This is a genomic window from Pseudoalteromonas sp. APC 3893, assembly GCF_030408095.1.
In the GTDB taxonomy this organism is placed as follows: Bacteria; Pseudomonadota; Gammaproteobacteria; order Enterobacterales; family Alteromonadaceae; genus Pseudoalteromonas.
Window position 1 is genome coordinate 1 of the sequence record NZ_JASDCD010000008.1, and the last position, 57,671, is coordinate 57,671.

General features: G+C 40.6%; 49 protein-coding genes, 4 tRNA genes, 2 pseudogenes and 1 riboswitch (1 of these 56 running past the window's edge). Of the genes and pseudogenes, 30 read left to right on the forward strand and 25 right to left on the reverse strand.

Annotated elements, in window-relative coordinates:
• A pseudogene (locus QMA12_RS11245) lies at positions 1 to 112 on the forward strand (IS630 family transposase); the annotation flags it as partial.
• Positions 113 to 121: 9 nt separating this feature from the next.
• Here QMA12_RS11245 and QMA12_RS11250 read toward each other — a convergent pair.
• Positions 122 to 1,462, reverse strand: a pseudogene (locus QMA12_RS11250) (TonB-dependent receptor); the annotation flags it as partial.
• A 120-nt stretch (positions 1,463 to 1,582) separates the two neighbouring features.
• On the opposite strand from QMA12_RS11250, the gene QMA12_RS11255 reads away from it, so the two are divergent.
• From QMA12_RS11255 to QMA12_RS11290, 8 genes are all read left to right on the forward strand, one after another.
• Positions 1,583 to 1,978, forward strand: a complete 396-nt coding sequence (locus QMA12_RS11255; protein ID WP_087534588.1) for an acyl-CoA thioesterase — start codon at positions 1,583 to 1,585, stop codon at positions 1,976 to 1,978.
• Between the two features lie 129 nt (positions 1,979 to 2,107).
• Positions 2,108 to 2,509, forward strand: a complete 402-nt coding sequence (locus tag QMA12_RS11260; RefSeq protein WP_290210289.1) for an META domain-containing protein — start codon at positions 2,108 to 2,110, stop codon at positions 2,507 to 2,509.
• A 55-nt stretch (positions 2,510 to 2,564) separates the two neighbouring features.
• Positions 2,565 to 2,675, forward strand: a riboswitch (TPP riboswitch).
• Positions 2,676 to 2,827: 152 nt separating this feature from the next.
• Positions 2,828 to 4,780, forward strand: coding sequence for a phosphomethylpyrimidine synthase ThiC (thiC, locus tag QMA12_RS11265; RefSeq protein WP_087534587.1), 1,953 nt, complete (start codon positions 2,828 to 2,830; stop codon positions 4,778 to 4,780).
• 68 nt (positions 4,781 to 4,848) lie between these two features.
• Positions 4,849 to 5,850: an FAD-dependent oxidoreductase gene (locus tag QMA12_RS11270; protein WP_290210290.1), complete on the forward strand. Its 1,002-nt coding sequence runs from the start codon at positions 4,849 to 4,851 to the stop codon at positions 5,848 to 5,850.
• Positions 5,851 to 5,858: 8 nt separating this feature from the next.
• Positions 5,859 to 6,056, forward strand: a complete 198-nt coding sequence (thiS, locus tag QMA12_RS11275; RefSeq protein ID WP_290210291.1) for a sulfur carrier protein ThiS — start codon at positions 5,859 to 5,861, stop codon at positions 6,054 to 6,056.
• A gap of 1 nt (position 6,057) precedes the next feature.
• Positions 6,058 to 6,843: a thiazole synthase gene (locus tag QMA12_RS11280; protein ID WP_290210292.1), complete on the forward strand. Its 786-nt coding sequence runs from the start codon at positions 6,058 to 6,060 to the stop codon at positions 6,841 to 6,843.
• A gap of 17 nt (positions 6,844 to 6,860) precedes the next feature.
• A complete protein-coding gene (thiE, locus tag QMA12_RS11285; protein ID WP_290210293.1) occupies positions 6,861 to 8,390 on the forward strand; it encodes a thiamine phosphate synthase in 1,530 nt (509 codons plus the stop codon).
• A 3-nt stretch (positions 8,391 to 8,393) separates the two neighbouring features.
• Positions 8,394 to 9,143 carry a HesA/MoeB/ThiF family protein gene (locus QMA12_RS11290; RefSeq protein WP_290210294.1) on the forward strand — a complete coding sequence of 250 codons (750 nt, stop codon included), beginning with the start codon at positions 8,394 to 8,396 and terminating at the stop codon, positions 9,141 to 9,143.
• A 46-nt stretch (positions 9,144 to 9,189) separates the two neighbouring features.
• Here QMA12_RS11290 and asd read toward each other — a convergent pair whose 3' ends face one another.
• Both asd and rsgA read right to left on the reverse strand, forming a co-directional pair.
• On the reverse strand, positions 9,190 to 10,056 hold the full coding sequence (asd, locus tag QMA12_RS11295; RefSeq protein ID WP_290210295.1) for an archaetidylserine decarboxylase: 867 nt from the start codon (positions 10,054 to 10,056) through the stop codon (positions 9,190 to 9,192).
• 15 nt (positions 10,057 to 10,071) lie between these two features.
• Positions 10,072 to 11,130, reverse strand: a complete 1,059-nt coding sequence (gene rsgA, locus QMA12_RS11300; protein ID WP_087534579.1) for a small ribosomal subunit biogenesis GTPase RsgA — start codon at positions 11,128 to 11,130, stop codon at positions 10,072 to 10,074.
• A 121-nt stretch (positions 11,131 to 11,251) separates the two neighbouring features.
• On the opposite strand from rsgA, the gene orn reads away from it, so the two are divergent.
• From orn to QMA12_RS11320, 4 genes are all read left to right on the forward strand, one after another.
• Positions 11,252 to 11,797 (forward strand): oligoribonuclease, encoded by a 546-nt coding sequence (gene orn, locus QMA12_RS11305; protein WP_087534578.1) that lies wholly within the window; start codon positions 11,252 to 11,254, stop codon positions 11,795 to 11,797.
• A gap of 158 nt (positions 11,798 to 11,955) precedes the next feature.
• Positions 11,956 to 12,031: transfer RNA gene (locus tag QMA12_RS11310), tRNA-Gly, on the forward strand.
• A gap of 165 nt (positions 12,032 to 12,196) precedes the next feature.
• A tRNA-Gly gene (locus tag QMA12_RS11315) sits at positions 12,197 to 12,272 on the forward strand.
• 235 nt (positions 12,273 to 12,507) lie between these two features.
• Positions 12,508 to 12,583 (forward strand) — tRNA-Gly (locus QMA12_RS11320).
• A 257-nt stretch (positions 12,584 to 12,840) separates the two neighbouring features.
• On the opposite strand, the gene QMA12_RS11325 is transcribed toward QMA12_RS11320, so the two are convergent.
• Together QMA12_RS11325 and QMA12_RS11330 are read right to left on the reverse strand one after the other, a co-directional pair.
• Positions 12,841 to 14,097: an aromatic amino acid transport family protein gene (locus tag QMA12_RS11325; protein WP_290210296.1), complete on the reverse strand. Its 1,257-nt coding sequence runs from the start codon at positions 14,095 to 14,097 to the stop codon at positions 12,841 to 12,843.
• 208 nt (positions 14,098 to 14,305) lie between these two features.
• Complete coding sequence (locus QMA12_RS11330; RefSeq protein ID WP_087534491.1) at positions 14,306 to 16,156, reverse strand: sodium:proton antiporter; 1,851 nt, start codon at positions 16,154 to 16,156, stop codon at positions 14,306 to 14,308.
• A gap of 889 nt (positions 16,157 to 17,045) precedes the next feature.
• Between QMA12_RS11330 and proB the strand changes: the two genes are divergently transcribed.
• Together proB and QMA12_RS11340 are read left to right on the forward strand one after the other, a co-directional pair.
• Positions 17,046 to 18,152: a glutamate 5-kinase gene (gene proB / locus QMA12_RS11335; protein WP_087534490.1), complete on the forward strand. Its 1,107-nt coding sequence runs from the start codon at positions 17,046 to 17,048 to the stop codon at positions 18,150 to 18,152.
• Positions 18,149 to 19,396 (forward strand): glutamate-5-semialdehyde dehydrogenase, encoded by a 1,248-nt coding sequence (locus QMA12_RS11340; RefSeq protein WP_290210297.1) that lies wholly within the window; start codon positions 18,149 to 18,151, stop codon positions 19,394 to 19,396. Before proB ends, QMA12_RS11340 begins: the two co-directional genes overlap by 4 nt.
• A 40-nt stretch (positions 19,397 to 19,436) precedes the next feature.
• On the opposite strand, the gene QMA12_RS11345 is transcribed toward QMA12_RS11340, so the two are convergent.
• The 4 genes from QMA12_RS11345 to QMA12_RS11360 form a co-directional block, all read right to left on the reverse strand.
• Positions 19,437 to 21,647 (reverse strand): EAL domain-containing protein, encoded by a 2,211-nt coding sequence (locus tag QMA12_RS11345; RefSeq protein WP_290210298.1) that lies wholly within the window; start codon positions 21,645 to 21,647, stop codon positions 19,437 to 19,439.
• Between the two features lie 60 nt (positions 21,648 to 21,707).
• Complete coding sequence (locus QMA12_RS11350) at positions 21,708 to 24,086, reverse strand: hybrid sensor histidine kinase/response regulator (protein ID WP_290210299.1); 2,379 nt, start codon at positions 24,084 to 24,086, stop codon at positions 21,708 to 21,710.
• Between the two features lie 113 nt (positions 24,087 to 24,199).
• Positions 24,200 to 25,462 (reverse strand): extracellular solute-binding protein, encoded by a 1,263-nt coding sequence (locus QMA12_RS11355; protein ID WP_087534486.1) that lies wholly within the window; start codon positions 25,460 to 25,462, stop codon positions 24,200 to 24,202.
• 142 nt (positions 25,463 to 25,604) lie between these two features.
• Positions 25,605 to 25,680 (reverse strand) — tRNA-Ala (locus QMA12_RS11360).
• Positions 25,681 to 25,853: 173 nt separating this feature from the next.
• On the opposite strand from QMA12_RS11360, the gene QMA12_RS11365 reads away from it, so the two are divergent.
• Complete coding sequence (locus QMA12_RS11365; RefSeq protein ID WP_087534485.1) at positions 25,854 to 26,237, forward strand: hypothetical protein; 384 nt, start codon at positions 25,854 to 25,856, stop codon at positions 26,235 to 26,237.
• 1 nt (position 26,238) lies between these two features.
• Positions 26,239 to 26,739 (forward strand): prolyl-tRNA synthetase associated domain-containing protein, encoded by a 501-nt coding sequence (locus QMA12_RS11370; protein WP_087534484.1) that lies wholly within the window; start codon positions 26,239 to 26,241, stop codon positions 26,737 to 26,739.
• Here QMA12_RS11370 and QMA12_RS11375 read toward each other — a convergent pair.
• A complete protein-coding gene (locus tag QMA12_RS11375) occupies positions 26,706 to 27,848 on the reverse strand; it encodes an MFS transporter (protein ID WP_290210300.1) in 1,143 nt (380 codons plus the stop codon). The genes QMA12_RS11370 and QMA12_RS11375 overlap by 34 nt on opposite strands.
• Positions 27,849 to 28,081: 233 nt before the next feature.
• On the opposite strand from QMA12_RS11375, the gene QMA12_RS11380 reads away from it, so the two are divergent.
• From QMA12_RS11380 to QMA12_RS11395, 4 genes are all read left to right on the forward strand, one after another.
• Positions 28,082 to 28,621, forward strand: coding sequence for a DUF2058 domain-containing protein (locus QMA12_RS11380; RefSeq protein ID WP_087534482.1), 540 nt, complete (start codon positions 28,082 to 28,084; stop codon positions 28,619 to 28,621).
• A gap of 138 nt (positions 28,622 to 28,759) precedes the next feature.
• Positions 28,760 to 29,083, forward strand: coding sequence for a c-type cytochrome (locus tag QMA12_RS11385; protein ID WP_087534481.1), 324 nt, complete (start codon positions 28,760 to 28,762; stop codon positions 29,081 to 29,083).
• Between the two features lie 151 nt (positions 29,084 to 29,234).
• Positions 29,235 to 30,002 (forward strand): class II aldolase/adducin family protein, encoded by a 768-nt coding sequence (locus QMA12_RS11390; protein WP_087534480.1) that lies wholly within the window; start codon positions 29,235 to 29,237, stop codon positions 30,000 to 30,002.
• 9 nt (positions 30,003 to 30,011) lie between these two features.
• Positions 30,012 to 31,187, forward strand: a complete 1,176-nt coding sequence (locus QMA12_RS11395; RefSeq protein WP_058560482.1) for a mandelate racemase/muconate lactonizing enzyme family protein — start codon at positions 30,012 to 30,014, stop codon at positions 31,185 to 31,187.
• A 136-nt stretch (positions 31,188 to 31,323) separates the two neighbouring features.
• Here the strand turns inward: QMA12_RS11395 and QMA12_RS11400 are convergent, their stop codons facing one another.
• The 9 genes from QMA12_RS11400 to zapB all read right to left on the reverse strand — a co-directional run bounded on the left by QMA12_RS11400 (position 31,324) and on the right by zapB (position 38,656).
• Positions 31,324 to 31,704 carry a hypothetical protein gene (locus tag QMA12_RS11400; RefSeq protein WP_290210301.1) on the reverse strand — a complete coding sequence of 127 codons (381 nt, stop codon included), beginning with the start codon at positions 31,702 to 31,704 and terminating at the stop codon, positions 31,324 to 31,326.
• Between the two features lie 6 nt (positions 31,705 to 31,710).
• On the reverse strand, positions 31,711 to 33,276 hold the full coding sequence (locus QMA12_RS11405; protein ID WP_290210302.1) for a S41 family peptidase: 1,566 nt from the start codon (positions 33,274 to 33,276) through the stop codon (positions 31,711 to 31,713).
• A gap of 73 nt (positions 33,277 to 33,349) precedes the next feature.
• A complete protein-coding gene (locus QMA12_RS11410) occupies positions 33,350 to 34,189 on the reverse strand; it encodes an amidohydrolase family protein (RefSeq protein ID WP_290210303.1) in 840 nt (279 codons plus the stop codon).
• An 11-nt stretch (positions 34,190 to 34,200) separates the two neighbouring features.
• Positions 34,201 to 34,929, reverse strand: coding sequence for an SDR family oxidoreductase (locus QMA12_RS11415; RefSeq protein WP_290210304.1), 729 nt, complete (start codon positions 34,927 to 34,929; stop codon positions 34,201 to 34,203).
• 9 nt (positions 34,930 to 34,938) lie between these two features.
• On the reverse strand, positions 34,939 to 35,427 hold the full coding sequence (locus tag QMA12_RS11420; RefSeq protein ID WP_087533374.1) for a peptidylprolyl isomerase: 489 nt from the start codon (positions 35,425 to 35,427) through the stop codon (positions 34,939 to 34,941).
• Positions 35,428 to 35,491: 64 nt separating this feature from the next.
• Entirely contained in the window at positions 35,492 to 36,991 is a 1,500-nt protein-coding gene (locus tag QMA12_RS11425; RefSeq protein WP_290210305.1) for a transglycosylase SLT domain-containing protein, read from the reverse strand.
• 54 nt (positions 36,992 to 37,045) lie between these two features.
• On the reverse strand, positions 37,046 to 38,059 hold the full coding sequence (locus QMA12_RS11430; RefSeq protein ID WP_290295274.1) for an MBL fold metallo-hydrolase: 1,014 nt from the start codon (positions 38,057 to 38,059) through the stop codon (positions 37,046 to 37,048).
• 67 nt (positions 38,060 to 38,126) lie between these two features.
• The gene (locus QMA12_RS11435) at positions 38,127 to 38,426 is read right to left on the reverse strand and encodes a cell division protein ZapA (protein ID WP_087533371.1); all 300 of its coding nucleotides are present in this window, start codon (positions 38,424 to 38,426) and stop codon (positions 38,127 to 38,129) included.
• Positions 38,426 to 38,656 (reverse strand): cell division protein ZapB, encoded by a 231-nt coding sequence (zapB, locus tag QMA12_RS11440; RefSeq protein ID WP_087533381.1) that lies wholly within the window; start codon positions 38,654 to 38,656, stop codon positions 38,426 to 38,428. The genes QMA12_RS11435 and zapB overlap by 1 nt, the downstream gene beginning before the upstream one ends.
• A 273-nt stretch (positions 38,657 to 38,929) precedes the next feature.
• Here zapB and rlmJ point away from each other — a divergent pair, with 273 nt between their 5' ends.
• Entirely contained in the window at positions 38,930 to 39,769 is an 840-nt protein-coding gene (gene rlmJ / locus QMA12_RS11445) for a 23S rRNA (adenine(2030)-N(6))-methyltransferase RlmJ (RefSeq protein WP_087533380.1), read from the forward strand.
• Positions 39,770 to 39,850: 81 nt separating this feature from the next.
• Here the strand turns inward: rlmJ and QMA12_RS11450 are convergent, their stop codons facing one another.
• From QMA12_RS11450 to QMA12_RS11460, 3 genes are all read right to left on the reverse strand, one after another.
• Positions 39,851 to 40,645 carry an META domain-containing protein gene (locus tag QMA12_RS11450; RefSeq protein ID WP_290210307.1) on the reverse strand — a complete coding sequence of 265 codons (795 nt, stop codon included), beginning with the start codon at positions 40,643 to 40,645 and terminating at the stop codon, positions 39,851 to 39,853.
• A 165-nt stretch (positions 40,646 to 40,810) separates the two neighbouring features.
• Positions 40,811 to 41,377, reverse strand: a complete 567-nt coding sequence (locus tag QMA12_RS11455; RefSeq protein WP_087533369.1) for an alkylphosphonate utilization protein — start codon at positions 41,375 to 41,377, stop codon at positions 40,811 to 40,813.
• Positions 41,378 to 41,458: 81 nt separating this feature from the next.
• Complete coding sequence (locus QMA12_RS11460) at positions 41,459 to 42,172, reverse strand: transporter substrate-binding domain-containing protein (protein ID WP_290210308.1); 714 nt, start codon at positions 42,170 to 42,172, stop codon at positions 41,459 to 41,461.
• 264 nt (positions 42,173 to 42,436) lie between these two features.
• Between QMA12_RS11460 and QMA12_RS11465 the strand changes: the two genes are divergently transcribed.
• The 7 genes from QMA12_RS11465 to QMA12_RS11495 all read left to right on the forward strand — a co-directional run bounded on the left by QMA12_RS11465 (position 42,437) and on the right by QMA12_RS11495 (position 51,817).
• Positions 42,437 to 43,711, forward strand: coding sequence for an HDOD domain-containing protein (locus QMA12_RS11465; protein WP_290210309.1), 1,275 nt, complete (start codon positions 42,437 to 42,439; stop codon positions 43,709 to 43,711).
• A gap of 50 nt (positions 43,712 to 43,761) precedes the next feature.
• Positions 43,762 to 44,370 carry a paraquat-inducible protein A gene (locus QMA12_RS11470; protein ID WP_290210310.1) on the forward strand — a complete coding sequence of 203 codons (609 nt, stop codon included), beginning with the start codon at positions 43,762 to 43,764 and terminating at the stop codon, positions 44,368 to 44,370.
• A gap of 212 nt (positions 44,371 to 44,582) precedes the next feature.
• Complete coding sequence (locus QMA12_RS11475; RefSeq protein ID WP_290210311.1) at positions 44,583 to 44,948, forward strand: hypothetical protein; 366 nt, start codon at positions 44,583 to 44,585, stop codon at positions 44,946 to 44,948.
• A 99-nt stretch (positions 44,949 to 45,047) separates the two neighbouring features.
• A complete protein-coding gene (locus QMA12_RS11480) occupies positions 45,048 to 46,373 on the forward strand; it encodes a TolC family protein (protein WP_290210312.1) in 1,326 nt (441 codons plus the stop codon).
• Positions 46,363 to 48,078, forward strand: a complete 1,716-nt coding sequence (locus QMA12_RS11485; protein WP_290210313.1) for an efflux RND transporter periplasmic adaptor subunit — start codon at positions 46,363 to 46,365, stop codon at positions 48,076 to 48,078. Before QMA12_RS11480 ends, QMA12_RS11485 begins: the two co-directional genes overlap by 11 nt.
• Before the next feature lie 8 nt (positions 48,079 to 48,086).
• A complete protein-coding gene (locus QMA12_RS11490) occupies positions 48,087 to 51,209 on the forward strand; it encodes an efflux RND transporter permease subunit (protein WP_290210314.1) in 3,123 nt (1,040 codons plus the stop codon).
• A gap of 152 nt (positions 51,210 to 51,361) precedes the next feature.
• On the forward strand, positions 51,362 to 51,817 hold the full coding sequence (locus QMA12_RS11495) for a hypothetical protein (RefSeq protein WP_290210315.1): 456 nt from the start codon (positions 51,362 to 51,364) through the stop codon (positions 51,815 to 51,817).
• Between the two features lie 40 nt (positions 51,818 to 51,857).
• On the opposite strand, the gene QMA12_RS11500 is transcribed toward QMA12_RS11495, so the two are convergent.
• The 3 genes from QMA12_RS11500 to QMA12_RS11510 form a co-directional block, all read right to left on the reverse strand.
• The gene (locus QMA12_RS11500; protein ID WP_290210316.1) at positions 51,858 to 53,345 is read right to left on the reverse strand and encodes an exopolyphosphatase; all 1,488 of its coding nucleotides are present in this window, start codon (positions 53,343 to 53,345) and stop codon (positions 51,858 to 51,860) included.
• Positions 53,338 to 55,425: a polyphosphate kinase 1 gene (ppk1, locus tag QMA12_RS11505; RefSeq protein WP_087533359.1), complete on the reverse strand. Its 2,088-nt coding sequence runs from the start codon at positions 55,423 to 55,425 to the stop codon at positions 53,338 to 53,340. Before ppk1 ends, QMA12_RS11500 begins: the two co-directional genes overlap by 8 nt.
• A 115-nt stretch (positions 55,426 to 55,540) precedes the next feature.
• The gene (locus QMA12_RS11510; RefSeq protein ID WP_087533358.1) at positions 55,541 to 56,047 is read right to left on the reverse strand and encodes an ACT domain-containing protein; all 507 of its coding nucleotides are present in this window, start codon (positions 56,045 to 56,047) and stop codon (positions 55,541 to 55,543) included.
• Positions 56,048 to 56,430: 383 nt separating this feature from the next.
• Here QMA12_RS11510 and QMA12_RS11515 point away from each other — a divergent pair, with 383 nt between their 5' ends.
• Positions 56,431 to 57,671: the 5' portion of an ABC transporter permease subunit gene (locus QMA12_RS11515; protein WP_087533357.1), read on the forward strand. It continues 994 nt past the right edge of the window; only the first 1,241 of its 2,235 coding nucleotides appear in the window; it begins with the start codon at positions 56,431 to 56,433; the stop codon falls past the right edge of the window.

Sequence of the window (57,671 nt, forward strand, 5' to 3'; positions counted from 1 at the left end):
AGAATTTAGAGATAAAATCGATGAGTTTTTTAGTCAAACACTTCCTAATTTAGGCGATATTTTGGCGAGCAGAATTAACGACAATTTTCAGGTGTTAAATTCTGCATCTTGAGGTGTGATGGGTATAGATCATGGTACGGTCAATCACTTGGTATTCAAGAGCTAATTTACCACCAACCATAACGTCATCAGTTTCTTCGATAAATCCATTATTATCTGTGTAATCACCTTGATATTGCTCTATACGTAAACCCGTGATTAAAGTAGTTTTATTGCTAATAGGAGTAGCTAATTGACCGTATAGTGCCGTGTTACTGGTTTCATAAGTAGATGCAAAAGGGCCCGCAAGCCATGTATATTGACGCTCTAAATCAACATCTCGACCTTGATAATAAAGCCCTGTTACCCAGTTACCGCCTTTGCCATTAAATTGCAGCTCAGCGGCTTGGTCTTGACGATCTCTAAAATAGGCATCGGTTGAACTGTAGCCCTCTGGGTGAAGCCCTGCAGCACATAAATTAGGTTTGTTTATATCGTTACATACCCAATCTTCATCAAAGCTATATTCTAATTCACTATCAATGCCTGAGAGGTTTAAGCTAACATCAAATAAATCAAAGCCAGTGTAAATATTGGCAAGGCCAACAGCAATACTCTCTTGGTTATCTTGGCCAGGCTCATCAGCTACGCTATTGCGGCTGTTATCAAGGGTAAATGCATCATAGCCGTTATTTATATCGATATAATGGACACTTAACTCAGAACGTAAATCATTAGTCAATTGGCTATGTAGTTTAAAGCGACTAACTAATTCGTCTTGTTGTTGTGTTGGTCTATCTAGGTATAAGTTATCTTGATAACCGTCAGATTCACGTTGATAAATACTACCACGTACAGCTGTGCTATCAGTGATACCGATACCAGCGGCAACACCTGCTTCATAACTGTTGTAGTTGCCGGCGCCGAGTTGCACTTTTACACTCGGATCAAAAGTGGGGTCGGCTGATTCCATTTGAATCATACCGGCCATGCCATCGGCACCAAAGCGAGTGCCTTGAGGGCCACGGTAAATTTCAATTTGGTTTACATCGAATAGCAGCGAACTAGCGCCAAGGCCTGAATAATTGATACCGTCAATAACTAAGCCAACAGATGGGTTGATAGGATCAACGAACTGAGAGCGCATACCCACACCACGAATTTGAATATAACGCCCGCGCGATGCACCAGCTGAAAAGTTCACATTGGCGGCACTAGCAAGCATTTCATCTAAAAATGTTGCACCACGTTCATTAATTTCGTGCTCACTAAATAAACTTGCACTGGCGCTGAGGGTTTGAATGCTTTCTTTTTGGAAATCCCCAGTAACGAGTATTTTTTCAAGATCAGTATCTTCAGCAAGCGCTGAAGCGCTAACAAGAGGGAGTAACGCGGCAGTAATTAAAGACAGACGTAGTTTCATTCGGTTTCTTAACTCCATTTCAGGGACGTGCATGATAACAACTATTCTCATTAAAGTCGTGATACCAGCTGTATAAATATGCTATAAACGCGCACAGTATACATAATTAGGAATATTAATATGACCTTTAAAGTTGAGTTTAAAGTACGCGATTACGAATGCGACCTACAAGGTATTGTAAATAACAGTGTTTATTTTAATTATCTGGAACATGCTCGTCATGAGTTCTTACATGCCAATGGTATTGATTTTGCTAAACTTGCGCGCGATAAAATAAATCTAGTAGTCATGCGCAGTGAAATGGACTATAAACAATCACTGGTGCCTGGTGATGAGTTTTATGTTGCCGTGGAGCCTGAGCGTATTAGTCGCTTAAAGTTTGGTTTTCGTCAAACTGTAATACGCAAACATGATGAAAAAGTAATGCTTAAAGCGTTGGTTATTGGTACTTCAGTTAATGAACAAGGTCGCCCTTTTTTACCAGAAGAAATTGATGATTTATTCCAAACGTCATAAATACGCTTTGATGTTGAAGTTTTATTACTATCTTAGAACAATTTTTTACATTAAAAACATGCATTATTAACGGTATCTGTGGTTAATTATTGCTATTATGTTCCGATTGAGTTTTAGGTTAGTAATTACATGAAATTAGCAGCAATACCGATGCTTATTATCGGTTTTTGTATTGGCTGCTCATCGACAGGGACAGTCACCAGTGAGCAATTAAAATACACTAAGTGGCAACTATCACGAGTAGATGGTTTAGCAATTCCTGCGTCTTATAGCGCATCGCTAAGCTTTATTGAAGCATTGCAAGTTAATGGTTTTGCTGGTTGTAATAAGTTTTTTGGTGAAGGTGATTTAACTAATAATCAGTTAAGCATTAATAAACTTGGCATGACTAGAAAGTCATGTGGCGAGCAACTAGATCAATTTGAGCAACAGCTATTAGACTTACTAAAGCAAGGTGTTCAAATTCAATTGCAATCGCAACAGCTAATTTTAACTGGCGAGCAAACATTTGCGTTTATTCCTGCAGGCTAACCTCTTGCAGGCAAACTGCAACTAACGTACACTCGTCAGCGAACAATATATAGAATTTTACTTGTCGGAGTGCCTTGGGTATTAACTCAAAGGCTGAGATCGCGAAAGCGGGATCCGTGAACCTGATCAGGCTAACACCTGCGTAGGGAACAAGCTGCCTTAAACAGGTGCTTGTGCGCCATGTTTTGGCCACAAGTACTGTGGCTGCCAAGATTGGTAGTACATGAATAATACCAATCTACGATCCATGTAGCAGTTGCTACTCTCTATTGCATCGCAATATCTGACAAGACAACCCTTTTAGCAATGAGGTAAGTCATGTCAAACACATCAAATAAACCGTCTCGTCGCGAAACCCGTGCGGCAGCATCAGATTATATTTATAACCTTACAGGGCAACCATTCCCAAGTTCTCACAAAGTTTACGTAGAAGGTACACAAGAAAATGTACGCGTGGGTATGCGTGAGATTACCCTTAGCGACACTTTTGTTGGCGGTACAGATGAAAACCCAATCTATGAACCGAATGAACCGCTACGAGTATATGACACATCAGGCCCTTATACCGATCCTGACTTTACGCTCGATGTACGTAAAGGCTTAGATAAATATCGCGAACAATGGATTGAAAGCCGCGACGATACTGAAATTTTAGAGTCAGTTACTTCGCAGTTTTCACAACAGCGTATGGCTGATGAAGGGCTTGATCATATTCGCTTTGAACATTTGCCAAAAATTCGCCGTGCTAAAGCGGGCAAAAACGTGACGCAAATGCATTATGCGCGCCAAGGTATTATCACCCCTGAAATGGAATATGTGGCAGTACGTGAAAATATGGGCCGGGCAGAAATTCGTAAAGAACTATTGGCTGAGCAGCACAAGGGCGAGTCATTCGGGGCGAGTATCCCGGAGTTTATTACCCCTGAATTTGTTCGTGATGAAATCGCTCGTGGCCGCGCAATATTGCCTAACAATATTAATCACCCAGAAACAGAACCAATGATTGTAGGTCGTAACTTTCTAGTGAAAGTAAATGCCAATATTGGTAACTCATCGGTAAGTTCTTCTATCGAAGAAGAAGTTGAAAAAATGGTCTGGTCAACCCGTTGGGGTGCTGACACAGTAATGGATTTATCAACTGGGCGCTATATTCATGAGACGCGAGAGTGGGTGGTTCGTAACTCACCAGTGCCAATCGGTACTGTGCCAATTTACCAAGCCCTTGAAAAAGTAAATGGCGTAGCAGAGGATTTAACTTGGGAAATATTCCGCGATACCTTGATTGAACAAGCTGAACAAGGCGTTGATTATTTTACTATTCACGCCGGCGTATTGTTACGCTATGTACCAATGACCGCCAAGCGAGTTACAGGGATTGTGTCACGCGGTGGTTCAATCATGGCTAAATGGTGTTTGGCGCACCACAAAGAAAACTTCCTTTACACTCACTTTGAAGATATCTGCGAAATTTTAAAACAGTACGATGTCTGCTTTTCACTTGGAGATGGCCTGCGCCCAGGCTCAATTGCAGATGCTAACGATGAAGCGCAATTTAGTGAGCTACGTACATTAGGCGAACTTACTAAAATAGCGTGGAAGCACGACGTACAAGTATTTATTGAAGGTCCGGGCCATGTGCCAATGCACATGATCAAAGACAATATGGAAGAGCAGCTTAAACATTGTGACGAAGCGCCTTTTTATACATTGGGCCCATTAACAACAGATATCGCCCCAGGGTATGACCACATTACGTCGGGTATTGGTGCGGCGCAAATTGCCTGGTATGGCTGTGCGATGTTGTGCTACGTAACACCTAAAGAACACTTAGGCCTACCAAATAAAGAAGATGTAAAAGAAGGTTTAATTACCTATAAAATTGCTGCTCATGCTGCGGATTTAGCCAAAGGTCACCCAGGCGCTCAAGAGCGTGATAATGCGTTATCAAAAGCGCGCTTTGAGTTCCGCTGGCATGATCAATTCAATATTGGCTTAGATCCTGAGCGTGCGCGTGAATATCATGACGAAACCTTACCGCAAGAATCTGGCAAAGTAGCGCATTTTTGTTCTATGTGTGGGCCAAAATTTTGCTCAATGAAAATCACCCAAGAAGTGCGTGAATATGCCAAAGACCTAGAAGCTAGGGGTATAGATCCTAACAACGTGGGAGATGCCATTGAAATCAAAATGGTCGATGTAGAGGCTGAAATGAAAGCGAAGTCTGAAGAGTTTAAGCAAACTGGCTCAGAGATTTATCATAAAGCGGTATAAGTAAAAAGTTAGCGAGTGAACCGCTCGCTAACTTTACTCTCGCAACTCGTAACTGAATTAAGGTTATTATGTCTTACAACATTGCGGTGGTGGGGTTTGGCTTAACAGGGCGCTTGGCGGCGCTTGAATTGAGCTTAGCGCATAATGTAACGGTTTATGAGGTTGATGACGCACAGGCACGCAACAGTGCTGGGCGTGTTGCCGCAGCCATGCTTGCGCCTTTAGCTGAATCAGTATTGTGTGAACAAGACTTGGCGCTCATGGGGCTTGACTCAATAAACCTCTGGCCGGCAATTCTAGCGCAGCTTAATGAACCCGTGTTTTTTCAGCAGCAAGGCACGCTGGTGGTTGCTCATCAACAAGACAAAGGCGACTTACAGAGCTTTACTGAACGGCTAAAACCGTTAGCTAATCATCATGCTCAGCGATTGAGTGGTTCACATATTAGTGAGCTTGAGCCTGAATTATCAGGGCGCTTCAATCAAGGCGTATATTTACCTTGCGAAGGGCAAATAGATAATCAGGCATTTTATCAAGCAAGCTTTAATACACTTAAAGCACGTGCTCTACAGTTTAATTTTGGTAAAAATATTAATACCGCTTGTGAGCAGCTACAGCAGCCATATGATTACATTATTGATTGCAGAGGCTTAGGCGCTAAAAGTGAGCAGTGTAAGTTGCGTGGTGTTCGTGGAGAAGTGATTCGTTTACACGCGCCCGAAGTTAATCTCACGCGCCCTGTGCGGTTAATGCACCCGCGCTACCCACTTTATATTACGCCTAAACCAAATCATGAATACGTGATTGGCGCAACCGAAATAGAATCGCAAGATAATGGCCTCGCAACAGTACGCTCAACCCTTGAGTTGTTATCGGCGGCGTATACCGTGCATAGTGGTTTTGCTGAAGCACGTATTATCAATATTCAAACAGGTTTACGCCCTGCATTTAGTGATAATCGCCCACAAGTAAAGCGCCAAGGTAAGGTGATAAGTATTAATGGTTTGTACCGACATGGCTACTTACTTGCACCAAGCTTAGTGGCTGAAGCAGTCGCGTTAATTAAATAGGTTAAAAGATGAAGATTACAATTAATGGCCAGTCGTTTGAAACCGAAAATCAAACGACATTAGCTAAAGTGCTTGCAGAGTTTGGTGCTAAAGAACCCTTTGCTGTAGCGTTAAATGGCGGTTTTATTCCACGTAAAAACACTGATGAAATTGTCATAACGCAAGGCGATAGCATCGAGCTGCTCTCGCCAATCCAAGGGGGCTAAAATGAGTGATAGCTTTAGCATTTATGGCGAACAAATAACTAGTCGTTTACTAATTGGCTCTGCGCTTTATCCGTCGCCTGCGATTATGGCTGATTCAATTAAGGCCTCTGGCGCACAAGTGGTTACCGTCTCGCTGCGCCGCCAGCAAAGTGCAGCCGCTGGGGATGATTTTTGGCAGCTAATAAAAGACACAGGTTTAAAAATATTACCCAATACCGCAGGGTGTCATAGTGTTAAAGAGGCGGTAACGCTGGCACAAATGTGTCGTGAAGTATTTGCGACTGACTGGATAAAGCTCGAACTGATTGGAGATGAATATAATCTTCAGCCAGACCCATTTGCTTTGCTAGAGGCAACAAAAATACTAATGGATGATGGTTTTAAGGTATTGCCTTATTGCACTGATGATTTAGTGCTTTGCCAGCGCCTAGCAGATGTTGGCTGCGAAGTACTGATGCCGTGGGGAGCGCCAATAGGCACGGGTAAAGGGTTATTAAACCAATACAATTTAAAAACAATTCGTGAGCGCTTACCAGAGCTAACATTGATTGTTGATGCAGGCCTTGGTTTGCCTTCTCATGCTTGCCAAGCACTTGAACTTGGTTATGATGCGGTATTATTAAATTCGGCTATTGCAGGGGCGGGTTGCCCTGTTACCATGAGCCATGCCTTTAAAGCGGCGGTCGATGCCGGGCGTTTTGCTTATACAGCCAAAGCAATGCCAGAAAAAGATGTTGCCGCGCCATCAACACCCACGATGGGGATGCCTTTTTGGCATCAAACGTAATAAATTAGGAAGTAATAATGAATCAAGTTGTTTGGACAATTGCAGGCTCAGACTCTGGCGGTGGTGCAGGTATTCAAGCTGATATAAAAGCCATGCAAAGTTTTGGTGTACATGGCTGCACAGCCATTACTGCACTCACGGCACAAAACAGTTTAGGTGTTGAGGCATTAAACCCCATATCAACTGAGGTGATTGAATCACAGCTACTTGCTTTGGCCAGTGACATGAAAGCGAGCGTGATAAAAATAGGTATGCTTGCTAACGTTCAGCAAATACAGTTAATTAGTGAGCATATTAAGCATTATAAAGCCACATGGCCAATACCTCCTTTAGTGGTTTACGACCCCGTCGCTATTGCCAGTAGTGGTGACTTACTCACAGAAGAAGATACCGTTAGCGCAATTAAAGAATGTTTATTGCCGCTGGTGGATGTGATCACTCCAAATACGCACGAAACCCAGTTATTAACGGGGGTTTACTTAATTGGCCCAAGTGCGGTTATTGAAGCCGCTGAAAAGCTGCAAAGCTGGGGCGCAAAAGCTGTGGTGATCAAAGGTGGACATTGGGATTACCCAAGTGGTTACTGCATAGATTATTGCCGCGAAAACACCACTGATAGCACAAATGAATATTGGCTAGGTAATGAAAAAATAGCCACGCCGCATAGCCATGGTACAGGCTGTAGCATGGCGTCTGTGATTGCGGCGTGTTTAGCAAAACAATACCCACTTAAAGATGCCTTTATTTTAGCAAAAGCGTATATAAACCAAGGCTTAAAAGCGGCTGTACGTTATGGCGAAGGCATTGGCCCTGTTGCACAAACTAGTTTCCCGCAAAGTATTGACGATTACCCACAAGTGATTGAAGCGGGAAGCTGGCTCGGTGATGAGTTAGATTTTGATGCACCGAATGAGTTTACTATGGCCGCTAACTTTGCAGCGTGTGAAAGTAAGCAATTTGGCTTATACGCGGTCGTTGACTCTGTTGATTGGTTAGACAAATGCTTAGCGCAAGGTATTCAAACCGTGCAGTTACGTATCAAAGAGGGAAGTGAAAGTGAGCTTGATACTGCCGTTGCAGCCGCAGTTACTCTTGGCCAAAAATATGAAGGTAAGGTGTATATAAACGATCATTGGCAACTTGCAATTAAACACGGTGCTTACGGTGTACATTTAGGTCAAGAAGATTTACTTGAAGCCAATTTAGTCGCTATTAAAGAGGCTGGTTTGCGCTTAGGGCTTTCAACTCATGGCTTTTATGAAATGATCCGCGCCCATAATTATCGACCAAGTTATATGGCATTTGGCGCTATCTACCCAACTACCACCAAGGATATGACAGGGCAAATTCAAGGCCTCGAAAAGCTCAAACATTTTGTGCCGTTAATGCAAGATTACCCGACAGTGGCGATTGGGGGCATTGACTTATCCCGTGCCAATGAAGTGGCTGCAACCGGCGTTGGTAGTGTGGCAGTGGTCAGAGCCATTACCGAAGCGGATGACTACCAACAAGCTATTGCAGATTTACAAAGCGCCATAGGTCATTAAATAATGAGTGAGTTATCTGACAAAGAGCAGCTGCGTTATAGCCGTCACTTAATGCTCAAAGAAGTGGGGCTTGAAGGTCAGCTAAAATTAAAAGCAGCCCATGTGGTGGTAGTTGGTGCGGGCGGTTTAGGCAGCCCAGCACTGTTATATTTAGCAGCCTCAGGCGTGGGAGAGCTTACTTTACTGGATGACGATAAAGTTGAGCTTTCTAACTTGCAGCGCCAAGTACTTTATAAAGTAAATCATTTAGGGCAAGCCAAAGTGAGCGCCGCTGGTAAAGTGCTTGGCAGTTTGAATAATCAAATTACTGTGAATAGCGTTGAGCAGCAATTAACTGAGAAAAATGCCGATCAAATTTTTACCGGAGCTACCTTGGTGCTTGATTGCAGTGATAACTTTGCTACGCGTTATACGGTGAACCGCTTTTGTTTAAAGGCAGGGATTCCGCTGATATCAGGTGCGGCAATAGCCAGTGAAGGGCAGTTGATGTGCTTTGATTTTCGAAAGGCTGATAGCCCTTGCTACGGCTGCCTGTTCCCAGAGCAACCAAAAGAGCAAATGTTAAATTGTGATAATGCTGGCGTATTAAGCCCGTTATTAGGAGTGATAGGCTCAATGCAGGCGCTATTAGCAATTAACTTGATATTGGGTCACCACGAGGGGAGTCAGTTTGTGCGCTTTGATGGATTGAGTTTGACGCAACAGCAGTTTAAATTAACAAAAGCGCCTGAATGCACTGAATGTGGAGTGTAATGAAAGCGCGAGTTAGCACTCGCGCTATTTTATGGCGTTGAGTACTTTATTCTGTAATTTTGGCGAAAGGTGTGCCCATACGCGTTACCGTTTCAGGTTGCTGATCAGCTAAGATTTCAGCTTGATTAGCGCCCCATGCTAAAATAACCGTTGAGCCGAGCTTAAAGCGGCCCATTTCTTCACCTTTTTTCAAAGTGATTGCATTATCGCCAGTGGTTGGGTAGTTCCAACTAAATACGTCTTTTCCTGCTGGTGGTGTTACCGTACCAGCCCAAACTGTTTCAATGCTAGCGACAATTGTTGCACCGACTAATACCATCGCAAGTGGGCCAATTTCGGTATCAAAAATTGCAACTACACGCTCATTACGTGCAAATAAGTTAGGTACATTTTGCGCAGTTAGTGGGTTTACCGAAAACAAATCACCTGGCACGTAAATCATTTTACTTAATGTGCCGTCGATTGGCATATGAATACGGTGATAATCTTTTGGTGCTAAATAAATCGTCGCAAACTCACCACCTAAAAACGGGGCTGTGTCTTGCTCAGAACCACCAAGCAACGCTTGTAAGCTGTAGTCATGGCCTTTAGCCTGAATAAGTTGACCATCGACAATTGCGCCAAGTTGGCTAATTGCCCCATCTACCGGGTGAGCGATTATGTCAGCTTCAGCATTTAATGGGCGAACACCTTTTTTTAGCGGGCGGGTAAAAAATTCATTAAAGGTTTTGTAATGAGCGGGATCTGAATATTGTGCTTCGCTCATATCTATCTTGTACTGCTTAATAAATAATTTGATTAACCATGTTGTTAAGCCACCCAGCCTTGCAGCAGCTAATTTACCTACCATGCGCGATAGAAAATGTTTTGGCATTGCATATTGCATGGTAATTTTGAATTTATCTAAACTCACTTGTTTCTTCCTAAATTAAACGCGCGGAGCACGAGCTCCAGCACGGCCATCGGCCATTGTTTCTAAAATTCGGTGGTAACTGTCAAAGCGCAGCTCTGAAATATCACCATCATCAACCGCTTGGCGGATAATACAGCCAGGGTCGTTTAAATGTTTACAGTCGCGAAAGCGACAACCGCCAATAAACTCGCGGAATTCTTTAAAGCACCAGGTAACTCGTTCAACTTCAAGGTGCCATAAACCAAACTCTCTTATTCCAGGAGAGTCGATTAAATTCCCCCCTGAAGGCAAATGGTGTAACCGCGACACTGTGGTTGTATGTTGACCAAGACCACTGTTTTCAGAGACTTCTTTAGTCAATATTTCAGCATCGGGTAGCACGGTATTTACCAGTGTGGATTTACCGACACCGCTTTGGCCAACAAAAATGCTATTTTTACCCACTAATGTTTGCTTTAAAGCATCTATGCCTGCTGCGGTTTTATTACTTACCAGTAAAACTTGATAGCCAAGTTTACGATAGATATCGAGTACTTCCTCAATAGCTTTTAGGCCTTGTTCGTCAATAAGGTCTATTTTGTTGAGCACTAAAATAGGCTCAATTCCCATATCTTCACAAGCCACTAGATAGCGGTCGATAATATTTGCAGTAAACTCAGGGAGTACCGCAGAAACCATAAGTATCTGATCAATATTAGCCGCAACGACTTTAACGCCATCGTAAAAATCGGGTCGTGTTAATTGTGAGCGACGCTCATGCATTGCCTCAATAACACCCGCTATATCGCCTTCGCTTACTTTTGCACGGCGAAATTGTACTTCATCACCGCAAACAATACCTTTAACAGTACGACGAATATTACAGCGCAGTACATCACCATTATCGGTTTCGATATCGGCATGTTGACCAAAACGGCTAATAACCACTGCATTTTCCGCAGGGCCTAAATTATCGTTCTGTAGTTGCTCATTTGTCCCTTTCGCTGATTTATCGTCGGCATTGGACAAGCGTTTTTGGTGATTAGCCTTGATCCTACGGGATTGGCCTTTACTTAATTTCTTCTGTTTTGCCACTTTTGGCCTATAACTTAGTTAAATGTCGCGCTTTTTGAAAAAAAAGCTTTAGGTCGACTGATGATACTAATATGATATATCTAAATGCGTTAGATCTAAAGGAAAGCACCGCAAGGTAATTATGTCTTTTCATAAATCAAATCTGATTTGGCTCGACCTCGAAATGACAGGTCTAGAACCAAGTACAGACAAAATACTCGAAATAGCGACTGTTGTCACCGATAGTGAGCTAAACATCTTGGCTGAAGGCCCAACAATTGCTATTCATCAAAGCGATGAATTGCTAGATGGGATGGATGAATGGTGTACCACTCAACACGGTCAATCAGGGCTTACGGCACGTTGTAAGGCAAGTACTTATGACGAGGCTTATGCTGTTGAGCAGACCATTGAATTTTTAAAGCAATGGGTTCCTGCTGGGGCATCGCCCATGTGTGGAAACTCTATTGGTCAAGATAGACGCTTTATGAATAAGTATATGCGCGAGTTGGAAGATTTCTTTCATTACCGCAACTTAGACGTGAGCACTATTAAAGAGCTTGCTAGACGTTGGAAACCCGAGGTTTTAGCGCAAGTGAATAAAAAAGGCTCACATCTTGCACTCGATGACATTAAAGATTCCATTATGGAATTGAAAGTCTACCGAGAAAAATTCTTTAATTTGTAAAAAATACTTGCAAACACATCGAATTATTGTAAAATCCTGCCCCGCTTAAGACGATAACCCCCGCGGGGTTAGTGTGTTTAAGTGGAAGTTAAAGATTCAAGAAGAAAGGTTAAAGGAACGAGGTTTAATATTGATAGAACCTAGAACCTAGATAAAATGCGGCACTAGCTCAGTTGGTAGAGCGCGACCTTGCCAAGGTCGAGGTCACGAGTTCGAGCCTCGTGTGCCGCTCCAATTTCTCACCAAAGAAGTTGGCTAATAGTTTCAAGGTGAAAGACGAAAGTTACAAGCTTTTCCTAGAACCTAGAACCTATATATGATGCGGCACTAGCTCAGTTGCCAGAACGTTTTACCGCGACTCGTCGCGCACCAACGGACAAATTACTGGCTATTTTGAATGCGGCACTAGCTCAGTTGGTAGAGCGCGACCTTGCCAAGGTCGAGGTCACGAGTTCGAGCCTCGTGTGCCGCTCCAATTTATAACCAAAGAAATTGGTTAATAGTTTCAAGGTAAAAGATGAAAGGCACAAGCTTTTGCTAGAACCTGAATATGATGCGGCACTAGCTTAGTTGCCAGAACGTTTACCGCGATTTGTCGCGCACCAACGGACAAATTACTGACTATTTTGAATGCGGCACTAGCTCAGTTGCCAGAACGTTTTACGGCGAATCGTCGCGCACCAACGGACAAATTACTGATTATTTTGAATGCGGCACTAGCTCAGTTGGTAGAGCGCGACCTTGCCAAGGTCGAGGTCACGAGTTCGAGCCTCGTGTGCCGCTCCAATCTTTTATTAAAATCCACACTTTCTAAATATTCAGCATCTTTCAGACACCCTGTATTCAAAAAAAACAATGCTTTAGCTTTCCCCCCCCCCGATGACAATGTTCACTTTTTCTAGATTTTTACTTAGCTCATTTGGCCACCAACTTCGCGCCGAAACTAAACAAATTTTAATCTGAAAAGCTCAACATAATTTTCTTTAAACAAATAAAAAGCCCTGTAAATGGCGACATTTACTGGGCTTTTCTGTATTTACTAATTATTTTATAAAGCTATAAAGTAGCGCAAGCACTGCTAAGGTGCCCATAAATAAGATAAAGTAAGCACTTTTGCCACGGTATTTTTTGAGCGCTGGAACTTTAAAGACGGCTATCATAGGCATGATAAATAAGATCATGGCAATAATAGGGCCTGATAGTTGATCCATCATATCTAAGATGCTCGGGTTTTTAACTGCACAAAACCAGATAGCAAAAAACATAATTACCACACCCAACTTATCAGCGCTCTTCATACTTAGTTTGGTTTGCTTGGTGACTAAGCCATTAAAACTTTCACGCGCGCCTAAAAAATGCCCTAAGAATGATGATGTAATAGCTATAAACGCCACTAGAGGGCCTAGAGTTGCTATAAATGAGTTATCTGTAATGTTTGCTAAGTACGATAAGATAGACACGTTCTGAGCTTTTGCCTGCGCCATTTGCTCTGTTGAAAGAGAAAGCACGCATGAGAATACAAATAACAGTACGAAAACAATCAATAATAAGCTGGTACGCTTTAAAATAGCTTCTGATTTTGTTGTTGCATCATTGCCATAGTGACCGCGTTGTACATTGGCAAAGCTTGAGATCGCAGCGGCATGACTAAACGAAAATACAATGATTGGAACTGATAACCACAACGTCTTAGTAAAGCTTGTAAATTCAGGAAAAGCCATATTAGGCATTTGCCAACTTGGAATTAAATAAATAGATAAAAAGAATAAAATAGCTACCAACGGATAAACTAAAATAGCGAACGCGCGCAACATGAGTTTTTCACCGCCCAGCATTAAGCTTATCATGCCTGCTACAAGCACACCCGAAAGTAATACTCTCGAAGGTGACTCCATGCCCAGTTGGTTAACGATAAAACTATCAACTGTATTAGTTAGCCCTACACCATAGATAAGCAAGATCGGAAAGATAGATAAAAAGTATAATAATGAAATCAGTCTCCCTGCATTGGCTCCAAAGTGCTCTTCTACAACATCGGTAAAATCAGCATCTTTATTTTTTGACGATAAAACAAAACGTGCTAAACCTCGGTGAGCTAAAAAGGTCATAGGAAAAGCTAAGCAGGCCAAAATGATCAAAGGCCAAAATCCGCCAATACCAATATTGATTGGTAAAAACAGGATCCCAGCACCAACCGCGGTGCCAAATAGACTTAAAACCCACTGAGTATCATGTAGGTTCCACTTGTTTTTACTTGTTGTCGATGTATCTAACTGTGCTACATCTTGATATGAGCTCATTTATACTCCACCAATTAGAATAATAATTTTGCGGCAGCATATATAAGTTGCAGCATGAATGCATTTTTTGGCGATGTATTAACATAACTATGCTGTAAGGTGAGGATTACAGGTTGTCATGTTTTAGTAAGTTGCATGTAATTAGGCTATTACTTTCAGGTGATTAGCTAAAAGGAAAGCTAGGAATTAAATTCCTAGCTTTACCATTTTACTCTTTTGGTTCTTTCGTTTTCCCGTTATTAGGATCTTTTAACACTGACATTTTTGGAGGCTGCAGAGCAACGATTCGCTCGCCTTCTTGCGGTAGTTTTTCCATGTTAATAGTAAATGGACGTACTTTAATTGGTGAGTCGTCGCTATCTTTTTCTCCGTGCAAGATAAATAACGGAATAGCTTCGTTATTCATTTCTTGGTATTGCTCCCAGCTGAACTCTTCAGATATACGGGTTGCACTTACTTTGCCACCTTTCGCAATCAAACTGCTTAGACGCGCATAAGCGCCATTGTCACCAAACAAAATTTGGCGTGACAAAAATGTCGCACTGTCTTTGTTTGCTTTAGCATGGTTTGTAGAAGAGCGTAGTGAAAATACATTTTTTTCGTTTAATAAATGAGAAAAATATTGTACGCCCAGCGCATTATGATGTCGGTTAGGAGACAGTGCTAGTACGCTGCGTATAGTGGTTAGGGGTAGGTAGCGCTCAGCATGCTCTGACTGAGGGTTACCATAATAACAAGGCAAACCATCCATTCTTGCCATTTTACAGTTTTCCCATGCTGGGTCCGATAAGTGCACAGGGATACTTTGATCATTTAGCCCTTTAGCTATGGCGCGAGCGACATGGTTTGCGCCAATGATTAAAATTGTATTCGGTGAAGGTTGACGCACACCAAGCAATTTAGCAACAGGAATAGCTGTTAAGCTTTGTAGTACCACAGTAATTATGATTACAGTAAATATTAACGGTACTATCTTTTCTGCGTCTGCGACACCTGCTTCCATCATGCTGAGTGCAAATACCGAACCTACGGCAGCTGCTACAATACCGCGGGGTGCTATCCATCCGAGCACTAAGCGGGATTTTAGTGGTAAATCTGAACCAAAGGTTGAAATTGCAATACAGACAGGGCGCGCAATAAATAGCACAACGGCTAAAAATATAAATACATCACCGTCGAGCATCATTAAATCAGAGAGCTGTAATCTTGCTGCTAATAGTATAAATAATGTCGAAATTAAAATCATCGACAAGTCTTCTTTAAACTCTAATACAGAGTCAATTTCTAAGTCATCTTGGTTCGCTAACCAGATACCAAATACTGTTACAGCCAGTAGGCCTGACTCATGGCTTAGATGGTTAGAAATGGTAAAGCTAATAAGCACTAAAGCTAATATACCAAATTTATGTAATTCAAATGGTAACCACTCTCTGCGGATTAACAATGTTGTAAGCCAACCTGCAACCACCCCTATAGATAAACCTACACCTAGTGTTTTAAATAGTGCAATAAGGGTATGAACAAAGACTTCACCTTGGCCAACGAGCATTACAGCTTCAAAAACTAATACCGCGAATAGCGCGCCAATAGGGTCTATAACAATGCCTTCCCAGCGCAGAATACGGTCAATGTCTTGAGTTGGACGCATTGAGTTTAATAATGGGGCGATAACAGTGGGCCCGGTAACGACCAATACCGCACCCAGCACGGCTGCAACGCGCCAGTTAAGTTCTAAAATCCAGTAGGCACTGAGGCTAATGATAATACAGGTCGCGATCATCCCTATGGAGCATAGGTTTCGCACTACTTTGCCTATTCCTTTAAGCTCTTTGAAATGTAAGGTCAGTGAGCCTTCAAATAAAATAACGGCAACACTCAAGGAAACAACAGGAAATAGTAAATCACCCAGTAATGCATCTGGATCTAATATACTGGACGCAGGACCAAGTAATAAACCTGTGAGTAGTAAAAATAAAATTGCTGGAACTTTAAAAGCCCAAGCAACCCATTGCGCAAGAACGGAGCAAAGAGCGATCCCTGCGATGTAAATAGCTGACATAAAAGAGGTATTCCTTATTTATTACTTCAGTTAAGAGTAAGGCTAGCAAAACTAATAATACAGGGATATGTTCATTTATCTTAATTGAATTTTAGCTGTATATGGTTTTTTTGTAGAAATAATTTTTCTTGAGAAATTAACGCAACTACATAAAAAATTCATATTAATGCAACACATTGATAAATATTGATATTTTATTTTTCTTAAGGTGGGTGTGGGTATGTGAATAAAATATAGCCTTGATCTCACAGATGATTTTAGCGTATTATAGTTAGTGTTCAAACAATTTGTTGTCTAATTAGTTACTAGTTAGGTATAAGCGAATACATATAGTTATTTTTAAGTTAGTTAAAATTATACTTACTTAAATGAAGGTTATTATATTTATTTGCTTAATATTCAATGAATTAATTGTTTTGAACACAATTTGTATGTATTTACTCATTTTTGGGTATTGGTTCGCTTGTAATAATAAGGGCATGAAATTGCCATTTTTATATTTTGAGTTGAATTGTTACCTGTTCAATATTTGGCGCCCATCGTGGTGAACAAATCTCGGTCCTTGAGTCATCACCCTATCTGTTGGTGTACCTGACTTTAGAGGCTCTATGTATGTTGTTAATAAAGAAGCTTCACACAGCTTTTTACAGCGATGCATAAACAACACTTTTTATTTTACTTTATAACTGTTCAATCTAATGATTGAGTAAAAGTTATGCTATATCTAAAATTCACTTTTTTAATTAAAGGTGTGTGTTTTTGGGTGAGTGTGTAAAAAGTGTATTTGGACATACAAAATGTAAACTCGTATCTTAGTCTTAATGCTAAGAGATTGTTTTCTTACTTCTCTTTTGAGAAGTTACAGTTAAATGGAAAGTTGAAACACATTATGCAAAAGTTAAATTGGCGACGTATTGTACTTAAAGTTGGTAGCGCACTTATCGCTCCGGATCAAGATGGTTGTCGTTCACGTTATTTATTAACTATCGCACAGTTTATTGTTCGCTGCCGTAGTCGTGGCATTGAAGTTATTTTAGTTTCGTCGGGCTCTGTAGCTGCTGGCGCGCATTTATTCCCCGATCAGCAAGAACGCACCGTTACCATGAAAAAAGCCATGGCAGCCGCAGGTCAAACAGAAATGATGGCTATGTGGGACCGCTTTTTTGATTTTCCGTCAGCACAAATTTTATTAACTCATGGTGATTTACGTGACCGTGAACGTTATGAGAGCATTCGTGAAACCGTGTTCACATTACTAGAGCATGGCGTATTACCTATCATGAATGAAAATGACACGGTAACAACAGATGATTTGAAAGTTGGTGACAATGATAATTTATCAGCCATGGTTGCCGCAGCAGCGGATGCTGATGCATTAATGATTTTCTCAGATGTAGATGGGCTTTATAACAAAAACCCGAACTTACATGATGACGCAGAGTTATTACCGGAAGTAAAATCAATTGATGAATCAATCTATGCAATGGCAGGTTGTGCGACCAGTGCGGTTGGCACAGGTGGTATGAAAACCAAAATTGAGGCGGCAGAAAAAGCCACTTCGCATGGTATCACAACCTACATTATTAATGGTTTTAAAGAGCAAACATTTAATCAGTTACTAGAAGGGATTAACCCAGGTACAGTCTTTTTACCTTATGAAAAACCGATGCAAGAAGCTGTGCATTGGATGACTCACACAGCTAATGAGCAAGGTGAAGTTGTGGTTGAAGGTTCATTTGATGAATCGCTTGAAGGCGAAACAGGCTGTATACGCGGGGATGAAATTGTTGCCGTGCATGGTGAGTTTGGGATCGGCGACACTATTTTAGTGCGTAGTAACGATGGTACGCGTCTGGCTAAAGCGACAGCTAACTATAGTAGCTGTTTATTGAATTTTATAGCTGATAACGAGCAAAGTGAATTTAGCGACAAAATGCAAGATTCGATTGGTCCCGTTATTTCAGAAAAAGATATCGCATTATTGGAGAAGTCATGAGTTTAATTACGGATATTTCACGCCAAGCAGCAAAAGCTGCTCACCAGTTAGCTTTACTCGATACCGAGACAAAAAACCGTGTGTTACTGGAAATGGCGGCAGCGTTACGTGAGCAAAAAGCATTTATAATTTCAGAAAACGAAAGTGATTTATCAGCTGCTAGAGACAATAATTTAGCTGCATCAATGATAGACCGTTTAACGCTCAATGATGAGCGTATTGAAGCAATGGCTGAGGGTATTGAAGTTATTGTTAGCCTTGAGGACCCGGTTGGTCAGCTTCGAGATATTACTGAGCGCCCAAATGGGATTAAAATTCGTAAAATGCGAGTGCCTTTAGGTGTGGTATGTATGATTTATGAAGCACGCCCAAATGTAACCGCAGATGCCGGTGCGCTGTGCTTTAAATCAGGTAATGGTGTTATTCTACGTGGTGGCAAAGAAGCGTTAAAAAGCTCACAAGCTATCGCTAGCGTAATGCACAAAGTCCTTGAAACGAATGATCTGCCAGCTGCGCTTATTTCGGTGATTCCAGATCCTGACCGTGCGTTGCTTATGGAATTAATGCAGCAAAGAGATAGCATTGATTTGATTATCCCACGCGGTGGTGAAGGGCTAATAAACTTTGTTACTGATAACAGTACAATTCCAGTGATCCAGCACTTTAAAGGTGTTTGCCATTTATATGTTGATAAAGATGCTGATTTAGAAGTGGCACTTAACTTACTGTTAAATGGTAAAACACAGCGTACAGGTGTTTGTAATGCATTAGAAGGTCTAGTCGTACATGAAGCTGTAGCAGACGAGTTCTTAAATTTATGTGCAGTCGTACTTCGTCAAGAAGGCGTTAAAATTAATGCTGATAGCCAAGCAGCTAAATACTTTGATGATGCAACAGTACTTGCCGATAGTGAGTTCGGTCAAGAATATCTGGATTTAGAAATTGCGATTCGAGTCGTTCCTGATTTTGCAGGTGCTATTGATCACATTGCTCAGTTTGGTTCAAACCACACTGAAGTTATTTGTACTAAAAACCAAGATGCAGCTAAATTGTTCCAACGTAGTGTGGATGCATCAGTCGTGATGGTTAACGCATCATCACGTTTTTCTGATGGCTCGCAATTAGGTCTAGGCGCTGAGATTGGTATAGCTACCTCTAAGTTGCATGCTTATGGTCCTATGGGCTTAGAGTCGCTTACAACAGAAAAGTACCTAGTGGATGGTGAAGGTCAAGTTCGCGAGTAATTTACTTATTAATTGTTAAAGTAAGTATTTCATGCCGAGTTTAAGACTCGGCATTTTTATTTCTTAAATCGCTTAACCAATCTTCTGCTGGTTCGGGTCTATGTAAAAAGTAGCCTTGTAAAGTCATATCAGGGAAAGCTTGTAGCAGAGTTAGATGCTCTTGCTCCTCAACACCTTCAGCAATAATTTTTAGATCAAATAAATCACCTAAACTAACTATCATATCGATAATCAGTTTGTCGTTATTGTTTGTTGGTGCCTCTAAAACAAATGACTTATCAATTTTGAGCTCATCAATAGGCAATTGCTTTAAGTAGGTTAAGCTTGAGTAGCCAGTTCCAAAATCATCGATAGAAACCCTTACACCCAGCTGTTTTAGATGGTGCACTGCCGCAATAGCATCATCCATATTGTTTAACAGTGTGCCTTCAATGATTTCAATCGTCAGATTTGCAGGATTGGCCTGTGAATCAATAATACTTTGAGTGATAAAGTTTAGAAAACGTTTTTCATGAAAATGTCTGCCGCTGATGTTGATCGAAATAGCTAGACTTGGGTTTTGCTCGTTAATTTGTTCTAGTAGTTTTAAAGCTTGAGTTGTAACCCAGCAATCTAAATCATAAATAATATCAGACTCTTCGGCTATCGGTATAAATTCAGCAGGGCTAATAAAACCTTTTGTTGTATGTTGCCAGCGAAGGAGTACCTCAGCCCCTTTTAGGGTATGGTTGTGATCATATTGTGATTGTAAGTTAAGTACTAGTTCTTGCTGTGCAATTGCTTGGCGTAAGTCTTGTTCTACTTCGAAACGCCGTTTAGCTTGTTCGCCAAAAGATGTATCAAATGATGTAACTCTATTACCGCCTTTTTCTTTTGCTTTATAGCAAGCAGCTTCACAGTTTCGAATAGTTTCAATTGCGCTTCCTCTTAATTCATTACGAGGAAGAATATAGATCCCGATACTGATCGTTAAACTAATTTTTTGTTCTTCGATATCAAATGGTTCACTGGCGGCTAATAGCAGTTTTTGCGCGGTTACATTTGCTAAAGATTGTGTTCTTTCATAACCAGTGCCTTTTTGTGTTTCACATAGTACAGCAAACTCATCACTGCCAAGGCGTGCAACGATATCTTTATTACCTAAATTATCGTTTATTCGTGTTGAAAACTCTTTTAATACTTTATCGCCCGCCATTAGGCCAAGGCCATCATTAATTGAATGAAAGCTATCTATATCTAGAATAAAAATACAGGTATAGCTTTGCTGTTTATTTTGCTCTCGTAATTGTTGTTCCAGAATTTTTAAAAAGTTATTACGATTAGGGAGGCCTGTAAGCTCATCATGCCATGTTAAATAGTCAATACGCTCTTGAGTGACTTTTACACTCGAAATATCACTAAATACACCAATAAAGTTAATGTTGGTATCGACTTCGTTTTTAACCATACTAAGTGTAAGTAATTCAGGATATAACTCACCGCTTTTTCGTCGTGTAGTCAGCTCACCACTCCAGTAACCCGCTTTGCTCGCATGTAGCCATATATCATCAAAGTTTATCTCTGGTAGGTTGTTTTGTTTGATTTCTTTTAATGGTTTTCCAAGAGCTTCACTTTCACAAAAGCCTGTTATTCGGCAAAAAGATGGGTTGACGGCAATGATAATACCCTTGTGATTTGTGATTACTACGCCATCGGCTGTGCTGGTTAGGGCTTGATAAAATAAAGCTTGTTTGGCTGATAGTTTTTTTAATTCAACATCACGCTTGGTAAGCTCAGAAGCAAGGTTTTCTACCTCAATGAATTTGTCATGTAATTCAAAGTTTTTTTCAATGAGGCGATCGAGCATTCCTTGCACAGAGATGTGTGCGCGTACACGAGCACGAACGAGTGCCAATTTATAAGGTTTGTGAATATAGTCTACGGCGCCCAGTTCGAAACCTTGTTCTTCGGATTCTTCTTCAGTGAGGGCGGTGACAAATATAATAGGGATCCCCTTGCTATTTTGGCTCTGCTTTAGCTTTTTACAGACCTCATAGCCATCCATCTCAGGCATCATAATATCAAGTAATATTAAGTCTGGACGTGTCGTTTCAATAAATTCAAGCGCACTTCTGCCGCTAGTTGATACGCGAACATCATAATCTGATAGCAAGCCTTCAACCAATATATGCAGATTATTGGGTTCATCATCAACGATGAGAATTAACGGCTTTTGACGGTCAGCGTTTTGTGTTGGTAAGCTTTGGGGCACTCATTTCTCAATTACAGTTTCACCATTAGATAAAAAATAGCTCATAGTTAAGAGCTTTGTCTAGTTTTTAAGGTCATTTAAGTAGTTATTAATGATTGTTTTAATTGATTGAAAATTAAATTGATTTATCGCTTCTTTTAACCGTACTAATTGCGTATTTTCTGTTGCGTTTTCTATATGCTGCTCAAGTTGTAAAATAAGTACCTGGGGAATAGGTTTAGCTGACTTAGCTAATTCAAGTATTTCATCTAAGTACTCCATATTACTTTCAATATTAAGGCTGATTGCTTGACTTGCTTTCAATTGGTTAGCAATCGCAAACTGCTCTATTGCGCGCAAAGAAATTTCAAGTTGCAGCTGGCAAGGAGTAAAGTTTATCGGTGTAGATTGTTTTATATCTTTTTGGAGTTTTTTAGCTACTTCCTCTAATCGTTCCAAGCCCAAAGTGCCGGTTAAACCTACAAACGTATGCAACATACGTCTTAACTCAAGAGTATGTTGTTGCTTATAAAGCACTTCTGCTTCTTTTATAAAGTTACTGTAGTCTTTAGTAAACCGGTCGAACGACTCACTTAGCAGTACATCATTAAAGTCTAAGTTCTCTAAAGCCACGGGCAAGTTTATCAATTGTGTCTGGGAGAAATTAGGCGTTGCTAAAAAGGCTGAATTGATATCAAAATTTAAAAAAATGAGCACCTCAGTGCCTTCACCTTGTCTACTCTTGACTTGAATTTCGCCATTTAACAGTTTGATCAGCTTTTGACTAATACTTAATCCTAACCCTGTTCCAGTATATTTACGGGAGTAGGAGTCATCGCTCTGATAAAAAGGATTAAAAATTGCTGATAACTTATCTTCAGGAATACCAATTCCCGTATCTTTTACTGAAAAAACTAAGGAAATTGAGTCATTGCTCAATGAATCGGCCGTTATCGTGATTGTGACACTGCCTTGCTCGGTGAATTTGATTGCATTGTCGACCACAAAGTTTAAGGTTTGGTTTAGCTTTAAATAATCACCTGTCAAGGCGATGTCTTCATCCATATGAAGTAATATATTGAATTCTAGGTCCTTAGACTTACATAAGCTTGAAAATGATTCTGATAAGTACTGTGACACTTCTTTAATGGTAAAGTTAATATTTTCGATAGTGGATTGATTCGAGTCTAGCTTTGATAACTCTAAAATATTATTTACTAATGAAAGCAGGTTGTTACCACTGGTAAGGGATTTAGCAATATACTTTTTATGCGTACCATCTGTAATTTCTTCAGATAAAAGTTGCTGCATTCCTAAAATGATATTCAAGGGTGTGCGCAGCTCATGACTCATATTAGCGACAAACTTGCTTTTTGCCTCATTGGCAATATCTGCTTGATGTTTTGCTGCTTTTAATGCTGAGTTTACCGCTTTCATTTGGTCATTTAGCTCTTGGGCTTCTATCAGTAGTGTGTTTGTTTCATTATTTTTCTTATACAGAGAATTGGCCGCTTTTATTGCATGCGAAAATTCATTATCTAGTTCAGGCTCAGCCAATAGACCACGTTGCTTACCATTGTTCATATCGTTCAAAAGCAAGGAAAGGCTATTTATAGGGGATATTATTGTGCGCACAATAAAAATGCATATTGTAATTAATAATACCAACATCACTAGCGCAAATACTTTACTTTGTTCCGCTTGTTGATCTAGGTGTAAGCTGACTTGCTTTTGGGCTTGGAGAAAGGTGTTTTTTTCAGTACGGTTTATCTGGTCTGTTAAATACAGTAATTCATTTGCAATACCTGTTAAAACAACATTTACCGAGTAGTTATAGCCTCTCGACAGTAAAATAAGCTGGTTATAGCTTTTTCTGATTTCTAAAAACTCTCTATTTAGTAAACTCTTAGGCTGTATTGAGCCTGGTTCAATAAATTTTTCTATCTTATCTAGCTGCAGCTTAAGCTGATCAACATTTTGGCTGGTTGTCTGCGAAATATCAAAGTCAGTATTTTCTAAGTAGTTTTCCGTCGCGTAGTTTATATTTGAAAGCGTTAGTATTGCATCTGCGTAAATTGCCTCATGACTCGAGCCTTCAACGTTTTTCAACGCGTTGAGGTGCAATATTAAATTATTAACCGCGGGCTTGAAGCGTGTATTGAATAAGCGTACACGATTTTTTCTGTTTTTAACGACTTGCTCAAATGTCCGGTTAAAGTTTATTAAGTGCTCTCCTAAACGAGTAAGCAGGTCTTTATATGAACTTGAATGTTTTTGTGCATTGGTATTGAGTTTCTCTAAGTCATTTTTAGCATTCAACTGAAAACGTTTAAAATTATCTACTGAAATTGGCTTGGCTTTATCAACGTAATGAGTTACTTGCCCTTGGAGTGAGATGACGTTATTTTCAAGATCGTTGGTTGCTTCACTTTGGGTTTGAGCATCATTTTGTACTGTCAAAAGTATTCTTAGTGAATTTTGTGCACTTGAAAATAAATAGCTTTGAAACAGTATAATTATAACTAATAATGAGATCGCAGCTATGATTTTTGATTTGATAGAATTTATTTTCATTAGCGACTAATTAGCTCATACCACTTTTGCAAGCTGTAATCATACGTTGGCATAACTGTATTCCAGACAGCTACATTGCTGAAGCGTTTTAAATAGCTACCACCACTGCGAACGTTACCTGCTTCTACAGATACGTTACCTTGCGTATTAAGCAGTGTCTCCGTTGCCTCTTTCCCTTCATACCAATATGCCCATTCAGCTTCTGAAAGTAACGGTTTTGAACGCTCTGGGTTACTAATGTAATAACCTTGTCGAGCAATAAAAGCGCCTGGCCAGCCACTGAGCCACCAATTCATATAATCATAGGCGGCATCTTTTGTATTATTGGTGATTTGGGAAGATAGACACATAACACCGTGCCAGCCTCGGTAACCCTCTTTTGGAGCTGCAAATCGCACATTGATGCCTTGACTATTTAAGCTCTCTACCGCGGGTGAAAACATACTTTGAATGCTAACCCGGTTATTTTTCATAAATTCAACGGACTCAGGTACTGAGTTCCAAAAGCCATTAAAGTGTTTTTGTTTTTTATAATCGAGTAAAATAAAAAATAACCTATCTAGTTCGTCGCGTGTCATAGCGCCTATATCAACAAATTTTATCAAGCCTTTACTTTGCGCTGCGAGCGCCAAATCAAAAATGCCAATTGTTGGCGCATTTACTATGCCTACTTTGCCACGATTTTTTTCGTCGAGTAACCAAGCCCAGCTTTCAGTTTCATATGCGCTTCCAAGAGGAATGCTATCTAAGTTGTAGCCAAATGAATCGACATTGTGGACATACGGTAAATAGCTTATTAACTCTGTTTCTTGTGCGTTTAGAGAGCCATCATCTTGAATGTTAAGTAATTTGTAAGGTGCATCTCCTGCGCCAATAGATGCGTCTTGAGTAAGCTTTCCGGTTTTAGTCAATGAGTTAATTTCATTAAAATGAGTGATGCGCTTTTTTTCGATTGGCTGGATACTGCCTGCATTCCACAAAACATTTATACTATTAGACCATTGTTCATAAAGATCAAAAGAGCTCGGATCCATGGAAGCTTGTTGTAAAACAGATGAACTACCTGCAGGATTAAACACAATGTTGATACCTAAATCTTCCATTGCTTGTTTGCGTAGGGACTCTTGGAGTGTGACATGTGTGCCGAGCACACGTAGAGTGGTTTTTTTACGCGCGAAAACATAGGGTACATGGGTAATAATGCCAGCGCCTACACTTAAAGTGGCGATCTTCTTGAGTGTTGCCCGTTTAGGCAAATCCATAATTGAACCTAATAAAGTAATCGTAGATTAGGTATAGTTAATTAATCTGAAATGCTCAAGAGTTTAGTGCTAATACTGTTTGAAAATATTGAATCTAAAGAGTTTTAAAAGAAGAAATACTGTGATATTGGGGTTAGGAAAGTGGTGGAGCTAAGCAGGATCGAACTGCTGACCTCCTGCGTGCAAGGCAGGCGCTCTCCCAGCTGAGCTATAGCCCCACATTCCTAAAGTTACAAATTTTGTAACCTGCTTAAGGTTCCGTTTAAGCGGGACGAACTTTAATGAGATTTATAAATTTGGTCAAGCATTTTTTATATTTTTTATCAATTTTCACGAAAACAGTGAATTTTTGTTAGACTAGCGACTATTAAAAAGCACAAAGAAACTAATAATGAAAAAATATGCCTGGGTGTTACTGGTTTTGCTCTTTGGTTGCGCCAGCCAAGACGAACCGCCGTTTGAAATAAATAATAAACAATTGTATAAAAAGCTGGATGAACAAGGTAATAAAATCTTTGCTTATGTTGTGTCAGTTAAAGCAAATAGCAGAAAAAGTCGTAATTCAGATCGTCCGCTAACCCGCAGAGAGTTTAAAGACTTTGCAGAGCAAGAGTATTTTGAAGAGTCAAATAGCCTTAAGCTGCAACTTGAAGATCAAGCGGTTGAATTGCTGCAGAACGAGTTAGCGCAGCAACAGTATTGCCCGAGCAATTATGAGATAGATGAAGTTGTTTGGCGTGATCTAAGCGTACAACTTAGAGGGCGTTGTTTATAACATGTTAGAAGATAAGAATAAGTTAGCCGAGTATTTAGCGCATTTAAATATTCAGTACGATGTGATTGAGCACCCCGCTTTGCATGGTAGCCTAGATGCCGATGCGCTATTAATTGAGCGTCCAGGCACGCGCTTAAAAAATCTCTTCTTACGAGATAATGAAGGGAAAAATCATTTCTTAGTGATAACCGCACATGATAAACAGCTTGATTTAAAAGCGGTGGCTAAATATCAAGGCTTATCACGATTAGGGTTTGCTTCAGACGAGCGTTTGGCGCGTTATTTAAAAGTAGCCCCAGGTTGTGTGTCTATGCTGGCCCTTATGAACGACAAACAAAATAATGTGACTTTATGGTTAGACCAAGATATTTGGTTTAGTGAGCTATTTCATTGTCATCCGTTTGAAAACACCGAAACATGGTTAATGAAAAAAAATGATTTAGAGTTGTTTTTTGCCAGTACAGGGCATCAACTTAAGGTGGTTTTTTTACCTGCTAAATAACCACTCAATACTAAGGCCAATCCGCACAAGCATACAAGCAATAGCGCAGCCATAAACGCGATGTGCCCGTAGTGCTGGTATACCAAGCCAGGTAAAAAAGAACCCAGCGCGCCGCCACTATAGTAAAATGATACATAACCGCCATTGGTGACACTCGGTGGCGCGCTACTGATTTTATTAGCCAATGGTGCCGCGGTTGAATGGATCATAAACATTGCAGCGCAAAACCCAGTAAAAGCTAATAAGAATATTATGAGTTGGTTACTCATCAATATTAATATTGTTCCACAATAAAAAATAAATACCCCGCCAAGTAAATACCAAGGACTAGAGCTGCGTTTTAGTAGCCAAGGCGTGGTAATTGATGCCAGCGCACCAATTAGATAGCCACTGTAAACCAAGCCGATATCACGGGTGTTTGTTATTAAAAATGTATTTTGCAAAATAAAAGGCAGGTAATTCAATAACGCTGCAAAGCAAAAAAACATGCAAAATACTGCGCCATACAGCTTTAAAATAGGTGCTGTGGCGAGTTGTTTTAAATAACTCAGCGGTGATAATACCTGCGTTATCGTTACATGGCGGCTTTTAGGGATGGCTAAAGCCAATAAAATTAAAGCGACAGCGATTACATAGTAAAAGCTCTGCCAACTCCATAAGTCTGTAAATACAGCAGCCAATACCCGACCAAAATACCCGCCAGCAATAGTACTGCCTATGTACAAGGTCATATTTTTTTGTAAATAATCAGCCTTATAAGTGCAGCCAATATAGGTGGTCATAGCGGTGAGGGCAGCAGGCAAGATTAACCCTTGAATAAAGCGTAGCAGAAGTAGTAATTCAAATTTGGGCACTAAAGTAATCGCAATACAGCTTAATGCCAGCATCAACATAGCATAGCGTAAAATAGTTAACGGGTTATGTTTAGCAAGCAACAAGCCGTATATCAGGGGCGCAATGGCAAGTGGTAGCATGGTCGCCGTCATCAAGCTGCCAGCGCTGGCGGGCGTGACTTTAAATTGTGAAGCAAAAAGGCCTAATAATGGCTGCGGTGCGTACAAGACAAAAAAGATAAACAATGAGCACAATAATAAGTGGGAAATACGCATTATTTTGACCAAACAACAAAAGTTAATAGCTTACGCTTGGCAACATTTAAAGCAATGATAAAGCGGCTTTAATTACTCAGTTTAAATATCAATATGTTGTTTTCTTGCGCTATATCAGGTTTTATTTTACAGACTTTGTTAGATTACTTTTTAATGCAACAACCTTCATTGTTGAGGTAACTTAGCTATAGGTATAAAATAATCCTAATCTAAGTTTTTAATGGAACAAGGCCATGGGTTCATTACAAGACCAATTGCTACAAGCAGGACTTACTACATCACATAAAGCGAAAGTTGCAAAAAGCGAGAAACGCAAGCAACAGAAAAAGCAGAAAAAAGGTGCCACGAGCAACCCAAGTGATCTGCAAAAGCACATTCAGCAAACTAAATTAGAGCAACAAAAGAAAGCTGAAGAGCTAAACCAAGCTCGTCAAGGCGATTTAAAGCAGCGTGAACAAATAGCCAGAGTTAAACAAATTTTAGAACACCACAATCAAGATGAAATTCGTGGTGAGCGTACTTTTAACTTTACCTATGAAAACAAAGTTAAAGAACTAGACGTTAATGAAAAAACACAAAAGGCACTTGCTGGTGGTCGTTTAGCTATATGTGTTTTAGAAGGGCAATTTTTTGTACTTGAAGATGAACCTGCACGTAAAGTCGCTGAAGTAGATGAAAAGTACATCGTATTTCACGTTGAGCCAGAAGATAAGGGCAAAGATGATGATGACCCGTATGCAGACTTTGAAGTGCCAGATGATCTTGTTTGGTAATTTTTGCAATTGGAGCTTTTAAAACGCCCCCAGTGATCTTCAATGTGTATAAATTGCGTACAAAATTAGCATGCTATTATGCATGGTCTACAATTAAATAAGTAAATTTATAAACCGTCAAAAAGAAGAGAAAATACAATGAGCAAGATAACAACATTACTTTTAGGAGCTAGCCTTGCAATGGCAGCTAGCGCATCTTTTACATCAGTGGCCGCTGAAGGTGAAGCCCTTTATACCGCAAAGCTTTGTCAAACTTGTCACGGCCCTGAAGGCAAAGCGCCAATTATGGCATTGTACCCGAAACTAAATGGCCAAAATAAAGAATATTTACTTGCGCAAATGAAAGACATTAAATCAGGTGCGCGTAGTAATGGGATGACTGCGGCAATGAAGGCTATGGTTGCTAATGTATCTGAAGAAGAAATGGCAGCAATTGCTGACTACTTAGCAAACGTTAAATAATTTTACGTTAATCTGTACTTCAATTAGCGCTTAAACAGCCACATCAATTTATTTGATGTGGCTGTTTTGTTTTCTAACAGTTGATTGCAACTCTAGACTGCTTTAGACTTCTATACATCTATTTCGCACTGTGTTTATACAAGGCATAAATATGTTTGAATTACCGCAACTTGATTTAAAAAATAAAGTATCAGCACAGGAGTGGCAATTACGTGTTGATTTAGCCGCGTGTTATCGTTTAGTTGATCATTTTCGTTGGGGTGATTTAATTTATACGCATTTATCGGCACGGCTACCGGGCACTGATCATTACCTTGTAAATGCATTTGGTCTAACATTTGACGAAGTAACGGCATCAAACCTGGTGAAAGTTGATTTATCAGGCAATATTTTAGATGACACTCCGTTTAAAATTAACCCGGCGGGTTTTACTATTCACAGTGCTATTCATGAAGTGCGTGACGATGCTCACTGTGTTATTCACTTACATACCAAAGAAACCATTGCTGTTGCGACGCAAAAACAAGGCCTGTTGCCACTGAGCCAATATTCAATGTTTTCTTTACCTTCATTGTCTTACCATGGTTACGAAGGGCTTGCAGTAAATGATGATGAGAGAAAGCGATTGCAAGGTGATCTTGCTAATACTAATCACATGTTATTAGTAAATCATGGCGGCTTAACGGTAGGTCCAACTGTGGGTGATGCTTTCATGCGCTTTTATGATTTACAGCGCGCGTGTGAAATTCAACTCGCATTACAATCAAGTGGCGTAGACGTTACGCCAGTTCCTCAAGCCATAATCGATAATATTTATAATCAAGCCAATGTTGTGCACAGTGGTAGCACAGGTGGTCAGTTAGCCTGGCCTGCCATGTTACGTAAAGCCTATCGTCTTGATCCAAGTTTTGCTAATTAAGGAATTTTCATGAAAGTTAATCGCGTTGAAGTGTTTGATATCCATTGCCCTGAGCGTCCAGCGTGGACTCCTGTGTTTGTCCGTATTCACACTGACGAAGGTATTAGCGGTGTTGGTGAGGCAGGTCTTGCGTACGATTTAGGCCATAGTGCCGCTGCTGCGATGATCAAAGAAATGGCTGATGCGTTTTTGATTGGCCATGACCCATTTCAAACTGAAAAGTTATGGTCGCGTATGCTACGTGAAAGCTTTTGGGGTTTAGGTGGTGGTCCTGTGGTTTATGCTGCAATGAGTGCTATTGATACTGCACTGTGGGATATTAAAGGTAAGGCACTTGGTTTACCTGTTTACCAGTTACTCGGTGGTAAAGTTAACGATAAGCTGCGTACTTATGCCTCACAATTACAGTTTGACTGGGATAGTGAATTTAAAGCCCTAGTACAACCACAAGAATATGCAGAAGCAGCTTTAAAAGCGATTGCAGAAGGTTACGATGCCGTTAAAGTTGACCCTATTCAGTATGATAAAGACGGTAATACATATTATGATCGCACTAAGATCATTTCACGTGCTGAAATGAAACTATACCGTGCGCGTATGCAAGCTATTCGTGAAGCGGTGGGTGATGAAGTGGACATTATTTTTGAATGTCACAGTTTACCAGGAGCAACATCTGCGATTCAAATCGGTGAAATAGCTGAAGAATTTGATTGTATGTATTATGAGGAACCGGTTAACTACTTAAATCATTCACTGCATGCAAAAGTTGCAGATAAAGTTGCTGTACCAATCGCTGGTGGTGAACGTTTATATAATCGTTGGGGTGTGCGCCCATACCTTGAAGACCAAAGCATTGACGTACTACAACCAGATATAGGTTTATGTGGTGGCTTTACCGAAACTAAAAAAGTATGTGATTATGCCGATATTTTTGATGTAAGAATTCAAGCGCACGTATGCGGTGGCCCAGTGGCGACTGCTGCTTCTTTGCATTTAGAAACGGCTATTCCGAACTTTTTAATTCATGAGCACCATACTTATGCAATTAAAAAGTGGAACCGCGAATTGTGCTTACAAGATCCACAACCAAAAAATGGCTTCTTTGAAGTATCCGAAGAGCCTGGTTTGGGTATTGAACTAAACGATGAAATTGTGATGCGTTCACAAAGAGTAGAAATAAAATAAGCGACGAGTCGCGAGTTTCGAGAAGCGAGCAGAGCTTGCTTCTTGTTAATATTATTTGTTCTAGGCACTTCTTCTATTAACGTCTTGCTAGCACCTAGCACCTAGCACCTAGCACCTAGCACCTAGCACCTAGCACCTAATTATTATTCACCTTACATTTCACATCAGGCAATGGCTCGGTGGCTTTGCTATCTAAGTGACGTATAAAACATAAATTATCTTTGATCAGCAGTTCAAACCTGTCAGGCATATTCAACTGTTTACCCATAATAGGGTTGCCAAGTTCATCGGCTTTATTGACGTTATCGACGACCATTAAACTGCGTTTCATAAATACATCATCTGCAACGGCAATATTGTCACTGCGCATTAGGCGTGCTAATCCTTGTGCAATCAAATTGCTTTGGGGCTTTTGCAAAAGTGCATGTTGTAGTTTAGGTGTTGGCGCCTCGCTAGGTGCACTGCAACCAAGTAGTAATATACTCATACAGACTAAAATGTAAGGTATTTTTTTCATTGTAAGCTACCTGTTTTGATCCTGAGGCAAGATTTTGTTCTGTTGAGCAAATGTACTTGCGCGCGTATCGATTACCGCAGGGGTATCAGCCAAAAGGGCTGGTGCAAAACCTTGTTGGCTAGCGGTTGATGTTGCACTTGGGCAGCTCTGTGTTTCACGATAATTAAGAGCAGCTGCTAACAGTGCTTCATTTGGATCGCCTAATTGATGACTAAAGTCATCAGCAACAGCGCAACCAGCTACACGCACCGGTAAACGTTCATTATTCACCGTATTTTGCGGTGCAAAGCCATCGGAGTATTCACCAAAGCCTTTGTTGTTTTCACCTGTGAATTGAATGGTAAAATAGGTGGTATCGCAGTTATCTGTAGCGTAAAAACCATAGGGTTTACCACAGGTGCCAGCACCGATTTGTATTACCTCAACATCAATACCTTGAAGCCCATTAATAATGGCTTCACTGGCTGAGCAAGTGCTACTGGTTGTTAATAAATAAACTCGCTCTAGGTTGAGAGAAGGTAAAGGTGTTCCTGGGGCAAGGCCTGGGTTATCTGCAAAGCCAATAAATTCATCGGTGAACATCACAGGTTCTAACCGTCGCCCTGTGACAGGATTAAATGTTGGATGTTGATCATTAAAAATTGTGCGTTCAAAAATTTTATTGTTAGTATTCGCAGCACCTGCAATCATATAGCTTACTTGGCTTGCCATTTGTAGAAAACCACCGCCGTTGTAGCGAATATCGATAATTAAATCAGTGACATTATTGTTCTTAAATGTATTAAATGCGTCATATAATGGCTTTTCAGCAATGGCATTATGACTATTAAATTGAAAGTAACCTACACTGCCATTGGCAAGTATTTTTACATTCGTAACTGGTTGTGATGTTATAGATTGAGCTGTTAAAGTGACCTCACGAACCTCTGAGGTCTCAATGTCTTTAAATGTAAAGTTGGTTGTTTTACCAGACTCACGAGGTGATAAACCAGCATTAAGTGTATCGACTTCCGCTTGCGTGCTTGCATTTACAAAATCAACACCGTCTACTTCCAGTACTTCAAAACCACGGCTTAGGTTAGCATTACTTGCAGGGGTGTTAGCTTCTGTGTATGAGATTACAGCTTGGCGAGGGGCCGTTGCGCTAATTATCTTGAGCTTGAAGCCATAGCCAAAACTAACGCCTGATTGACTTTGGGCTTCCCACTCGGCAGTGGGGAGACTTGAGTGAAAATTGTCTTTATTAGCACCAGACTCCGTTATTTCTTTAGTCTTTAGAAGTTGAAAGTAGTCAGCTACGAAGTCGGTGAGAGCAGGGTCTCGGTCAATAATTTCGTCATACCATAAGTAGGTCTCATTGCTCCATGAACGCAACCAATGCTTCTCATTTAGCGCTTGGCATTGTTGGGCAAAACTAGTTGAAGGCTCAAACACGCCTTCGGACCAGTCAATGGTTGTCGGTACTGGTATATTATTGTTATCGGTATTGGCTGTGTTGCCACCGCCGCAACCAGTTAATACAGCTAGGGAAAAGGCTGAGATTAGCGCTAAATTAAATCTTGATAGGGTCATCAGGCATCTCTTATTAAATAAGTATTTTATAGAATATAGCGCCTTTTATTGATACAAGATAGTAAGTAAAAAGTTAAAACAGGTAGAAACTAAGAGCATTGGAGTAACTAAGTTGTTGCCATAAATCATTGCTTTTGCATAACGAGAAGTGGCTGTGCCAAAGCTCAGAATAGCTTTGTTGAATTTGGCAAACTGGAAAGTTACTAGCAAACATGACTCGCGTTTGGCCAAATTGCTGTACTATAAAATCAAAGCAAACTTGCTGTTGTTGCTTATTTAGAGAAAGTAATTCAAATCCAGAATATTTTATATATACATTTTTATTGTGGGCTAACTTACTAATGCCTTTTTGCCATAACACCAGTTGCTGTGGCAATCCGGCGTGATTAACCACAAGCTTTAAGTGAGGAAGCTGCTGAGCGTAATGCGCAACTCGCTCGCTAATTAAGGTATTTTCAAGTTCAAATTGAGCTTCAAAATGAAGCGCTTGTTCAGCTAAATAAGCAAGGTTCTCTAAAGTATAAGGGTGTAATAGTCGAGAGCTGTCTTCGCCTTCTGTAATATCCCTAATCCCGACAAGTGACGGGTGTTTTAAATTATTAATCGCTTTTTTAAACTCAACAGGATCAGAATCTATTTTCGCAAAACTAACAGCTCTAAATTGCTGATTAGCTAAATGTTTATTTAGCCATTTTAGCTCTCTAATGGGCTGTTGGTTATCGAACCCAGCTTCAATATGTACTAAAGCGGCTAGCTCAAATGGGCAATTTTTAATAAGGTCGTCAGGGGCTATCGGTTTTTTAATTGTCTCAAGGTTAGGCCAAGAGGGAGGATTATCTCCCTTTAGCCAGTTGTAGCAACCTTCATTTAGGTTAAAAAAATGCACATGGGGGTCAATGATTTTGGAGTGCATTTTTAATCCTCTTATTGCGCCGTATAGCCGCCATCAATATTTTGTAGACTGCCTGTTATAAAGCTGGCGTTGTCGCTTGCTAAAAAAGCAACAAGAGCAGCAACTTCATCGGGTTGGCCTAAACGACCAAGTGGCTGAAAAGCACCTTCTTGTTCGACTATCTCAGCTTTATTCGCACCACTTTTGGCGCAATATGCGTCTATGGCATTATGAAATAAAGGGGTTTCAATTGTACCTGGGCAAACGGCATTTGCTCTAATATTAAAAGCAGCATAATCAAGTGCAGTGGTCTTGGCCATAGACGCTAGCGCATGTTTGCTTAGGTTGTAAGCAAAAGAGTTGGTTTTAGCTATGTTAGCTTGGTCTGAAGCAATAAAAATAATAGCTCCATCTTGTTGTACTTTCATGCTAGGCAAAACAGCCTTTACTGCAGCATATGCCCCTTTAACATTGAGAGCAAAAAGATTGTCAAAAGTTGCTTCGTCAGTATCTTCAATATTAGCGCTTAAGTGTTTACCAGCATTTGAAACGAGTACATCAATGCGACCTTGATCTTGGGCTATACGCTCAATAGTATGCTCCACATTAGCGACTTGGCTAACATCACATTGTTGCCAGATGCCAAATTCACCATCTTGAATGTCTAGGTTAAATACTTTAAAGCCTTCACTTTCTAAACGCTGACATATAGCGCGCCCGATACCTAGGCTTCCGCCAGTGACGATTGCAACTTTTTTCATTTTATACCCTTAGTGGCTATGACCACAGCCGCCTTCGCTATGAACATGACCATGGGAAAGTTCTTCGCTGGTGGCTTCACGTACGGTTATAATATCGATATCAAAGGTAAGTGTTTTACCGGCAAATGGGTGATTTAAATCACAGTCAGCATTAAAACGACCCACTTTTACGATAGTAACTTGGTGCTTTCCTTGGTTTGAATGCACCATAGCAGTCATGCCTGGCTTCCAAACTTTTGTGTCACCTTGTAAGTGCTTAAGAGGAATGCGTTGGATAAGGTCGTCAACACGCTCGCCGTACGATTCACTTGGCTCAAGTGTAACTGTTAAGTTGTCACCAGCAGATTTTCCCTCAAGCGCGCTCGCTAAACCTGGTAGCATGCCTTCAAGGCCGTGAATATAGCTTAATGGCTCGCCATTTTTACTGCTTTCAAGTTGTTCGCCGGCTTCACTTAAGGTGTAGTGAAACTCTACAGCTGAATTATTACTGATTTGCATGCCAATCTCTTTTATTTAAGTGTACGAAAACGCCGATTTTACGCTAAATCAAATTGATGTGAAACTAATGCGGCTGTTTTAAGGTTTTTTCTAACCCCGACAGCATTCCTTCATTTTGAAGTTGTGAACTGGGCTTAGTTGCTTGTGGTAAATGTAAAACCAGTAATGAGCCTGGTTTTAAAACACTGGATGCACTGAGCTTATTCCACTGTGCTAAGTCTTTGTGGGGCACATCGTATAGCTGACTTATTCCCCATATAGTGTCTCCAGGCTTAACTTGATATTCAATGGCAATTGTAGGGATTGCTACTTCGGTCTGCTCAAGGTATGGACTAATTTTATAATCGATAGTTAATGAGTCGGGCATAGTACGTGGCTGACCAACAATTAAGGCTTCGCCAATCCCTATTAGGTTGGAGGTTTTATTATTCATCATTTTTAATTTTTTAACTGAAAGGCCAAAACGCCGAGCAATGGAATATAAGGTATCGTCTTTCTTTACTATATATTCACCAGAAAAGTTATTTTTAAAGAACTGACTACGTAAAAGGCTTTGTTGCTCCAGTGGTAGTAACAAGGTGTGGGGCCCATTAGGAGAGCTTTGATTTTTTAAATAGCCCGGGTTTAAAGTGTGTAGTTGTTTGCGGCCAATCCCAGAGAGATTTGCTATTACAGAAAAATCAAACTGCTGACCTACATTAAACTCGGTTGTTAGTGCTTTATTTGCCAATTTAGGGCGCAGTAAACCTTGTTGTGGGTTTTGCACTAGATAGCTTAAAGCTAGCAGTTTTGGTACATACTCAGAGGTTTCTTTTGGTAATTTTAAAGACCAATAATCAGTGCTTTTGCCCTTATTTTTATTATCAGTGATGGCTCTTTTGACTCGCCCTTCACCGCTGTTATAGGCCGCGAGTGCATGTAGCCAGTTACCATCAAAGCGCTTATGTAAATACTTTAAATAGGCAAGGGCTGCATCTGTAGACGCAAGTACATCTTGTCGCCCGTCGTACCATTGGTCTGACTTAATACCAAAATGATGGGCGGTTGCACCAACTAGCTGCCAAACGCCAACAGCTTGTTGCGACGAGCTAACGGTCGGTCTAAAGTCACTTTCGACAAAGGGAAGCAAGGCAATTTCCATGGGTAAATTTTGTTGTTCAATTTTACGAACAATATGGTAAAGATAAGGAGCTGCCCGTTTGCTAACTGTTTTTAAATAGTTGGGCTGCCTGATATACCATTTAATGCGTTTATTTAGCGCTTTATTTAGATAGATTTTAAATTGCAGGTTAGTCGCTATGTGTTGCCATAAATCAGCATTTCTTTTTATTACAGCCGTATTAGGGGAGTTAGTAGTTTGAGGTGTTAGCTGTAATTTTATTGTTGGTTTTGCTGGGGTATCGGTTTTTTTATTTGCAGTAAGTATAGGTTTTTTTGAAGGCTCAAAGTGGTTAAAGATAACGGGTGCTGCTACGTCTTGTGCTTGGGCATTTGCGGGCTCTGTTGTTTCACAACCTAACAACATAAATAGGGTAACAAATAGGGCAAATAAGTAACTGCGCATAAAAACCACCGAGAAATTGTCCTTTATTGAGTTTAGCACAACCGTGTGCGGGGGCTATTTTGACTGTTTAGCGCGTTTAAGTCCAGCTTGTAAAAATATTGGGTAAGCTTTAGCTGAGATTTCATCTGTGATGTACTGGTTAGCAAATTGTTCATTAAAGCTTTGTTGGAGTTGGGTTAAATCTTGCTCAGGGTTGTTTTGTACATGTTCTTGTATGGCAGTTAAAAAAGCGTGAGAGTGTTGTAGGTCTTTTATTGTTATTGGTTCACCGTGGCCTGGTAAAATTGTTTGTTCAATAGTGTTTGCTGCTAACTCAGTTAATAATTCTCGCCAGTCAGTTAAATTGCCGTGGCCTGGGTAAGGTAAATAGTCGACGATATCCCCACCAATTAAAATAGTTTGCTGCTCAGCATAAAGCATTAAATCGGCATTAGTATGTGCCTGGTAGGCATTTATTGTTATAGGGTAATTTCCTAAATCAAGTGCAAGCGAGTCAGTGACTGCTAAAGCGGGTGGCTTTAGTGTGTATTCTTGCCATCGCAGCAGACGATTTTTCGCTAATTCAAGTTTATCACGCCAAGCTGGCTGCTTCTCTTTAGGTTGCTTGGCTAAGCGCTGAAAGCTTAATTCAATACTTTGTTGATAAGTCTCTAGTTTATTATTGTAAGCCTGTTTAAAATCTGCAAAGTTTGCTGCTAATTTTTGATGTGTAATTAATTTAGCATTAGGGTAATGATGCTGTAACACTGCCATACCAAGCAGATGATCGTCATGAAAGTGGCTTGCGACTAAGTAACATAAAGGTACTTTAAGAGTGTGTTTAAGGTGCTTTACCGTTGCTTCAACAGCTGAGAAGTTACCGCTAGCATCAAACATTAATGCACAGTTATCACCTTTAATAAGAATTTGGTTCGAATCATAAAACCGCAAGTTAGCGGACTGCTGAAAAAAATCGACGTGATTAGATATTTTTTGCCATTGAGCATGAGCCTGACTAATCGACAATAGGGTACCTGCAAAGACTAAAAAACGAGTTAAACGAAAGCTGAGAAAGTTGTTAGTCATCATTTATCCCTAAGATTCGAGTTGTTATTTGCAGGTTCAGCAGAAAAAAACAAGCGCAAAATGCGCTTGTTTATTTATGATTAGAGTCACTTAAGTATAAACTTAGTTTATCTATAAGCTCATCTTGCTGCTGTTGTGCAATGGCTTGTTGCTTTTGCACTTCTAACAATTCGTGACTAATGTTCAGTGCCGCCATAAGTAAGGCTTTTTGATCATTTCGTACTGTAGAACGTTGTTTCATTTGCTCTACTAAATCATTGAGGTGCTTTGCAGCAGCTATCAGTGCTTCTTCTTGGCCTTGTGGGCAAGCAAATTGCTGCTCTTTGCCAAGTAGATCAACAGTGACCCGCTGGTTTTGCAACTCAGACATTAGCTAGCCTGTTGGGCGCTTTGCAACTTCTCTAATAGGCCACTTAATGTTGAACTCGTGTCTTTTTGCTTTTCTTCACTATCAAGTACTTCAAGTTGCAAAGTTTCATTTTCGTCAATTAGTTTGCTGTTTTTTTCTGTAAGGCTCGTAACCTCAGCTTGTAGCTCATTATTGCGGCTGATTAGTTGGTCGATCAGTTGTTCGAGTTGAGAAAGAGTTTCGTTGTTCATAAAGGCGCTCATATAACTGTTATTAATAACTAGCAAATGTAAAGCAAAGTTACTTTATATGCCAGCATTTACGCTTGTTTTAGCTGATTTTTATTTGCTGTTAAGGGATAATTCAGCTCATCAGCTTTTTTGTTCAGAATTGGTTCACAGAGTTAAGTAAAATTTTAGTGGATGGTGTTTTAATTTCAACTGAAACTCGTATCTTGGCATAGCTTGCGTATAATGAAGCCTGATTACAGCTTTTATCACTTGGCTTATAGCGAAACTAAAATTATGCTCAGTTACAGACACTCATTTCATGCCGGAAATCCAGCGGATGTACTTAAACACTTAGTACTAGCACAAGTGTTAAGTTATCAAACAATTAAAGATAAGCCACTTGATTATATTGACACTCACTCAGGGGCGGGTTTTTTTGAATTAGCATCGGCTGATGCGCAAAAAACGCAGGAATTCCAAGATGGCATAGCAAAGCTTTATCAGCACAGTAGTGAGCACGAAGCTTTAAATGATTACATCGCATTGATCAAGTCTTTCAACGAACAAGGCGATCTTGCTTTTTATCCTGGCTCACCAAAAATAGCCGAGCACTACTTGCGTCGTCAAGACAAAGGCTGGTTTTTTGAGCTACACCCAAGGGATCTCCTGTTACTTGAAGATAATATGCAGGGCAAGCGCTCAATTCGTGTGCGTGGCGAAAACGGGTTTGCTGGATTAATAGGGTTATTACCCCCTGCGTCACGACGTGCATGCGTACTGATTGATCCACCGTATGAGATTAAAGACGATTATGAACTTGTGGTTAAAACGCTAACTAAAGCTTATCAGCGCTTTGCTACGGGCACTTATATGATTTGGTACCCAGTCGTTGATCGTGAGCGTATTGAGCGAATGGAAGAGGGACTTATAGCCTCTGGCATGCGTAATATTCAATTATTTGAGCTTGCTACAAAAGCAGATACTGACGTACATGGTATGACAGCCTCAGGCATGATTATTATTAACCCGCCTTGGAAATTAAAACAAACCATGGATTCCGTTTTGCCTGAATTAGTGGGCTTGTTAAGTGACGCCAGCGGCTTTTATCGCAGCGAACAGTTAGTAGAAGAATAACTAACCAGAGTTCAGGTTAACTAGAAATTTTTTACGGTTTGAAAGCGCCCAACTTTGCTTGGGCGTTTTCTATGCAATACTCTAATTAAAGTACGTTGCTTGGAATGTAGCAGTGACTTCACCTGCCGCATCTTTCATTGTAAGTGTCTCACCCTTAATAGCAAACTCAGCTGCAGTGTCCAGTACGGCTGACATGGTGCTTTCAACATCCATTTGCTCAGTACACATTTTTTGCGTGCTTGCTAAAGGGTTGAAAGTAAGTGCCTGTTCGCTGATTTCGTAGCTGCCAGTAAAGTTATTACACCCTAAAAAGCCATGAGTTGTACCATCGGCTTTAAATTGAATAAAAGGCTCTTTGGTTTTTACTTCAACAGCTTCACCGTTGAAGCTTACTGCTTTCCAATAAGTGTTTGTCAGGGTTACGTCAGGCTTAGTTGCAGAAGCTTTTGATACAACAACTTCATAAGGTTGATCTGTTTGCTGCTGTGCAAAAGGGTCATTATTGGTTGTGCTAATGTAAAGTAATTGGCCTTGGTTCTCGATACGCGCACTAACACTATAGCGATGGCCCGCTTTAATTTTTGACTGCTCATATTGCAGCGACACATCATACGGAGGGCCCCCATTAAGCTCTATGGTCTGCTCACTAATAACATCTGCTTTAACGTCCATTTTAGACACATCAGAAAGCTTAACGGTCAATACGGAGCCTGGGCGTAACATACTACGGTCTAAATAAGTTACTTGTGTGTTAAGAGTCGCCATTCTTTTTTGCTCTGTTGCATTGTCGGGTGTTTGCTCCTGAGTACAACCTGATAGAGCAATGCTTGCGGTTAATAATGCAAGACAGCCTAATGATGATTTTTGTAATGACATAAAGTTTCCTTGAATGAACTAAAGTTTGCAGCACTATTTACTACAAACGCTATTAAATATATTCCTTCGGCGCTTAATATTAGCTTAATCCAACAAAAAATGGGCTAGCAGCCCATTTTTTATAAAAACTTTAATGTTAGGGTTTGTGGACCCTGGAAGATCAAATTACTTTTTTACATATTTAGTCAAAATCACAATGCGCTGACCGTCTACGCGTCCTTCAATATGCTCAGGATTACTGGTTAAACCAATATTACGCACAGCAGTGCCGCGCTTTGCAACTAAGCTACTTCCTTTTACATCAAGATCTTTGATGAGTGTTACAGTATCGCCAGCCTGAAGTACGACTCCATTACTATCGACATGCTTGATATCATCATCTTCTGCGAGTACTTTTTGTGCCCAAGCAAGTGTGTCTTCTTCAAGATAAATCATATCTAGCGCATCTTGCGCCCAACCATTATCAGGTGCTAAGCGGGTTAGCATTCTATAAGCAACAACTTGAACGGCCGGTGTTTGGCTCCACATGCTGTCGTTTAAACAGTGCCAATGAGTAGGAGTTAACTCGACGGTTGCTTCAACCTGGTCTTTGCAGGTCTGACAGGTGTAAATACATTTATCTGAATGAGCTTCGTTAACTGGTGGTACTTCGTATACAGATAGGTTCTCGGTTGCACTACACAGTTCACACTGGTTATTACTGCGTTCTACTAAGGCTTTTTCAATGCTCATATCTTGAGGCTCTTTTAGTCTTTAGCTAAGGGGGAGCGAGCATTATACCTAATTAGGACTTTGATGAGAATATGCCCTTGTTTAAAGTGTGGGTATTTTGTTAATTATATCGATATACTTTTGTTCAATACTACTAATTGTACCTTCTTGATGCAGTTGTTTGATAGCTTGGTTAATCTGTGGAAGTAGGTGGTGATACTTATGTAAAATACGTATGCGGAGAAAACCATCGGAGTGGGCAGCGCCAAGAGCTACCTGTACTCCTAACTCTCTTGACCAAAATAAAGCAGATAACTCACTAATTATAACGACCTCGAGTCGTTGACGTTGTAACGCCAGTATTAGCTCTTTTTCAGAAGGGAAATCCATGCGAGAAAATTCATCATCGTCATAGTAGTAATAGCCCATTACAGTGCCTACATTATTTCCATTTATGGCAGCTAAACTTTGCCATTTTTTAGCGTGCTTAGGTAATGACACTAAATACTCAGACATTTGAAAAAGTGGCTCAGAATAGACAAAAAGTGGATTATCTCTTTCTTGTTTTGATAACCAAGCGGTACTAATTATATCAAAATCAATTTTGCCAGTGATCAGTGATTTTACCGTTCGCTTTGCAGGTAAGACAACATGTTCTCCCTGAATATTAGCGGTGTTGAGGATTTGTTGTACTATTTCAGGAAAGATTCCAGGTAAGTCAGAGTCACCTGTGTAATAAGGAAAGTAGTTTCCAGAGCCAGTTAAGTTATATTTTAGCGTTACAGATTCGCCTGCTAATAAAGACTTGCAAAACAAGCAGCAGGCTATTAGAAAGTAAAACTTAATTGAAAGCTCCTTACTCTAATGTAAATATTTATGGTCAATTAGTTTAATTGCTAATTTATACAGTTAAAGTTATTAGAGTGTATTTATCTTTTAATTGACCTTTCAGTGTTGTTTAGATTTCTATTTTTGGCAAATTTTAAGTTGGTGCAAGCTTTCAAAAACTCACTATACTGAAGGGATATAGAATAATAATTTAGTTACTCCTTGCAACTAAAATTATTAGCAGGAATAAAAATGTCAAACACTAAAATAACAAAAACAGCACCAACTATGGTAACTCAATATATTGCGCGCCAGCCCATTTTTAATGCGCAAAAAGACATTTTTGCGTACGAGCTTTTATATCGAGATTCAGCAAATAATGTATTCCCCGTTGGTACTACCGATGGCCAAGCAACAGGACGACTATTTTTTAATGCATTAATGTTAATTGGGATTGAAAAATTAACAGCCAACCAGTGCGCATTTATTAATTTATCTACTGACGCTCTTTTAGAGGATTTTCCAAAACTTTTACAACCAAGCAGTGCGGTAATAGAAATAGTAGAGCGCGCAGATAATATAGCTAAAGTAACTAAGCGTGTTAAAGCATTAAAGCAAGCAGGTTATCGTTTTGCTCTAGATGATTATGACGGTGATGAAAAGTGGGAGCCATTACTAGAGCTAGTTGATTACATTAAGCTCGAAGTAGAAGAGCCTCTAATTAAAACGAACATGATGCTTAAAAAACTCAAGCGACGTTTTCCCTACGTTAAAATTATTGTTGAACGCATTGAGACCCACGAACAGTTTTTAATGTTAAAAGCTGCTGGGTGTGATTACTTCCAAGGATTCTTTTTTGCCCGCCCTGAAATGCTTACCTACCATAATGTTGAACCCTCTAAGCTGGCTGTTTTTGATTTATTACGTTGTACCTCGCGCCCAGATTTGAGTTTTGATGAAGTACATCAGCGAGTCGCAAAAGATGTTGGTTTGACTGCCCGTATACTTAAATTGGTTAATGCGCGTTCTAAGAGCCAAAACTTAGTGATTACCTCAATTTCGCAAGCAGTGATTTACTTAGGTGAAGATGCCATTCGCCAATTTGTTCGCGTATTAGCGCTGAGTGAATTGGGAGTCGATAAACCCACTGAGTTGACTAAGCTAGGGTTGATTCGTGCTCATTTTATGCAGCTTATACTGGAGCCTGGGGGCAAAGACATGTCTGAGCAAGGTTACCTAGTTGGTTTGATGTCGGTGCTTGATGCCATTTTAGATATGGAACTTGATGTGATTGCCCAAGAATTTAGCTTAGGCGATGAACTTTCCAGTGCTTTGCTGAGTTTTAACGGTATGTTGGGTGCAACTTTGCAGTTAGCTCGCGGTGTAGAAGAAGACAATTGGCCTTTAGCTGAAAAGCTATTAGAAACAATTCGTCCAGCGTCAGGGATTGAAGTCGTTTACAAGGCCATGCTCAGTGCCCGCCAGTATGGTGATGAGGTGCTAGCATCTATTATTGAACAAAAATAGTTACTTGAGTATGATAACGTGGCTATAAATAAAGTTACCTAAGATACTTCATGCGTTTATTATTACCCATTATCACAATTTTAATTGCCTTAGCGTTATTAATTCCAGGTGTTACTCAGCCTGTGTTAACCCTTGAGGGGAAAATTGATAAATCACAACTTGCTAAAACAGGTATTGCGATGATAGCTGACGAGGGGGATCGTAATACCCGTAACATGCTGATGATGGCCTCAAGTATGTTGGGGCTTGATAAATTGGAAGGTGAAATTAGCGCTTATCAAAAAACGCGTAGTATTTGGGGCACGGTTGATGAACTGGCTGATAATAAAAATTATTTAGTCGCCGTGCTGGTGGCACTCTTTTCGATTGCGATACCCTGTATAAAACTATTGATGCAATTAGTATATTGCTTAATACCAATGAATAAATTTAAGCCGCGGCTCGGTCAAGTAATACAAGGCTTAAGTAAGTGGAGCATGGTTGATGTATTTGTTATTGCGTTGATCGTATTGTACTTAGCCGGTAACGCAGATGGTCAAATGGGCGAATTGATCAATATGCACGCAGAATTCGGCGCAGGTTTTTGGTATTTTACCGGCTATTGTTTATTCGCCATCGCCGCCAGTAGTTTAATTAAAGTTGAGCCAAAAAATAGTTAAATGTTTGTGTTAACTAAGTAGTTATCATAAACTTCGCTAGAACCTAGAACCTAGAACCTAGAACCTAGAACCTAGAACCTAGAACCTAGAACCTAGAACCTAGAACCTAGAACCTAGAACCTAGAACCTAGAACCTAGAACCTAGAACCTAGAACCTAGAACCTAGAACCTAGAACCTAGAACCTAGAACCTAATTTATAAAAGGCATTTTATTGCAACGTATTTACCTTAGTTTATTGACCCTAGTTTTGTTACTCACTTTAGTGGGTCAAGCTGTTGCGTCTGTAACTATGTCGTGCGAAATGCCTCATATGAGTCAATCTCAGTCGCAACCAATTGCAGATGATATGCATCATGCCTTGTCGACTGCTATGATGGACATGGATTGCTGCGACGATGACGCAACAAGTACCCAAGAATGCGCTTGCCCAATGAGCGCTTGTAGTACTCACTCAATGCTGAGTATGGGTAACCTATTTACAGTTACACTACTCAGCACAGAAAAAGTTCAACTCTATCCCCCTCAAAGTCAACATTATATAGCCAGCTCACTATATCGCCCTCCTATGTCTGCCTAATTGCAGGATAGGTGCGTCTAAAATTTACTAAACCATATTTAATATCGCCTATTACTGCCTCTAAATTAATCATTTTTTTAATTTTTAGTGGAGTAAGTGATGAATCACTTAGCAGTACTTAAAGCCAGTTTTTTAGCACTAATGCTAGCAACGGCAAGCTCAATATACAGTAACGAATTGAGCCTTGAACAAGCGCTCGATTATGCGCTTGATAACGAACCTTGGCTGACGGCCAATAAATATCAACAAGCTGCTGTGCAAGCACAAAGCTTAGCCGCAGGCACGCTACCAGATCCGATATTAACCTTAGGGCTGATGAATTTACCAACGAATGGCTTTGCTTTCGCTCAAGAAGGCATGACCCAGTTAAAAGTGGGTGTAAGCCAAATGTTTAGCCGTGGTGACAGCCTTGAGCTCAAACAACAAGCTTTAGCTCAATCAGCGCAGCAATATCCTTGGTTGCGTGCCGACAGACTTGCACAGGTTAAAACCATAGTTATCGAATCTTGGCTCAATGCCTATCGTGCTCAGCAGAGTATTGCGCTGATTGAGCGAGATAAAGCTTTGTTTACACAATTGATTGATATTACTGAGTCAAGTTATGCCAGCTCGGTAGGTAAAACCCGTCAGCAAGATATTATTCGTGCCCAGTTAGAATTAACTCGCCTTGAAGACAAACTCGTGATGCTTGAACAGCAGTTTGAAAGTGCCAAGAAACGGATGTCGCAATGGTTACCGATGAGTATGTTAACTCAACCAGTGAGCGCTAAGCGCGGCGATATCAAGCCATTAGTTGACTTTACAGCGCTCAAATTTGAGCAGCTCATGCCACTGTTGATGGCACACCCAGCAATTGTTGCCATAGAGCAAAGAGTTACAGCCAAGCAGACCGAAGTTGCAGTGGCTAAACAAAGCTATAAACCACAACTAGGCGTAAATATGGGTTATGGCTATCGCGACGATACGCCAATGGACGAGTCCCGTGCCGACTTGTTTTCGGTAGGTATCAGTATCGATTTGCCGCTGTTTACCGACAATCGCCAAGACCAGCAAGTCAATGCTGCTATTGCCATGGCTGAGTCGGTGAAAACAGAGAAATTGCTCGCACTACAAAAGCTTAAAGGGACGTATTTTAAAGAGTTTAGCCAGCTTGCTCGGCTACAACAACGGGATGCGCTTTACCACACAAAGCTATTGCCACAAATGGCCGAGCAAGCGCAAGCCACCCTGAATGCTTATACCCACGATGATGGTGAGTTCTCAGAAGTTATGCGTGCTCGCATCAGCGAACTCAATGCCAAAATCGACGCTTTAAACATCCAAATTGATCAACAAATTATTATTGCTCGCTTGAATTATTATGCCAGTAGCAAAGATGCTGCTGTGATGGCTGAGCTACTAGCAGGAGCGCATAATGAACACTAATTTTAAACTACTGATTGCAACCTTGCTTGGTGCAGGCATTACGGCGCTTGGCTTCACGTTAATGGATGATACAACTGAGCCACTAAGTGCAAAAAAACAGCCCCTGTACTGGGTCGCACCTATGGATAGTAACTATCGTCGTGATGAACCAGGCCTTTCGCCAATGGGCATGGATCTAGTGCCTGTGTATGCAGAAGACGAGGGTAACGACCAAGATGGCCCCGGCGCGGTGACGATATCGCCTGCGGTGGTTAATAACTTGGGTGTCAGAACCGCTAAAGTGCAGCTCAAAGCACTGCAAAGTGAAGTAAACACTGTAGGTTATGTACAGTATAACCAAGACCAACAGGTGCATATTCATCCGCGTGTGGAAGGCTGGCTAGAAACGTTGTTTGTCAAAGCCGCAGGTGATCAAGTCACAGAAGGGGAACCGCTATATACCTTGTATTCCCCGCAATTGGTGAACGCCCAAGAGGAGTTTGTACTGGCAGTTAATCGCAATAACCCAGTACTGATCCGTGCGGCTCAAGCGCGCTTAAAAGCATTAAATGTATCGGATGGTTTTGTTGAGCGCTTACAAAAAAATAAAAAGGTGATGCAAAATATTACCTTTTATGCACGCCAAAGTGGCGTGGTTGATGAGCTTAACGTTCGTGAAGGTTTTTATGTAAAGCCCGGTACTTCAATGATGAGTATTGCTCAGCTTGATGAAGTTTGGGTAGAAGCCGAGGTATTCGAACGCCAAGCTCAGCTCGTTGAAGTGGGCTTACCGGTGACCATGACGCTTGATTATATTGCCGGGCAAAGCTGGCGCGGTAAGGTTGATTATATTTACCCAACACTGGATGCCACAAACCGTACTCTACGGGTGCGTTTGCGCTTTAATAATCAAGATCATCAGTTAAAACCTAATATGTTCGCACAAGTGAGCATTCATGCTAAAGCCGCTGAGCAACAACTTATAGTGCCAAAAGAGGCAGTGATCCGCACAGGCTCTCAAGACCGCGTTGTCGTTGCGTTAGGTGGAGGTCGATTTAAATCAGTGGCGGTAGAGCTTGGTCGTAGCGATAGCCATAATGCGGTTATTTTAGCGGGTATTAAAGCCGATGATGAAGTGGTCACCTCGGCGCAATTCTTATTAGATTCTGAATCCAGCAAAAGCTCTGATTTTAAGCGTATGCAAACACCTGATATAAGCAGCACTGTTTGGAGTAAAGGGGTGATCAACCAAGTAATGGTGGCTCATCGTAGAGTCAATATTAGCCATGGGCCGATAGCAGAATTGGATTGGCCTAGTATGAAAATGGACTTTACAGTTGCAGATGATGTTGACTTTCAAGCGTTGGACGCAGGGCAAACGTTGCATTTTGAGCTGACTAAAAAAGCTGATAACAGCTATATGGTAAGCGCTATTCACATTATGGATTCAACTCATATGATGGTTGATGCGGCTAATATAGCGACCGTAACAGGTACAATCAACAGCATAGATAAAGCGGCGCGTGTAGCCAATATTAGCCGCGGCGCAATTGCAAAGTGGAACCGTGGCCCTGCAACTATGGACTTTAAGTTTGCTGAGAATGTTGATTTAAATTCTCTTGGGACGCAGCAACAGCTGACATTTACTTTTAGTGTGCAAGACGGTGAATTTGTTATCCAGCGCATTGATACAGCATCAAACATGCAATCACACAGTGGTCACTAGGGGGCATTATGATAGCAGCAGTTATACGATGGTCTGTGACTAATCGGTTTTTTGTCTTATTAATAACCGCAATAGTAATTGGTGGTGGTGTATTTGCGGTAAAAAATACCCCCGTCGATGCCTTGCCGGATTTATCCGATGTGCAGGTGATTATAAAAACCTCATATCCTGGTCAAGCGCCGCAAGTAGTGCAAGATCAAGTTACTTTCCCGCTCACCACTGCGATGCTCTCAGTGCCAGGTGCGCAAACAGTACGCGGTTTTTCATTTTTTGGTGACTCCTACGTGTATGTCATCTTTGATGAAAACACCGATCTTTATTGGGCACGAAGTCGAGTGCAAGAATATTTAAGCCAAGTAGCTAGTCGCTTGCCCGATAGCGCAACCGCAGAGCTTGGCCCCGATGCCACCGGTGTTGGTTGGATTTATTTATACGGGCTGGTGGATAAAACCAATCAGCACGACATTAGCCAGTTACGCAGCTTGCAAGATTGGTTTTTAAAGTTTGAATTGCAAACCGTACCTGGCGTGTCAGAGGTTGCGTCTGTGGGCGGCATGGTTAAGCAATATCAAGTTAATGTAGAGCCAGATAAACTGCGCGCATACGGTATTCCGCTGAGTTTAATTCAAACCGCCATCAAACAAGGTAACCAAGAAATGGGCGCCTCGGTGGTGGAAATGGCCGAAGCCGAATACATGGTAACCAGCACCGGTTATATAAAAAGCGTTGCTGATTTAGAGGCCATTCCACTGGGCGTTAACGCCAACGGCACGCCACTACAATTGCGCGATGTTGCCGATATTCGCCTTGGTCCACAAATGCGCCGCGGTATTGCCGAACTCAATGGAGAAGGTGAAGTTGCTGGTGGCGTAGTGGTAATGCGCTTTGGCGAAAATGCGCAAAAAACCATTGAACGGGTGAAAGCAAAGCTCGAATCATTAAAAAAAGGCCTACCAGATGGTGTTGAAATAGTGCCGGTATATGACCGCTCTAATTTAATTAAAAATGCCGTAGATAACCTCACTAGTAAACTGCTAGAAGAGCTAGTCGTAGTGGCGCTTATCTGTATTGTATTTCTGTTTCATGTACGCTCATCCTTGGTGGCAATCATTACTTTACCGCTGGGAATTTTAACGGCGTTTATCATCATGTATTGGCAAGGCATTAACGCTAATATTATGTCGCTCGGCGGTATTGCTATTGCCATTGGCGCAATGACCGATGGCGCAATCGTGATGATTGAAAACATGCATAAACATATGGAAAAAACCCCATTAACCGATGAAAACCGCTGGCAAGTGGTAAGTGACGCGGCCAGTGAAGTCGGCCCAGCGTTGTTTTTTAGCTTAATGATTATTACTGTCAGCTTTATGCCGGTGTTTATTCTAGAAGCGCAAGAGGGCCGTATGTTTGCCCCGCTGGCGTACACTAAAACTTATGCCATGGCAGCATCAGCCGGTTTGGCAATTACCTTAGTGCCCGTGTTGATGGGTTACTTTATTCGCGGCAAAGTCATTTCAGAGCAGAAAAATCCAGTTAATCGCTTATTGGTTAACGCTTACAAGCCATTACTTTATCTCGTTTTACGGTTTCCTAAAATGACCTTAGTGTTAGCACTGGTAGTCGCAATTATTGGTTTTTATCCGGTAAACAAAATTGGCAGTGAATTTATTCCACCGCTGGATGAAGGCGATTTAATGTATATGCCAACTACTTACCCAGGTTTATCGATTGGTAAAGCGCGAGAGATTTTACAACAAACCGATAAGCTCATCGCCACAGTCCCCGAGGTGTTAACCGTGTTTGGTAAAGTCGGCCGCGCAGAAACCGCCACCGATCCTGCGCCACTGACCATGATCGAAACTTTTATTCAGCTCAAGCCTAAAGATCAATGGCGCGAAGGCATGACCTTAGAAAAGTTGAAAAAAGAACTCGACGGCTTAGTGAAGTTTCCAGGCCTGACTAATGCATGGGTGATGCCAATAAAAACTCGGATTGATATGCTAGCAACGGGGATCAAAACGCCAGTGGGCATTAAAGTCGCTGGGCCAAATTTGAGCGAGATTCAAAAGATTGGTCAGCAGATTGAAGTGTTACTTAAAGATGTACCCGGCACGGCTTCCGTTTACTCTGAGCGGGTAGCGGGTGGGCGTTATATCAAGGTGGATATTAATCGTGAAAAAGCCGCCCGTTATAGTTTAAACATTGCCGATGTGCAGCAAGTGGTTGCCACCGCAATTGGCGGCATGAATGTCACCGAAACGGTTGAAGGGCAAGAGCGTTACCCGGTGAACTTACGTTACCCACAGGATTACCGAGATTCACCCGAAGAGCTGATGCTATTGCCTATAGTTACGCCAACAGGCCAGCGTATTGCTCTTGCCGATGTTGCCGATGTATTTATTGAAGATGGCCCACCGGGTATTAAAAGTGAAAATGCCCGTTTAAATGGTTGGACTTTTATTGATATTGATGGCATTGATATCGGCAGTTATGTAGATAATGCACGCCAAGTGCTCGACCAGCAATTAGTGCTACCAGCGGGTTACTCAATAACTTGGGCTGGGCAATATGAATACATGGAGCGTGCTAAAGATAAGCTCGCCTATGTATTGCCACTGACCTTAGCGATTATAATTGTGTTGTTGTATCTCAACTTTCGAAGCTTTGTTGAAGTAGCGATAATAATGGCCACCTTACCGCTGGCAATGATAGGTGGTATCTGGCTCATGTATTTAGAAGGCTTTAACTTCTCAGTCGCGGTGGGTGTAGGATTTATTGCCCTTGCAGGGGTCGCGGTGGAAATCGGCGTCATTATGCTAGTGTACTTAAACCAAGCCTACCAAGAAAAGTGCACTCAAGCACAACAAGCCGGCACAACGCTTAGCTTTGTCAAGCTTAAGCAAGCCATAGTAGAAGGTGCAGGCCTGCGAGTACGCCCAGTGATGATGACAGTCGCCACTATTATAATCGGTTTACTCCCCGTACTTTACGGCACAGGCACCGGCAGTGAAGTAATGAGCCGCATCGCCGCACCCATGGTCGGCGGCATGTTTAGCGCGATTGTATTAACCTTGCTCGTATTACCCGCGGTGTATTTGCTATGGCGCAAGCGGGGTATAAGTTCATAGTCTATAACTTTTACCTAAGGCGTGTAACTTATACTGCTTTATAGTTTATAAGTTACACGACATGCTTATTTAACCTTGATTTTTAAGGTTTTTTGTTTTGGCATAGATCACGCATTGTATTGATGAATAACGTTAGTTAATAAGGAATGCACATGCAAGTTAAAACAATACAACAAGTATACGATTGGACAGTTTTGTTTCACACCCAAATGGCGGCGAATTTTTATAGCGTTAAAGATACTTTAGACGAGCATAATAAAATGCTGGTTGAATACTACCTTAAGTACGAAAAAAAGTTAGCAGAAGATCTTGTGGGCTTTAAAGCTATCACGGAAATTAACACCCTTGATACTTATTGTTATGAGTATTTTGCTGAAAACCCTGAGTTGCTTACTTTTAATGATCTGAACAAAGATAAGCAAGTAGATGAACAAGTAATTCAAGCTTACTTAACGACCCAACATCAAAAAGTTATCGATTTATATGAGTATTTATTAGGGCGTGCTGAGACAGAGCACGGTAAAGAAAAACTACAGCAATTACTTGAGCTGGAGCAGCAAGGTGTAAAACAAATGATGCAAAGCTCTAACCGTCATATGGATATGTAAGTTTATAAGAGTTTGGATAGCGTAACGCTATCCAAACGTCCTATACAAAGTCGATTAAAAAACCGACCTTTCTCAGATAGCGTTGCTCTTGCTGTAAATCAGCTAAAAGCAAAGTTTGTTCTGCTAACCAGTCAACCGGAAATTGCAATAACATGCTGCTGCCTTTCACCGTTACTGCCAACTCTTGGTTTTGACCACTCAAGCGCTTTTGGTTTAATAAAACAGCCAATCTTAGTAATACTATCAGCTGCAATATTTTAAAATGTGGCACAGACAGTAAATTAGGGAATTCTTCTAGGCGTATTTTTTTGCGATAAAAGCGGATCATACAACTTAATAATGTTTGCTGTTGTTGAGTAAACCCTGGAAGCTGGCTATTTTGCACAACATAAGCACTGTGTTTATGTAAACCAGATGAGTTAATACTCAAACCGATTTCATGTAATTGTGCCGCCCAGCCTAGCAGCTGACGATTATCCAATGAATCCAATTGCCACTGAGTTTGCACTTGCTCAAATAACCAGTCAGCAGTCACAGCTACTCGTCCAGCATGTACTTTATCAATAGCATTTCTTTCACTTAAGTTCGCAATGGTATTAGTACGAATATCCTTAAGAGCCAGCTTTTGCTGCATTTCATGCAGTAGACCTTCACGCAGGGAAAAGTCGCTGTAGTCCATCTCTTTAATGGCAAATAACTCAAAAATAGCAATTAGTATGGCCAAGCCACCACAAATACTTACTTGGCGCTCTGGGCTTAAGCCTGTGATCAATAAGTTATCAATGGTTTTAGCGGCTATAAACTGTGTTTTTAGTTCTTGTAAACGCTCTAAAGTAATGTTTTTTTGTTCTGGATCATTAGCACTTATCATCGCCAGAATTGACTTAATCGTGCCTGATGTACCGACAACCGCTTTCCAACCTGCACTAATGTAGTTAGCGTAGATAATCTCAAGCTCTTGCTCTGCTTTTATTTGTGCTTTCTTAAAGCGCTTATCACTAATGATGCCATCAGCAAAGAATTGCTTGGTATAGCTTACACACCCCATATTACGACTAGCTAACAATTTATGCTTAAAGTTTTTACCGATTATAAGTTCAGTACTACCACCACCAATATCAATAATTAAACGGTTTTCATCATGGTGGATATAGTGGGCAACGCCTTGATAAATTAAGCGGGCTTCTTCTTGACCAGATATAACATCTATATGATATGGAAACACTTTGCTCGCTTGAGTTAAGAACGAGTTAATGTTTTTAGCGCGCCTGAGAGTATAAGTGGCTGCGATTTTGACATTACTCTCTGGGAAATCTTGTAATGTCGCAGCAAATTGCTTTAAGACTGCCAAAGCTCTATCAGTAGCGGCCTGACTTAATTGAAATTTATCATCTAAGCCATCAGCTAAGTACACTCGTTGCTTTTCTTTATGGAGAATTTGCAAAGAGCCATCTACCTCTCTTGCTACCACTAAGTGAAAACTATTTGAGCCTAAATCAACGGCAGCAATTGAAGGATAATCATTCATTGTTATAATTATGTTCCCATTTTTTTAGGTGATCATAAATCGCTATTTGTGAGCGAATTTTTTTACGGTTACCACGTTTAACGTAGTTGTTTTTTTGCTCACTATCGATAATGCGCGCTTTGGTACGGTCTTTAAATTGTAGCTCAATTATATCAATGATCAGCTGTTTTAGCTTTTCATCATAAATAGGCACACCCACCTCAACACGATGATCTAAATTACGAGTCATCCAATCTGCAGATGAAATATAAACTTTTTCTTCGCCATTGTTGCCAAACACCATCACACGTGGGTGCTCTAAAAAGCGGTCAACAATACTAATAACACGGATATTATCGCTAAAATTGCTGATACCAGGTACTAAAGAGCACATACCGCGTACTATAATGCGAATTTTAACACCTTTTCTTGCCGCGAGGTACAAGCAATCGATTAGCTCTTTATCAACCAAGTTATTTATCTTAACGGTGATTTTTCCGCTATAACCATTTTCTACATGCGCTATTTCTTGGTTAATTAAATTTTTAAGTACTTCGCGGGCATTCACTGGCGAAATCATTAAGTGTTCGAATACAAAGGGTTTATAACTACTTTCTATAAATTTGAATACATTGTCACTTTCATCACAAATGCCGGTGTGTTTAGTAAACAAACTAAAGTCAGTATAAATTTTTGCGGTTTTCTCGTGGAAGTTTCCCGTGCCAACATGTACATACTTTGCAATTTGGCCTTTTTCTCTGCGGTGTATAATACATAACTTACTATGTACTTTTAATGCCGGTATACCAAAAATGACCTTAATGCCTGCTGCACTCAGTACCTTTGCCCACTCAATATTGTTTTGCTCATCAAAGCGTGCTTTTAGCTCCACCATGACGGTCACTTTCTTACCATTTTTAACTGCATTAATTAATGATGAAATTAATCGTGATTTACTGGCGACACGATAAATGTTTACTTTAATTTGCGTGACCTTTGGATCAAATGCCGCTTGGCGCACGTACTCCAATAAATGATTAAAAGTGTGGTACGGGTAATAAAGAAGTATGTCTTGTTTGCTAATAGCATCAAACACGCTGGCGTGATTGTTAAAAGCGCTACTTTGTAATGCAGGCAATTTTTTATTTTCTAAATATTGCCTGCCAATGTTTGGAAAGCCAATAAAATCTCTAAAGTTACGGTAACGCCCGCCAGGAATAAGGGCATCATGATGAGTTACACCTAAACGCTTTTTCATTACTTTGAGCATAGATTCAGGCATGGCTTCATCATACACCAGACGCACTGGTTCTGCATATATACGCTGCTTTAGGCCTTTTGACATTTTATCTAGAATGCCTTCTTCGAGTTCATCATCAAGGTTGTATTCGGCATCTCGAGTTAGTTTAATCGAGTGACCTTGTATTTCGTTAAAGCTAAAAAAGCTACTGAACACGTCGTTGATAAAAAATAAAATAATGTCATCAAGCAATACTATTGTTTTGTGTCTGCGGGTTTTTTCTGGCGGTAAGATCACAAAACGCGGAGCTCTATCGGTGGGAACTTCTAACATGGCATAGTGGTTTTTATCACCCAGCATTTCAACAAATATGTAAGTCATAGTGTCGTTGATATGATCAGAGTAATCTTTATTCTCGTCGAGCATTATAGGAGCAATATGCTGTAAGACGTTGTCGAAAAAGAATGTTCTTAACCAATTGATATGAAATTCACTGAGTTCTTCTGGTCGGCCGACATGAATGTTATGTTCGTTTAAATCAATTAAAATTTGCTGATGTATTTGATTAAACTTTTTACCCAGTTGTAACACTTTTTGCTGGATTTGAGTAAGCAGTAGTTCGTCTTCATCAAAGTTCGTATCAGGGAGTTTATTGAGTAGAATACGGCGCTTTACATCGGCAACTCTTACTCTAAAAAATTCGTCTAGGTTATTCGAGAATATCCCTAAAAAGCGCATGCGTTCGATGATAGGGTTGTTTTTATCTTTTGCTTCTTGCAATACGCGGTCGTTAAATGAAAGCCAACTTAGTTCAGGGGCAAAGTAATTTATTGTTTGCGGCAAGTCAGTGCAAGCATTCATGTTCTATTCCTTTATTTAAAGCTAGCTAAAAGATAGAACAAGAAGATGACATTAACATGACAAACATGTCATTTTTATTACACATTTGCCATGGGGATATTTTGGTTTTTAGATCTTAAGCGTCTTCAATATCAACAATGAGATCAGCCGTGATAGCTTCAAGTGCAGCGACAACTTCATCTTTATTCATTCCATTGGGTAACTCAACGGTCGCAACAGCACTAAATATTGGCACACCCCAATTAGGTGCGCTTTGCTGCTTTGAATTTAAATGAGTAATATTTGCCCCTTTATGTCTAATCACACCGGCGAGCTCTTGGATAATACCGGGGCGATCATTACCAGTGATAACAAAATTAAGTTCTTCAACAGGTGTATCTGGTAGCTCATCGCTACCAGTTTCAATACGTACTTCTAGTTGTGGCAGGCCGTGTAATGAATCTTGTAACTCTTGTAGATGCTCAGCTGGTACTGCCACTTCAATAATACCCGCGAAATGGCCTGCTAAATGGCTTAAATTGCTGGTGAGCCAATTGCCATGATGATTTAAAACTGCAGAAGAAATATCTTCTACAAGCCCTGGACGATCTTGCCCTAAAATAGTTATAACTAGTTGCTTCATAGTAGATTCCTAAAAATACCGATTATAAAGAGAGAAGTGCGTCGGCGTAAAATAGTTGCATGATTGTTATGGTTAAAAATTCAGATTGAGTATTGACTCTATCCGCTATTTTGTCCAACTTTTTGACTTTAAGTTTAATAAGTATACAATATATTAGTCCCTTTTTATGTGCTGTTTACGCTAACTAGCTGATAGTGATTAACAAAAATTTTAGTTGAAATTTTCTCATCTTGGCCAGTTTTACTTTAACAGCATGAAAAATAATACCTTTTACATATACCATTCAGATATGAAAACTTAACCTCGGAATTGTGACGGCTGTAACAATACTGTCATCTTGGTGAAATATAATCAGCCCAACGTTAAGTTTTAAAGGTGTTTCGATGACTTCCAATCCGAATAAACCGTCTTTTAATACGGATAGAAGCCGTCTATTTAAAGACAGGTTTGCCCAATTTAGCATTACTGCTGGCGGTATAATGGTATTAATAGCTTTGCTACTAATATTCTTTTATCTGCTTTACGTTGTTCAACCTATTTTCGAATCAGCTAAAGTTGAAACCCGCGATAGCTTTGCATTAAATAATACAGAGCAGGTCGTCGGTTTAGGGGTGGAAGAGCAAACTGAAGTCGCTTTTTTACTTTCTAAGCAAGGTAATGTTGATTTCTACAGCGTAGCAGAAGCCTCTTTTGGCGATAAACTTGAATCACTCGATGTTTCGCTAGAAGCGGATGTAACAAGCTTTGCTAACAGCGCACCATTTCAAGGTTTATATGCATACGGTTTAGAAAACGGTACTGTTAGTATTGTTGCACCAAAGTTCCTTGTTACTTTTCCAAATAATACTCGCAAGTTAACACCTCGACTAGATTATCCGCTGGGTGAGATTTCGTTAGTTGTTGATGATGGAGGAATTGCTTTATCGCAGTTTGCATTCAGCCATTTTGAAGAAAGTACCGCTGTGGTTGCACAAACCGCAGATAAGCGCATTGTATTTAGTAGCTTTGTGGCACAAGAAAATATGTTTACAGGCGAGGTTGAATGGCAAGTAGAGCGCACTGAGCTAGATGTAGAAGGACGTGTTGATCAGCTTCTTATGTCGCCTGATACGACGCGTGTTTTTGTTCGTACCGCAAATCAAATTTATATTTACGATACTCGTTACCCAAGTGAAGTTGAGTTAATTCAAATACTGGCCGCAAACGAAGAAAACGCCAACCTTGTTTCGGCTAAATTGCTGGCTGGGGCTAACTCGTTGATGTTGGCAAATGACAACGGTGAAGTGTCACAGTGGTTTGAAGTAAACACTGATGATGGTCGTGAGTATCAAAAAATTCGCTCATTCGAAACATCTAAACAAAGTAAGTTAGATATCTTCACTGAATTTTATCGCCGTACTTTTTTCACTACTAGCTCTAATGGTGAGTTAGGTGTTTATTACACCACTAGTGAGGCTAAGTTATGGCAAGGCAAAGTAAGTGAAGGCCCAATCGAGAACTTTGCTATTGCGCCGCGTTCAAATGCAGCATTGGTTTTAGCGGATGATAAGTTAACCGTGCTAGAAATTCATAACGAGCATCCAGAGGTAACATGGTCAGCGCTATGGCAAGAAGTATGGTACGA

Coding starts and splice junctions, on each gene's coding strand:
- QMA12_RS11255 (WP_087534588.1), top strand. CDS start 1,583: ATGACCTTTAAAGTTGAGTTTAAAGTACGCGATTACGAATGCGACCTA.
- QMA12_RS11260 (WP_290210289.1), top strand. CDS start 2,108: ATGAAATTAGCAGCAATACCGATGCTTATTATCGGTTTTTGTATTGGC.
- thiC (WP_087534587.1), top strand. CDS start 2,828: ATGTCAAACACATCAAATAAACCGTCTCGTCGCGAAACCCGTGCGGCA.
- QMA12_RS11270 (WP_290210290.1), top strand. CDS start 4,849: ATGTCTTACAACATTGCGGTGGTGGGGTTTGGCTTAACAGGGCGCTTG.
- thiS (WP_290210291.1), top strand. CDS start 5,859: ATGAAGATTACAATTAATGGCCAGTCGTTTGAAACCGAAAATCAAACG.
- QMA12_RS11280 (WP_290210292.1), top strand. CDS start 6,058: ATGAGTGATAGCTTTAGCATTTATGGCGAACAAATAACTAGTCGTTTA.
- thiE (WP_290210293.1), top strand. CDS start 6,861: ATGAATCAAGTTGTTTGGACAATTGCAGGCTCAGACTCTGGCGGTGGT.
- QMA12_RS11290 (WP_290210294.1), top strand. CDS start 8,394: ATGAGTGAGTTATCTGACAAAGAGCAGCTGCGTTATAGCCGTCACTTA.
- orn (WP_087534578.1), top strand. CDS start 11,252: ATGTCTTTTCATAAATCAAATCTGATTTGGCTCGACCTCGAAATGACA.
- QMA12_RS11325 (WP_290210296.1), bottom strand. CDS start 14,097: ATGAGCTCATATCAAGATGTAGCACAGTTAGATACATCGACAACAAGT.
- QMA12_RS11330 (WP_087534491.1), bottom strand. CDS start 16,156: ATGTCAGCTATTTACATCGCAGGGATCGCTCTTTGCTCCGTTCTTGCG.
- proB (WP_087534490.1), top strand. CDS start 17,046: ATGCAAAAGTTAAATTGGCGACGTATTGTACTTAAAGTTGGTAGCGCA.
- QMA12_RS11340 (WP_290210297.1), top strand. CDS start 18,149: ATGAGTTTAATTACGGATATTTCACGCCAAGCAGCAAAAGCTGCTCAC.
- QMA12_RS11355 (WP_087534486.1), bottom strand. CDS start 25,462: ATGGATTTGCCTAAACGGGCAACACTCAAGAAGATCGCCACTTTAAGT.
- QMA12_RS11365 (WP_087534485.1), top strand. CDS start 25,854: ATGAAAAAATATGCCTGGGTGTTACTGGTTTTGCTCTTTGGTTGCGCC.
- QMA12_RS11370 (WP_087534484.1), top strand. CDS start 26,239: ATGTTAGAAGATAAGAATAAGTTAGCCGAGTATTTAGCGCATTTAAAT.
- QMA12_RS11375 (WP_290210300.1), bottom strand. CDS start 27,848: ATGCGTATTTCCCACTTATTATTGTGCTCATTGTTTATCTTTTTTGTC.
- QMA12_RS11380 (WP_087534482.1), top strand. CDS start 28,082: ATGGGTTCATTACAAGACCAATTGCTACAAGCAGGACTTACTACATCA.
- QMA12_RS11385 (WP_087534481.1), top strand. CDS start 28,760: ATGAGCAAGATAACAACATTACTTTTAGGAGCTAGCCTTGCAATGGCA.
- QMA12_RS11390 (WP_087534480.1), top strand. CDS start 29,235: ATGTTTGAATTACCGCAACTTGATTTAAAAAATAAAGTATCAGCACAG.
- QMA12_RS11395 (WP_058560482.1), top strand. CDS start 30,012: ATGAAAGTTAATCGCGTTGAAGTGTTTGATATCCATTGCCCTGAGCGT.
- QMA12_RS11400 (WP_290210301.1), bottom strand. CDS start 31,704: ATGAAAAAAATACCTTACATTTTAGTCTGTATGAGTATATTACTACTT.
- QMA12_RS11405 (WP_290210302.1), bottom strand. CDS start 33,276: ATGACCCTATCAAGATTTAATTTAGCGCTAATCTCAGCCTTTTCCCTA.
- QMA12_RS11410 (WP_290210303.1), bottom strand. CDS start 34,189: ATGCACTCCAAAATCATTGACCCCCATGTGCATTTTTTTAACCTAAAT.
- QMA12_RS11415 (WP_290210304.1), bottom strand. CDS start 34,929: ATGAAAAAAGTTGCAATCGTCACTGGCGGAAGCCTAGGTATCGGGCGC.
- QMA12_RS11420 (WP_087533374.1), bottom strand. CDS start 35,427: ATGCAAATCAGTAATAATTCAGCTGTAGAGTTTCACTACACCTTAAGT.
- QMA12_RS11425 (WP_290210305.1), bottom strand. CDS start 36,991: ATGCGCAGTTACTTATTTGCCCTATTTGTTACCCTATTTATGTTGTTA.
- QMA12_RS11430 (WP_290295274.1), bottom strand. CDS start 38,059: ATGATGACTAACAACTTTCTCAGCTTTCGTTTAACTCGTTTTTTAGTC.
- QMA12_RS11435 (WP_087533371.1), bottom strand. CDS start 38,426: ATGTCTGAGTTGCAAAACCAGCGGGTCACTGTTGATCTACTTGGCAAA.
- zapB (WP_087533381.1), bottom strand. CDS start 38,656: ATGAACAACGAAACTCTTTCTCAACTCGAACAACTGATCGACCAACTA.
- rlmJ (WP_087533380.1), top strand. CDS start 38,930: ATGCTCAGTTACAGACACTCATTTCATGCCGGAAATCCAGCGGATGTA.
- QMA12_RS11450 (WP_290210307.1), bottom strand. CDS start 40,645: ATGTCATTACAAAAATCATCATTAGGCTGTCTTGCATTATTAACCGCA.
- QMA12_RS11455 (WP_087533369.1), bottom strand. CDS start 41,377: ATGAGCATTGAAAAAGCCTTAGTAGAACGCAGTAATAACCAGTGTGAA.
- QMA12_RS11465 (WP_290210309.1), top strand. CDS start 42,437: ATGTCAAACACTAAAATAACAAAAACAGCACCAACTATGGTAACTCAA.
- QMA12_RS11470 (WP_290210310.1), top strand. CDS start 43,762: ATGCGTTTATTATTACCCATTATCACAATTTTAATTGCCTTAGCGTTA.
- QMA12_RS11480 (WP_290210312.1), top strand. CDS start 45,048: ATGAATCACTTAGCAGTACTTAAAGCCAGTTTTTTAGCACTAATGCTA.
- QMA12_RS11485 (WP_290210313.1), top strand. CDS start 46,363: ATGAACACTAATTTTAAACTACTGATTGCAACCTTGCTTGGTGCAGGC.
- QMA12_RS11490 (WP_290210314.1), top strand. CDS start 48,087: ATGATAGCAGCAGTTATACGATGGTCTGTGACTAATCGGTTTTTTGTC.
- QMA12_RS11495 (WP_290210315.1), top strand. CDS start 51,362: ATGCAAGTTAAAACAATACAACAAGTATACGATTGGACAGTTTTGTTT.
- QMA12_RS11500 (WP_290210316.1), bottom strand. CDS start 53,345: ATGAATGATTATCCTTCAATTGCTGCCGTTGATTTAGGCTCAAATAGT.
- ppk1 (WP_087533359.1), bottom strand. CDS start 55,425: ATGAATGCTTGCACTGACTTGCCGCAAACAATAAATTACTTTGCCCCT.
- QMA12_RS11510 (WP_087533358.1), bottom strand. CDS start 56,047: ATGAAGCAACTAGTTATAACTATTTTAGGGCAAGATCGTCCAGGGCTT.